The 49,034-nt window shown below is 59.0% G+C and carries 52 protein-coding genes and 1 tRNA gene (1 of these 53 running past the window's edge); 27 read left to right on the plus strand and 26 right to left on the minus strand.

Features of this window, described 5'->3' with window-relative positions:
- Positions 1-686, plus strand: partial view of a citrate synthase/methylcitrate synthase gene (locus AC13RM_RS14380; protein WP_374822040.1) — the 3' portion only. The gene continues 403 nt to the left of window position 1, outside the view; only the last 686 of its 1,089 coding nucleotides appear in the window; its start codon lies beyond the left edge, outside the window; it ends in the stop codon at positions 684-686.
- Between the two features lie 23 nt (positions 687-709).
- Here AC13RM_RS14380 and AC13RM_RS14385 read toward each other — a convergent pair whose 3' ends face one another.
- On the minus strand, positions 710-1,585 hold the full coding sequence (locus AC13RM_RS14385; RefSeq protein ID WP_488555211.1) for a LysR family transcriptional regulator: 876 nt from the start codon (positions 1,583-1,585) through the stop codon (positions 710-712).
- A gap of 96 nt (positions 1,586-1,681) precedes the next feature.
- Between AC13RM_RS14385 and AC13RM_RS14390 the strand changes: the two genes are divergently transcribed.
- Complete coding sequence (locus tag AC13RM_RS14390) at positions 1,682-2,281, plus strand: LysE family translocator (RefSeq protein ID WP_374822034.1); 600 nt, start codon at positions 1,682-1,684, stop codon at positions 2,279-2,281.
- 25 nt (positions 2,282-2,306) lie between these two features.
- Here AC13RM_RS14390 and AC13RM_RS14395 read toward each other — a convergent pair whose 3' ends face one another.
- The 4 genes from AC13RM_RS14395 to AC13RM_RS14410 all read right to left on the minus strand — a co-directional run bounded on the left by AC13RM_RS14395 (position 2,307) and on the right by AC13RM_RS14410 (position 6,379).
- Positions 2,307-4,166: a CHASE2 domain-containing protein gene (locus AC13RM_RS14395; RefSeq protein WP_488555212.1), complete on the minus strand. Its 1,860-nt coding sequence runs from the start codon at positions 4,164-4,166 to the stop codon at positions 2,307-2,309.
- 12 nt (positions 4,167-4,178) lie between these two features.
- Positions 4,179-4,712, minus strand: coding sequence for a FecR domain-containing protein (locus AC13RM_RS14400; protein WP_488555213.1), 534 nt, complete (start codon positions 4,710-4,712; stop codon positions 4,179-4,181).
- 85 nt (positions 4,713-4,797) lie between these two features.
- Complete coding sequence (locus tag AC13RM_RS14405; RefSeq protein ID WP_113229843.1) at positions 4,798-5,847, minus strand: HoxN/HupN/NixA family nickel/cobalt transporter; 1,050 nt, start codon at positions 5,845-5,847, stop codon at positions 4,798-4,800.
- A gap of 139 nt (positions 5,848-5,986) precedes the next feature.
- Positions 5,987-6,379 (minus strand): rhodanese-like domain-containing protein, encoded by a 393-nt coding sequence (locus tag AC13RM_RS14410; RefSeq protein ID WP_113229842.1) that lies wholly within the window; start codon positions 6,377-6,379, stop codon positions 5,987-5,989.
- A gap of 65 nt (positions 6,380-6,444) precedes the next feature.
- On the opposite strand from AC13RM_RS14410, the gene ftrA reads away from it, so the two are divergent.
- Positions 6,445-7,497, plus strand: coding sequence for a transcriptional regulator FtrA (gene ftrA, locus AC13RM_RS14415; protein ID WP_113229841.1), 1,053 nt, complete (start codon positions 6,445-6,447; stop codon positions 7,495-7,497).
- A 33-nt stretch (positions 7,498-7,530) separates the two neighbouring features.
- Here the strand turns inward: ftrA and pyrG are convergent, their stop codons facing one another.
- From pyrG to AC13RM_RS14435, 4 genes are all read right to left on the minus strand, one after another.
- Entirely contained in the window at positions 7,531-9,168 is a 1,638-nt protein-coding gene (gene pyrG, locus AC13RM_RS14420; RefSeq protein ID WP_015339947.1) for a CTP synthase, read from the minus strand.
- 134 nt (positions 9,169-9,302) lie between these two features.
- On the minus strand, positions 9,303-9,821 hold the full coding sequence (gene secG / locus AC13RM_RS14425; protein WP_113229840.1) for a preprotein translocase subunit SecG: 519 nt from the start codon (positions 9,819-9,821) through the stop codon (positions 9,303-9,305).
- Positions 9,822-9,934: 113 nt separating this feature from the next.
- Complete coding sequence (gene tpiA, locus AC13RM_RS14430; RefSeq protein WP_488555214.1) at positions 9,935-10,705, minus strand: triose-phosphate isomerase; 771 nt, start codon at positions 10,703-10,705, stop codon at positions 9,935-9,937.
- A gap of 136 nt (positions 10,706-10,841) precedes the next feature.
- Positions 10,842-11,738, minus strand: coding sequence for an alpha/beta hydrolase (locus AC13RM_RS14435; protein ID WP_113229839.1), 897 nt, complete (start codon positions 11,736-11,738; stop codon positions 10,842-10,844).
- Positions 11,739-11,944: 206 nt separating this feature from the next.
- Here AC13RM_RS14435 and parE point away from each other — a divergent pair, with 206 nt between their 5' ends.
- On the plus strand, positions 11,945-14,008 hold the full coding sequence (gene parE, locus AC13RM_RS14440; protein WP_113229838.1) for a DNA topoisomerase IV subunit B: 2,064 nt from the start codon (positions 11,945-11,947) through the stop codon (positions 14,006-14,008).
- A 185-nt stretch (positions 14,009-14,193) separates the two neighbouring features.
- A complete protein-coding gene (locus AC13RM_RS14445; RefSeq protein WP_113229837.1) occupies positions 14,194-15,372 on the plus strand; it encodes an AI-2E family transporter in 1,179 nt (392 codons plus the stop codon).
- Positions 15,373-15,376: 4 nt separating this feature from the next.
- Here AC13RM_RS14445 and AC13RM_RS14450 read toward each other — a convergent pair whose 3' ends face one another.
- From AC13RM_RS14450 to AC13RM_RS14465, 4 genes are all read right to left on the minus strand, one after another.
- The gene (locus AC13RM_RS14450) at positions 15,377-15,844 is read right to left on the minus strand and encodes a GNAT family N-acetyltransferase (RefSeq protein ID WP_208409506.1); all 468 of its coding nucleotides are present in this window, start codon (positions 15,842-15,844) and stop codon (positions 15,377-15,379) included.
- Between the two features lie 138 nt (positions 15,845-15,982).
- The gene (locus AC13RM_RS14455; RefSeq protein WP_113229836.1) at positions 15,983-17,137 is read right to left on the minus strand and encodes a DUF2336 domain-containing protein; all 1,155 of its coding nucleotides are present in this window, start codon (positions 17,135-17,137) and stop codon (positions 15,983-15,985) included.
- 113 nt (positions 17,138-17,250) lie between these two features.
- Positions 17,251-17,856, minus strand: a complete 606-nt coding sequence (locus AC13RM_RS14460; protein WP_113229835.1) for a flavin reductase family protein — start codon at positions 17,854-17,856, stop codon at positions 17,251-17,253.
- On the minus strand, positions 17,856-18,443 hold the full coding sequence (locus AC13RM_RS14465; protein ID WP_113229834.1) for a nitroreductase family protein: 588 nt from the start codon (positions 18,441-18,443) through the stop codon (positions 17,856-17,858). Before AC13RM_RS14465 ends, AC13RM_RS14460 begins: the two co-directional genes overlap by 1 nt.
- A gap of 153 nt (positions 18,444-18,596) precedes the next feature.
- On the opposite strand from AC13RM_RS14465, the gene AC13RM_RS14470 reads away from it, so the two are divergent.
- Complete coding sequence (locus AC13RM_RS14470) at positions 18,597-19,667, plus strand: hypothetical protein (RefSeq protein ID WP_285177121.1); 1,071 nt, start codon at positions 18,597-18,599, stop codon at positions 19,665-19,667.
- An 83-nt stretch (positions 19,668-19,750) separates the two neighbouring features.
- Here the strand turns inward: AC13RM_RS14470 and AC13RM_RS14475 are convergent, their stop codons facing one another.
- The 5 genes from AC13RM_RS14475 to AC13RM_RS14495 form a co-directional block, all read right to left on the minus strand.
- Positions 19,751-20,590, minus strand: a complete 840-nt coding sequence (locus AC13RM_RS14475) for a lysophospholipid acyltransferase family protein (protein WP_285177120.1) — start codon at positions 20,588-20,590, stop codon at positions 19,751-19,753.
- Between the two features lie 146 nt (positions 20,591-20,736).
- On the minus strand, positions 20,737-22,725 hold the full coding sequence (gene thrS, locus AC13RM_RS14480; protein WP_285177118.1) for a threonine--tRNA ligase: 1,989 nt from the start codon (positions 22,723-22,725) through the stop codon (positions 20,737-20,739).
- 129 nt (positions 22,726-22,854) lie between these two features.
- Positions 22,855-23,382 (minus strand): DUF1697 domain-containing protein, encoded by a 528-nt coding sequence (locus tag AC13RM_RS14485; RefSeq protein ID WP_285177153.1) that lies wholly within the window; start codon positions 23,380-23,382, stop codon positions 22,855-22,857.
- 5 nt (positions 23,383-23,387) lie between these two features.
- On the minus strand, positions 23,388-23,810 hold the full coding sequence (gene yidD, locus AC13RM_RS14490) for a membrane protein insertion efficiency factor YidD (protein ID WP_285177115.1): 423 nt from the start codon (positions 23,808-23,810) through the stop codon (positions 23,388-23,390).
- A gap of 15 nt (positions 23,811-23,825) precedes the next feature.
- The gene (locus tag AC13RM_RS14495; protein ID WP_285177113.1) at positions 23,826-24,290 is read right to left on the minus strand and encodes an iron-sulfur cluster assembly scaffold protein; all 465 of its coding nucleotides are present in this window, start codon (positions 24,288-24,290) and stop codon (positions 23,826-23,828) included.
- 401 nt (positions 24,291-24,691) lie between these two features.
- Between AC13RM_RS14495 and folE the strand changes: the two genes are divergently transcribed.
- The 3 genes from folE (at position 24,692) to AC13RM_RS14510 (ending at position 26,846) form a co-directional block, all read left to right on the plus strand.
- A complete protein-coding gene (gene folE, locus AC13RM_RS14500; protein WP_075856928.1) occupies positions 24,692-25,303 on the plus strand; it encodes a GTP cyclohydrolase I FolE in 612 nt (203 codons plus the stop codon).
- Positions 25,304-25,328: 25 nt separating this feature from the next.
- Entirely contained in the window at positions 25,329-25,778 is a 450-nt protein-coding gene (gene hisI, locus AC13RM_RS14505; protein WP_488555215.1) for a phosphoribosyl-AMP cyclohydrolase, read from the plus strand.
- 108 nt (positions 25,779-25,886) lie between these two features.
- Positions 25,887-26,846 carry a patatin-like phospholipase family protein gene (locus tag AC13RM_RS14510; protein ID WP_113229827.1) on the plus strand — a complete coding sequence of 320 codons (960 nt, stop codon included), beginning with the start codon at positions 25,887-25,889 and terminating at the stop codon, positions 26,844-26,846.
- 148 nt (positions 26,847-26,994) lie between these two features.
- Here AC13RM_RS14510 and AC13RM_RS14515 read toward each other — a convergent pair whose 3' ends face one another.
- Positions 26,995-27,429, minus strand: coding sequence for a CBS domain-containing protein (locus tag AC13RM_RS14515; RefSeq protein ID WP_015339966.1), 435 nt, complete (start codon positions 27,427-27,429; stop codon positions 26,995-26,997).
- A gap of 165 nt (positions 27,430-27,594) precedes the next feature.
- Entirely contained in the window at positions 27,595-28,365 is a 771-nt protein-coding gene (locus AC13RM_RS14520; protein ID WP_488555216.1) for a rhomboid family intramembrane serine protease, read from the minus strand.
- A gap of 418 nt (positions 28,366-28,783) precedes the next feature.
- On the opposite strand from AC13RM_RS14520, the gene AC13RM_RS14525 reads away from it, so the two are divergent.
- From AC13RM_RS14525 to AC13RM_RS14555, 7 genes are all read left to right on the plus strand, one after another.
- Positions 28,784-29,443: a PAS domain-containing protein gene (locus tag AC13RM_RS14525; protein ID WP_285177109.1), complete on the plus strand. Its 660-nt coding sequence runs from the start codon at positions 28,784-28,786 to the stop codon at positions 29,441-29,443.
- A gap of 82 nt (positions 29,444-29,525) precedes the next feature.
- The gene (locus AC13RM_RS14530) at positions 29,526-30,155 is read left to right on the plus strand and encodes a PilZ domain-containing protein (protein WP_113229822.1); all 630 of its coding nucleotides are present in this window, start codon (positions 29,526-29,528) and stop codon (positions 30,153-30,155) included.
- Between the two features lie 71 nt (positions 30,156-30,226).
- The gene (pip, locus tag AC13RM_RS14535; RefSeq protein WP_488555217.1) at positions 30,227-31,189 is read left to right on the plus strand and encodes a prolyl aminopeptidase; all 963 of its coding nucleotides are present in this window, start codon (positions 30,227-30,229) and stop codon (positions 31,187-31,189) included.
- 392 nt (positions 31,190-31,581) lie between these two features.
- Positions 31,582-32,187 carry a transglutaminase-like cysteine peptidase gene (locus tag AC13RM_RS14540; protein ID WP_285177105.1) on the plus strand — a complete coding sequence of 202 codons (606 nt, stop codon included), beginning with the start codon at positions 31,582-31,584 and terminating at the stop codon, positions 32,185-32,187.
- 338 nt (positions 32,188-32,525) lie between these two features.
- Positions 32,526-33,296 carry a hypothetical protein gene (locus AC13RM_RS14545; RefSeq protein ID WP_374821984.1) on the plus strand — a complete coding sequence of 257 codons (771 nt, stop codon included), beginning with the start codon at positions 32,526-32,528 and terminating at the stop codon, positions 33,294-33,296.
- A 117-nt stretch (positions 33,297-33,413) separates the two neighbouring features.
- Positions 33,414-34,919: a serine hydrolase gene (locus AC13RM_RS14550; protein ID WP_374821981.1), complete on the plus strand. Its 1,506-nt coding sequence runs from the start codon at positions 33,414-33,416 to the stop codon at positions 34,917-34,919.
- Between the two features lie 125 nt (positions 34,920-35,044).
- On the plus strand, positions 35,045-35,320 hold the full coding sequence (locus AC13RM_RS14555) for a hypothetical protein (RefSeq protein ID WP_374821978.1): 276 nt from the start codon (positions 35,045-35,047) through the stop codon (positions 35,318-35,320).
- Between the two features lie 112 nt (positions 35,321-35,432).
- On the opposite strand, the gene AC13RM_RS14560 is transcribed toward AC13RM_RS14555, so the two are convergent.
- On the minus strand, positions 35,433-35,867 hold the full coding sequence (locus AC13RM_RS14560) for a DUF1489 family protein (protein ID WP_374821975.1): 435 nt from the start codon (positions 35,865-35,867) through the stop codon (positions 35,433-35,435).
- A gap of 58 nt (positions 35,868-35,925) precedes the next feature.
- Positions 35,926-37,335, minus strand: a complete 1,410-nt coding sequence (locus AC13RM_RS14565) for an L-serine ammonia-lyase (protein ID WP_374821972.1) — start codon at positions 37,333-37,335, stop codon at positions 35,926-35,928.
- A 198-nt stretch (positions 37,336-37,533) separates the two neighbouring features.
- Between AC13RM_RS14565 and AC13RM_RS14570 the strand changes: the two genes are divergently transcribed.
- The 3 genes from AC13RM_RS14570 to AC13RM_RS14580 all read left to right on the plus strand — a co-directional run bounded on the left by AC13RM_RS14570 (position 37,534) and on the right by AC13RM_RS14580 (position 39,763).
- Positions 37,534-38,226 carry a DUF599 domain-containing protein gene (locus tag AC13RM_RS14570; RefSeq protein ID WP_113229815.1) on the plus strand — a complete coding sequence of 231 codons (693 nt, stop codon included), beginning with the start codon at positions 37,534-37,536 and terminating at the stop codon, positions 38,224-38,226.
- A gap of 61 nt (positions 38,227-38,287) precedes the next feature.
- Positions 38,288-39,277, plus strand: a complete 990-nt coding sequence (locus tag AC13RM_RS14575) for a heparan-alpha-glucosaminide N-acetyltransferase (RefSeq protein ID WP_374821969.1) — start codon at positions 38,288-38,290, stop codon at positions 39,275-39,277.
- Positions 39,278-39,289: 12 nt separating this feature from the next.
- Positions 39,290-39,763 carry a methyltransferase family protein gene (locus tag AC13RM_RS14580; RefSeq protein ID WP_374821966.1) on the plus strand — a complete coding sequence of 158 codons (474 nt, stop codon included), beginning with the start codon at positions 39,290-39,292 and terminating at the stop codon, positions 39,761-39,763.
- A 23-nt stretch (positions 39,764-39,786) separates the two neighbouring features.
- Here the strand turns inward: AC13RM_RS14580 and AC13RM_RS14585 are convergent, their stop codons facing one another.
- Positions 39,787-40,176: a MerR family transcriptional regulator gene (locus AC13RM_RS14585; protein WP_069612249.1), complete on the minus strand. Its 390-nt coding sequence runs from the start codon at positions 40,174-40,176 to the stop codon at positions 39,787-39,789.
- A gap of 421 nt (positions 40,177-40,597) precedes the next feature.
- Between AC13RM_RS14585 and AC13RM_RS14590 the strand changes: the two genes are divergently transcribed.
- Complete coding sequence (locus tag AC13RM_RS14590) at positions 40,598-41,092, plus strand: peptide deformylase (protein WP_374821963.1); 495 nt, start codon at positions 40,598-40,600, stop codon at positions 41,090-41,092.
- A gap of 60 nt (positions 41,093-41,152) precedes the next feature.
- Here the strand turns inward: AC13RM_RS14590 and AC13RM_RS14595 are convergent, their stop codons facing one another.
- A complete protein-coding gene (locus tag AC13RM_RS14595; protein WP_113229811.1) occupies positions 41,153-41,692 on the minus strand; it encodes a hypothetical protein in 540 nt (179 codons plus the stop codon).
- 588 nt (positions 41,693-42,280) lie between these two features.
- Between AC13RM_RS14595 and AC13RM_RS14600 the strand changes: the two genes are divergently transcribed.
- On the plus strand, positions 42,281-42,436 hold the full coding sequence (locus AC13RM_RS14600; RefSeq protein WP_162738103.1) for a hypothetical protein: 156 nt from the start codon (positions 42,281-42,283) through the stop codon (positions 42,434-42,436).
- 102 nt (positions 42,437-42,538) lie between these two features.
- Here the strand turns inward: AC13RM_RS14600 and lipB are convergent, their stop codons facing one another.
- Positions 42,539-43,255: a lipoyl(octanoyl) transferase LipB gene (gene lipB, locus AC13RM_RS14605; RefSeq protein WP_374821959.1), complete on the minus strand. Its 717-nt coding sequence runs from the start codon at positions 43,253-43,255 to the stop codon at positions 42,539-42,541.
- Positions 43,256-43,494: 239 nt separating this feature from the next.
- Here lipB and AC13RM_RS14610 point away from each other — a divergent pair.
- The 3 genes from AC13RM_RS14610 to AC13RM_RS14620 all read left to right on the plus strand — a co-directional run bounded on the left by AC13RM_RS14610 (position 43,495) and on the right by AC13RM_RS14620 (position 44,348).
- Positions 43,495-43,579, plus strand: a tRNA-Leu gene (locus AC13RM_RS14610).
- 282 nt (positions 43,580-43,861) lie between these two features.
- Positions 43,862-44,077, plus strand: coding sequence for a hypothetical protein (locus AC13RM_RS14615; RefSeq protein WP_015339986.1), 216 nt, complete (start codon positions 43,862-43,864; stop codon positions 44,075-44,077).
- A 76-nt stretch (positions 44,078-44,153) separates the two neighbouring features.
- Positions 44,154-44,348 (plus strand): hypothetical protein, encoded by a 195-nt coding sequence (locus AC13RM_RS14620; RefSeq protein ID WP_112338999.1) that lies wholly within the window; start codon positions 44,154-44,156, stop codon positions 44,346-44,348.
- Between the two features lie 34 nt (positions 44,349-44,382).
- On the opposite strand, the gene AC13RM_RS14625 is transcribed toward AC13RM_RS14620, so the two are convergent.
- Positions 44,383-44,805: a helix-turn-helix domain-containing protein gene (locus AC13RM_RS14625; protein WP_095436281.1), complete on the minus strand. Its 423-nt coding sequence runs from the start codon at positions 44,803-44,805 to the stop codon at positions 44,383-44,385.
- Between the two features lie 218 nt (positions 44,806-45,023).
- Between AC13RM_RS14625 and AC13RM_RS14630 the strand changes: the two genes are divergently transcribed.
- From AC13RM_RS14630 to AC13RM_RS14640, 3 genes are all read left to right on the plus strand, one after another.
- On the plus strand, positions 45,024-45,959 hold the full coding sequence (locus tag AC13RM_RS14630; protein ID WP_374821954.1) for a DMT family transporter: 936 nt from the start codon (positions 45,024-45,026) through the stop codon (positions 45,957-45,959).
- Between the two features lie 81 nt (positions 45,960-46,040).
- On the plus strand, positions 46,041-48,050 hold the full coding sequence (locus AC13RM_RS14635) for an acetyl-CoA carboxylase biotin carboxylase subunit (protein WP_374821951.1): 2,010 nt from the start codon (positions 46,041-46,043) through the stop codon (positions 48,048-48,050).
- A gap of 163 nt (positions 48,051-48,213) precedes the next feature.
- The coding region (locus AC13RM_RS14640) for an alcohol dehydrogenase catalytic domain-containing protein (RefSeq protein ID WP_488555218.1) at positions 48,214-49,034 on the plus strand (821 nt) is incomplete at its 3' end.

Consider the following 49,034-nt stretch of genomic DNA (forward strand, 5'->3'; position numbering starts at 1 on the left):
CGGATGCCTCGCTCTCGCAATCGGCCGATATCCTACGCATGTTGACGGGTCGATTGCCGACGGCAGAGCAGACGGCAGGCCTCGATGCCTATCTGGTGACGATTTCCGATCACGGCTTGAATGCATCCACATTCGCCTCCCGCGTCATCGCCTCGACCCATGCCGGCCTCACCTCCTCGGTGCTTGCCGCAATCAGCGCCCTTAAAGGCCCTCTGCACGGCGGCGCACCCGGCCCTGTCCTCGACATGTTTGACGGTGTCGGCAAGCCGGAAAATGCCCGCGCATGGTTGTCTGGCGCCCTCGATCGTGGCGAGCGGCTGATGGGTTTCGGTCACCGCGTCTATCGCGTCCGCGATCCGCGCGCGGATGCGCTGAAGACGGCATTGAAGCCGATCTTTGCCAGCGGACAGGCAGATGCCGGACGTATCGCCTTGGCGGAAGCGATCGAGACGGCAGCACTGACGCTGTTGAAAGAGCGCAAGCCGGATCGTCCCTTGGACGTCAATGTTGAATATTACACCGCCCTGCTGCTCGATGCCCTTGGCTTCCCCCGCAGCTCCTTCACCGGCGTCTTCGCGATCGGCCGCACGGTCGGCTGGATCGCCCATGCCCGCGAACAGACGCTTGACGGACGCCTGATCCGCCCGCAGTCGCGCTATGTCGGCCCACTGCCGAAGGCGGCATAGGCCAGTCTATCGGAAGACGGAACTTAGGCGGCCTCGGATTGGCGCGGCCGCATCATGCCCTCACGGACATGGCGGGCCAGCTCCAATGCCTGCGGCGTCGCACCACTTTTCGGCAAATGCAGATTGATCGAAAAGACTGGCAATTCGGGCAGACCCTGCTCGACGGTGAGAATATCGAGATCAGTCGGCACGGTCGAAGCGAGCCAGGCAGTGACCGCCAGATCCGTACGCACGGTTGCCGTGGTCGCCTCGATATTGCCGTTCTCGAAAACCGTCCGCCAGCGCAGACCATCCTTGCTGAGCGCTGCAAAGACGGACGACCGGAAGGCACAAGTATCGGCGACCATCGAGATCGGCAGCGGCACCTTGCGATGGGCATTGCCGGTCTTCGCTCCGACCCAGACGAGCCGTTCCACAGCAAGACATTCACCCTTCGACGTGCCGTATGGTTCCTCCGCCACGCAGAGGTCGATAGCTCCCTTCCCCAGCTCTTTCAGCAGTTCTGGTGATGAAGCGCAGACCAGCGAAATCTCCACCTGCGGATGGCGCTCGGCATAGGATTTCAGCACGGGCGCCAGCGTCGCTCCAACAAGGTCATAGGGAACGCCGAGCCGGACGCCGCCGCGAATCGTGCTTTCCGTCATGTCGTCCCAGATCTCGTCGTTCAACGCCAATAGGCGACGGGCATTGCCGCGCAGCCGTTCGCCTGCTTCCGTCAGCCGCAATCCGCGCCTATAACGCTCGAACAAGGCGCAGCCGAGCATGTCCTCCAACCGCTTGATCTGCTGGCTGACGGCGCCCTGAGTCATATGCAGCATATTGGCAGCAATTGTCATGCTGCCCTGATCGGCAACGGTGGCGAAGGTTCTGATGAGGGCAATATCAAAGTTTCGGATCATGCAGGCATTATAATTGCTAATGCATCGATCCTTCAATATTCGATTTCATGATGCTGGAGCGCCGCCTATGCCTTTTCAATTAGAGAAAGGCTGGATATGACGATCGAACCCTTGCTGTCGCTGCTACTCTTCGCATTGGTTTCCACCATAACGCCGGGCGGTGCGACCACGCTTGCGACAGCATCCGGCGCTCACTTCGGCTTTCGCCGGTCCATACCGGTCATAGGCGGCTTTGCCTTCGGCCTGGGCTCGATGGCCGGTGCGGCGGCAGCTGGGCTGAGTGGCGTTTTGATGGCCTTGCCGATGCTGCAAATTGCCATGAAGACGCTGGGCTCGCTCTATTTGATCTGGCTTGCTATTCGAATCGGCAGAAGCGGCCAGCCGCACGAGGCCGGGCAGATGGTGAGGCCGACAGGCTTCCTTGCCGGCGTCTGGATGCTCTGGCACAATCCCAAGGGCTGGGCGATGACGATGGGGGCTGCCGCTTCTTTCGCTGCGTTGACAGAAAGTCCCATCAGACTTGGAATTCTGCTCGGTTTGACCTTCTGCCTAATTGCAGCCTTCTCGCTCGCCGTATGGTGCCTTCTCGGGCAGATGCTCGGGCGTCTGCTGAAAACGGCATGGCAGTGGCGGGTGGTCAATATCTCTCTTGCGTGCCTGCTGGTGATTTCGATCATTCCGATGTGGAACGAATGAAACCAGACAAACGAGGCTGGTTTGATCACGGCCGGCTGCGCCAGAGCCATATGGCCAAGGTCCCGGCGCGACCACGCAAGCCTGTTTCGATCGGGCCATCGAGGCTCCCTTCACTGAAAGGCGCGCTGTCCCGACCGGCGGAAAGCAGCAGTTCGTCGCTGATGGCGATTTCGGCGCGATTGCTGGCTGCGACCTCCATCAGGCGGCTGGCGATGTTGACGGTGTCGCCAGTTGCCGTGATCTGCTGGCGACCTCCACCACCCAGCCGAGAGGCGACGATGGTGCCGGAATGCGCGCCGATCTTGAAGCCGATGCGAGACGCGACCGTCTCCGGCAGCGCCGAGAGCCAGCCTCTCATCCGCTCGGCCAAACGAATGCAACAACGCGCGGCATCGGCGGGATCGCTCGGCTTCGGCTGCGGTAAGCCGAAAAGGATCATCGCTCCATCGCCCATGAAGCTGGTGATGGCACCGCCGCATGCAGTCACTTCCTCCTCGACGAGATTATAGAAGCCATTCAGGAGTTCCCGTACGGCAGCCGGGCCGATCGTTTCGCTGAGACCCGTGAAACCGTTAATATCAATGAAGACGACAGCAGCTTGCTGATGCACCGGGCTTGCGAGGAAATCGGGATCACGGGCGAGATGTTCGGCAAGGCCGGGCGCCTCGATGCGCTGCAGGAGCTCGCTTTGCTCGGCGAAGCGCGTGGCTCGCCTGCGGTCGAACCAAAGCTGTGCTGCGCCGAACAGCAGCGCCGGCGGCATGGTCGCGGCAATCGGCAGGGCGGCACTCAGCCAGACCCCATGCTTGAAGGCGCTGACATTGATCGCGAACCAGATGAGCATGACGCCGAGGACTGTTATCAGCCCGATGGTGCTGCGTTGCCAGGAGAGAAGGCCGACAACAAGCAGCGGCAAACCGATGGCGAAATAGAGATCGATGAAGCGAATGTTGCGGTCGCGCACCAGACCGTCTCCTGCAATCAGATGCGTGATTGAGGTCGCGATCACTTCGATACCAGGCAGAACGGGATCGAAGGGTGTTGGAAAGACATCGCCACCGCCGGTAACAGTCGCGCCGATAACGACGATGTGATCCCTGATCGCAGCCTCCGGCAATTGCCCATTGAGCGCAGCACTGGCACTGACGGCGCGGATCGTGCCGCGCGGGCCGTAGAAGGAGAGCGGCATGAGATAGCCGGTATCGGTCTGGATGGACCTGTCACCGATCTTGATATGATCGGAGATGACGGTTGTCTGCTCGTTGGTTGCGGTGGAAACGACACGCAGCGAAAAGGATGGTTCGATCCGCTCGCCGCTGCGAAACAGCAGCGGCACGAAACGCGGCGTGCCCGCCTTGTCAGTCTGCACATTGACGATCCCATAGCTTGCGACATCGGCGAACCGCTGCTGTGGTTCGAGGAATTGCAGCGCACTGGGCACGCGGGCGAGAGGTTCCTTGCTATCTTCCGTGACGCGCTGGCGGCTTTCAGGAAAGATACCGGCCGCAGCCAGCACAACCTTGGTCCGCTTGAGCGATTGTTCCAATGCCGCATCGTCGGCATTGTCGCCGGCGTCGACCAGGAGCAGATCGAGCGCGACGGCTTTCGGCCCCAGTGCGGTGATGGCATCGATCATTTTGGCGAGCGTGGCGCGAGGCAAAGGATAGTGTCCCGCCATACGCGACGTCTCATCGTCTATGGCAACGATCGTGACGAGATCGGGTGGCTGTAAGCTGCCGCCGAGCGTATTGCGGAGGTTCGTGAGCGTCGCTTCGGCGCCGTCGACAAAGGGGATGTCGCCGCGCAGATGCGCGATGCCGAGGCTCAGTCCCCAGACGGCAGTCAAGAGAAGCGCAATCAACGTCTGCAGCGGTGGTCGGCGCATGGCGTCGCGATCTCATTGACCGAGGCGGGCCATCAGAGCGTTTATGCGCGGCTGTCCCCATTGGATGACACGCAATGGGAAGCGGCTGCGATCGACATCGACGCCTTGCCCTTGGCCGAGCGTGACCCCTTGCCCGGTCGATATCTTGTTGACAGCGACGCGGCCACGCAAGACAAGCACAGACGCGTTGCCCCGCTTCACGTCGACGGCCCATCGCGTGCCGCGCACGGCGGCGATTGCCTGTGGCGTCACCACTTCGAATCCGCCCCGAACGCGACCGGCATCCACATCGATCAGCGCTGCCTTGCCGTCGAGCACAAGAGCATCCACATGGCCATCACGGTTCCGATCCGCAAGCCGATAGTGCGCGCCGCGCTCGACGATGATGCTAAGTCCAGCTTCGCAATTCAAGATCTGGCGCGTCGCGCTGACAGCAGGCTGCAACGGGCAATTCGTGACGGCTTGCGCGGAAGCCGTGCCGGCACTGACGATGCATAGGCTGCCTGCTGCCAGCGCCAGGCTGCGAACATTGCTTGTGTGGATCATGATTGTGGCCCCTCATCGCCTATAACTGGAGCCGCGGACGGCGATTTCCAGTCACGGTATGCCCGATCCCTGGGACGATGATGCGTCATGAACGATTGATCTGCAAGTTGTCGTAGCCTCTGACTTTGTAGAGCACGGTCGAAACCAGCCAGCTCAGCAGGAAAATGCCGACGACGGCGAAACCGAAATTGGCAAGATTGTCATTGAGTTCGCCGATGAAGCTCCAGAAGCCGCCTTCAAGGCCGAGCTTGTCGGAAATCAGCCCCAGGGCCTCGATGCCGCCGATGAAGACGGCGACGACGACTGACGCCGCGGTGATGGTCAGATTGTACCAAAGCTTGCGCACGGGCTTGACGAAGGCCCAGCCATAGGCACCCGTCATCAGCGTGCTATCCAGCGTATCCATCAGCGACATGCCGGCGGTGAACAGCGCCGGGAAGACCAGTATGGTCCAGAAAGACATGCCCTGCGCGGCTTGAGCGGCCGAAATGCCGAGAAGCCCGATTTCCGTTGCTGTATCGAAGCCGAGGCCGAAAAGGAAGCCGATCGGATACATATGCCAGGAACGCGTCACGACCTTGAACATCGGACGGAAGATGCGTGCCAGAAATCCGCCGCCGGCAAGCAGCGTGTCGAGGTCTTCCTCTGCGATCCGCTCACCCCTCTGCGCCCGTCTGAAGGCGGACCAGACACCTTTGAGGACAAAGAGATTGGCAATGCCGATCAGCAGCAGAAAGACCGCTGAAACCGTCGTACCGATGACGCCGCCGATATCGTGGAAGGAATCGAGCTGGCTCTGCATGGCAGCGGCTGTGGCGGCAATCAGGATCGAGGCGATCACGACGATCGAGGAATGACCGAGCGAGAAGAAAAAGCCGACGGCATAAGGCTGCTTCTTTTCCTGAATGAGCTTGCGCACGACATTGTCGATGGCGGCGATGTGATCGGCATCGAAAGCGTGGCGTAGGCCGAACATATAGGCAAGAAGCGCAATACCGAGCAAAGACGGGCGGTCTTCAAAGGCAACCCAGGCCCAAGCCCACGCGGCAATATTGAAAGCGATCAGCAGCGTGAAGGTGATGGCGATCTTCGCTTTCGGCCGCTCGACGCCATCATCAAATGGATTGAGGATCATACTTTTGTTCCCGTTATGCTTACTCGCACAGTGTCACGGAAAGGAAAGCGGCGCGACAGGTAAATGACGTAGATGCCGAAGTTTTTTGCAGTGTCGCAAAAACGGGCAGACCCGACATATGCCAGCTCTGCCCTCGTGCTCAGCCCTTCTCGAACGGATAACTCTCATCGGCCCAGCCGGTCATGCCGCCGATCATGACCTTCACGCGCTTGCCGAGCGTGCCCAGGCGCCAAGCCGCCTTGTCGGTGCCATTGCAATGCGGCCCGGCGCAATAGACGACGAAGAGTGTATCGTCAGGCCATTCCGCCATCTTCCTGGCGGTCATCTTGCCATGCGGCAAGTTGATCGCAGCGGGGATATGCTTTTCCTGGAACATGGCAGGGCCGCGGACATCGAGCAGGACGAAATCGACCTTGCCCGATGTCATGGACTGGTGGACGTCGGAGCAATCGGTTTCGAAGCCGAGCCTCTTGGCATAGTGTTCGGCGACGAGACTGGGATCTGCGGCAGGGATTTCACTGACTAGCGACATGGAACGCTCCTTCTTTGCTTCGGTGCATTCATGCCTGAGCGATCCCGTGGTTGAAATTGGCCGAAATGCCATATAGCGTCGATATCATGCCAAACTCAGATAACCCCAATCTCCGCGCCCCCCATGTCGTTGCCCTCATCTATGACGGGCTGTGCACCTTCGAATTCGGTGTCGCCTACGAAATTTTCGGCCTGCCGCGACCGGAGATAGGTGAGGATTGGTATCGCTTTTCCGCCTGCGCGATCGAGGAAGGCCCACTGCGCGCCGCGGGTGGGCTGACGGTGCAGGTCGATCATGGCCTCGAGGTCATTGCCGATGCCGATCTGATCGTCGTGCCTGGTTGGCGTGGTATAGGCACGGCAGTCCCTGCCCCTCTGATTGCCGAGCTCCAAGCGGCGAGCCGCCGTGGCGTCCGCATCATGTCTCTCTGCTCTGGCGTCGCGGTCCTCGCCGCCGCAGGATTGCTTGCGGGCCGCAAGGCGACGACGCATTGGCGCTATGTCGATTCCATTGCCGCGCGCTATCCGGACATATCAGTCGACGCCGATGTTCTCTATGTCGATGAAGACAAGGTGCTGACCGCCGCCGGCAGTGCCGCTGCCATCGATCTCTGCCTGCATGTCGTGCGCCGGGATTTCGGACCGGATGTCGCCAACAGTGTCGCCCGCCGCCTGGTGGTTCCACCCCATCGCGAAGGAGGCCAGGCGCAATATATCGAGACGCCGGTTTTGAGGCAGCGCGAGGGCGCGCGTTTGGGCCCCCTGCTTGAATGGATGCGCGAGCGTTTGCAGGAAGATCAACCCATCTCCGCGCTTGCAGCGCGGGCCGGCATGAGTGTTCGGACCTTCCAGCGCCGTTTCGAGGCGACCACCGGCATGGCGCCGGGTGAATGGCTGCTCAGCGAGCGGCTGCGGCGTGCTCGCGATTTGCTGGAGAAACAGGCGGCCATTTCGCTTGACGATGTGGCAGTGGCAAGCGGATTTGGATCGCTCGCCACCATGCGCCATCATTTTCGGGAGAGGCTTGCGGTAAGCCCGAGCGACTACCGCAAGCGATTTGCAGTCCTCAAAGCAGTTCCGGGAAAAGTGCGTAGCCGTTTTCCATCCGGAACTGCGTAAAAGCAAAGATGTAGAGCACTTCGGTGAAGCGCTCTATACCAGCCGGCTTTGTTCCGTCGCCGCTTCGATGAAGCTGGAGAACAGCGGATGCGGTTCCAGGGGACGGGATTTCAGTTCCGGGTGATACTGGACGCCGATGAACCATGGATGATCCGCATATTCGATCGTCTCAGGCAGCACGCCGTCCGGTGACATGCCGGAGAAGGTCAGGCCGCAATCTTCCAGCTTATCCTTGTAGTCGATGTTGACTTCATAGCGGTGGCGATGGCGCTCCGAAATATCGGTGGAGCCGTAGATTTCCGAAATCTTCGTGCCCTTCTTCAGGGCCGCCTTATAGGCACCGAGACGCATGGTGCCGCCGAGATCGCCCGATGCGGTGCGCTTCTGCAGTTCGTTGCCCTTCAGCCATTCGGTCATCAGGCCAACGACAGGTTCCTTGGTAGGGCCGAACTCGGTCGACGAGGCATGCTCGACACCGGCCAGATTGCGGGCCGCTTCGATGACGGCCATCTGCATGCCGAAGCAGATGCCGAAATACGGCACCTTGCGTTCGCGCGCGAAACGGGCAGCCAGGATCTTGCCTTCGGAACCGCGCTCGCCGAAGCCGCCAGGCACGAGAATGCCATGAACCTTCTCGAGATAAGGCGCTGGATCTTCCTTTTCGAAGACCTCAGATTCGATCCATTCCAGCTTGACCTTGACCCGGTTGGCAATGCCGCCATGGTGCAGCGCTTCGATCAGCGACTTATAGGCATCCTTGAGGCCGGTATATTTGCCGACAATGGCGATGGTCACCTCGCCTTCCGGCGTGCGGATGCGATTACAGACCTCTTCCCACTGTTCCAGACGCGGCTTCGGAGCCGGCTCGATGCCGAAGGCGGCCAGCACCTCGTTGTCAAGGCCTTCCCTGTGGTAAGCCATCGGCACATCATAGATGTTCGCAACATCGAGCGCCTGAATGACGGCAGATTCCCGCACGTTGCAGAACAGCGAAAGCTTGCGGCGCTCGGCTTCGGGAATTTCACGGTCCGCACGCACGAGCAGAATGTCGGGATGAATGCCCAGCGCCTGCAGTTCCTTGACCGAATGCTGCGTCGGCTTGGTCTTCAGCTCGCCGGCAGCCGGAATATAGGGCATCAGTGTCAGATGAACGTAGACGGCCGTGCCGCGTGGCAGGTCGTTGCCGAGCTGGCGGATCGCTTCCATGAAAGGCATGGCTTCGATATCGCCGACCGTGCCGCCGATCTCGCAGATGACGAAATCATACTCGTCATTGCCTTCGGTCACGAAATCCTTGATCTCGTTGGTGACGTGCGGAATGACCTGAACGGTCGCGCCGAGATAATCGCCACGGCGTTCCTTGTCGATGATGTTCTTGTAGATGCGACCGGTGGTGATGTTGTCGGTCTTGGTGGCCGAGCGGCCGGTGAAGCGCTCGTAGTGGCCGAGATCGAGGTCGGTTTCCGCTCCGTCATCGGTGACGAAGACCTCGCCGTGCTGGGTCGGGCTCATCGTGCCCGGGTCCACGTTCAGATAGGGGTCGAGTTTGCGCAGGCGAACTCGATAACCACGAGCCTGCAACAACGCTCCGAGAGCCGCAGCCGCAATTCCTTTTCCGAGGGAAGAAACCACGCCGCCAGTGATGAATACATATCGCGCCATGGGAGTCACCGGATACCTTTTCACAAATGATTCCGCTAGCCCTAAAATTCGTTTCCGGAATTTTGGCTACAGAATGCGGAATATGGACAAAACAAAACCGGCAGATCCGAGGACCTGCCGGGGATGATCTTCGACGACCGGGATTACTTGCCGGTCGGGACGCCGCCGTTGTCGGTCGGCGCAGGAGTCGTCGTCGCCGGCGCGGTCTGCTGACCGGTTGCGGCCGGAGCCTGCTGGGCAGGAGTTGCCTCATTCGTCGCGGCAGGCGGTGTCGCCTGCGACTGCGGAGCGACAGCACCGCTGTTCGGCACACCGCTATTGTCGGCCGGCTTCGGCTGGGTGGTTGCCGGAGCAGCACCCTTCTGGCCGCCAAGCGAATCGAGGATACCGTTGCCCTGGCCGGCCGTGCTCGGAATACGGTTGAGAATATCCGTCGGACGAGCTTCGAAGCGGGATAGCACGTTCATGCCGAGCGCGAGCGCGAAGAACAGCGCCGCAAGAATGGCCGTGGTGCGCGTCAGCGCATTGGCCGTACCGCGCGCAGACATGAAGCCCGATCCGCCGCCGATTCCAAGGCCGCCACCTTCGGAGCGCTGAATCAGCACCACGCCGATAAGGGCGACGACGATCATGAGATAGATGACAAGCAGTACGGTTTGCATAGATCCAGTCCTGCCCGGTGCGGGCATCAAAAATAAAAGCTCGCGGCTCTTTACATGAGGCTCTCGCCTATTCCAAGCCCTTTTAAGGCCGGAACTCCGGGCAAGTTGTTGCTTCAGGCGAACTGCCGTTCGAATGCGGCATAAATGGCGAGAAAATCGGTGGCTTTCAAGCTCTGGCCGCCGACAAGCACACCGTTGACATGCGGAACATCCAGAAGGTCGCGTGCATTGGCGCCGCTGACCGATCCGCCATAGAGGATTCGCATATTCGCCCCCTCCTTGCCAAAGCGCTCGATGAGCTCGGCACGGATGAAGGCATGTGCCTCCTCGACGTTTTCCTGGGTTGGAACCACGCCAGTGCCGATCGCCCAGACTGGCTCATAGGCGATCACGGTCGTCTGCGCCGTGGAGCCATCCGGAATGGAGCCTACGAGCTCCCGCTTCAGCACCTCGAGCGTCTGGCCGCTATTGCGCTCGTAAGCCGTTTCGCCGACGCAGATGATGGCGATCAGCCCGGCATCGTGCGCCGCCTGCGCCTTGGCGCGCACCAGCATATCGCTTTCGGCATGGTTCCTGCGCCGCTCTGAATGGCCGACGATGACATGGGTACCGAAGCAATCGGCAATCATCTCGGCCGAAATATCGCCGGTATGGGCGCCGCTGACCTGCTGGTGACAATCCTGGGCGCCGATGGCGAGCGGGCTGTCGTCGCAAAGCGCGGTCGCGACATAGAGCAAGGTGGCCGGGGGGCAGAGCAGCGTATCGATCTTCTCCGACAGCGGCGCCTTGACGCCGTCCGCGATCGCCTTGATCTGATCCAGGCTCGCGCGCGTGCCGTTCATCTTCCAGTTTCCGGCCAGAAGCGGCCGTATGGTCTTCGTCATTCCGATATTCTCCCCCTTGATCCAGCTTCGGACTAACAAAAAGGAAAGGGAAAGGAAAGTTATCGAATGCGGCCGAAACCAGCTCAAATCGTTTGAAAAATGCTTATCCGGAAAATAAGTCGGATCGCGCCAGCGTTTAAGACGCTTGCGGATCAACGATCCAGTTGAGCACTTTGCGCCAATCGGTCATGCGGACGGGCGTTCCATGATTGCCGGTCTCGAAAAGCGTGAAGCGTGTCGGATAATGCGCTTTGTAAAGCTTCTCAAACAAGGCCTGCTGGTCTGCAGCCGCATAGACCGGATCCTTGCTGCCATGCGTGAACCAGAGCGGCAGCTTTGTCTTGTAGAAAGCGCTCTTGGTGAAATCCGGATCGGTGACACCGCTCAGGATTGCCATGCCCTTCAGCCGCTTGACGCTTTCGGCATCGCGGGTGATGCCCCAGCAGATGAAGCTGCCCATGGAGGCGCAGGTCAGGATGACGGGCTTGCCGCCCGATTGCTCGTAAGAGTAGCGGATCAGCGCGGCGATATCGGCGACGCCATTGCTGTCGAAACCTCTGACGCTCGGTGCGTAAAAGGTGCCGCCGTTGCGATAGGCGAGATTCTTCAGCCGGTTGAAATTACCGCCAAATGTATAGTCGTTGGAGCCGAGCCGACGGTCACCGCCGCGGCCATGGATGAAGATCACGGTAAACGCCTGCTTCGATGCGGGACCTATGCGGGTGACATCGACCTTGCGGTCACCGATCTCAAGCGTTTCGTCCTCCTGCGCCTTCCAGCGTACGCCGGTATCAACATAGGCAGGCTTGACGCGCTTTTCCGGAATCTGGTCGCGGCCGTTGATGTCACGCATCTCCTGGTAATCGATCGTCTGAAACGCACCGTTATCGTGGCTTTCGATTACCGTCTGGTTGGAAAACAGTTCGTCCTTGAATGGCTTGAGCATCTCGGCAGAGGCTCCAGAGGCGGTCGCCAGTAACAAGATGCCCGAGATTGCGGACAGAACGGGCAAATGAGCTGTGGACATTGGCATGCGGATACTTCCTCCGGTCGGCCATCGGGCTTGCCATTCGTCACCCGGCAACGCAAATCTCTTTCAAGAATCTGCCCCATCGTGGGGCGCCATCGCTCTTGTGCGCTGTTTCTGGCAGAATCACGATGATTCGCGAATAGCGGCGACAAATGCGATAATGAAGGGGTCTGGCCCCACCAGAACAAATCTGAGCAGCTTGAAATTCTATGGACAATAGCAACGATCTCTTCTCCGGACTCCCCCGCTCCCCCAAGCCGGAGGCAGCGGAAAAGCCGGCCGTAAAGACAGAAAAGCCGGCTCCTGCGCCCGCACAGCGCGCGGTTCCGACGACTTCCTCGTCAGAGGAATATGGCGCAAGCTCCATCCGTGTTCTCGAGGGGCTCGAGCCTGTCCGTATGCGTCCCGGCATGTATATCGGCGGCACGGACGAGAAGGCGCTGCACCACCTTTTCGCCGAAGTCATCGACAACTCGATGGACGAGGCCGTGGCCGGTCACGCCAATTTCATCGAAGTCTATCTCGATCGGGAAGGCTACTTGACCGTCACGGACAATGGTCGCGGCATTCCTGTGGAAAACCATCCGCAAGTGCCTGGCAAATCGACGCTCGAAGTCATCATGACCAAGCTACATGCCGGCGGCAAATTCGACGGCAAGGCTTATGAAACCTCGGGCGGTCTGCACGGTGTCGGCGTGTCCGTCGTCAATGCGCTGTCGGACGACCTGGAAGTCGAAGTTGCCCGTAACCGCAAACTCTATCGCCAGCGCTTCTCGCGGGGCCTGCCGGTCGGCGGCCTGGAAGAGCTGGGCGACGTGCATAATCGGCGCGGCACCCGCGTCCGCTTCCATCCCGATCCACAGATCTTCGGCGATCACGCCCGCTTCGATCCGGCCCGCGTTTTCCGCATGGCCCGTTCCAAGGCCTATCTGTTCGGCGGCGTCGAGATCCGCTGGGGCTGTGACCCAGAGTTGGCACCTGAAGGCGCCGATGTTCCGGAAAAGGCGGTCTTTCACTTCCCGGGCGGCTTGAAGGATTATCTCAAGGCGACGATGGGCAATGAGTTCACCGTCACCCGCGAAATCTTTGCCGGCAAGTCGGAGAAGGAAAGCGGCCACGGCTCGCTCGAATGGGCGATCACCTGGTATGGCGGCGACCCACAGATCCATTCCTACTGCAACACGATTCCGACCCCGGAAGGCGGCACGCATGAGGCGGGCCTGCGCATCGCCTTGACCAAGGGGCTAAAGAGCTACGCCGATCTCACCCAGAACAAGCGTGCGGCCAATATCACGACCGACGACGTGATGATTTCGGGCGTCGGCATGCTGTCGATCTTCATCCGCGAACCGGAATTTGTCGGCCAGACCAAGGACAGGCTCGCGACGGTCGAAGCTCAGCGCATCGTCGAAAACGCTCTGCGTGACCCTTTCGACCATTATCTTACCGACAATCCGGCCGAAGCTGAGAAGCTGCTGGAGTGGGTGATAGAGCGCTCCGAGGAGCGCATGCGCCGCCGCAAGGAAAAGGAAGTCAATCGCAAGACGGCTGTGCGCAAGCTGCGCCTGCCCGGCAAGCTGGCCGACTGCTCGCAGAACTCCGCCGCTGGCGCGGAACTTTTCCTGGTCGAGGGTGACTCGGCCGGTGGCTCTGCCAAGCAGGCGCGCAACCGCATGAATCAGGCGATCCTGCCGCTGCGCGGCAAGATCCTCAACGTCGCCAGCGCTGGTCGCGAGAAGCTCTCCGCCAACCAGCAGATTGCCGATCTGGTGCAGGCGCTCGGTTGCGGCACGCGCTCGAAATACCGCGAGGAAGACCTTCGTTACCAGCGCATCGTCGTGATGACGGATGCCGACGTCGACGGTGCCCATATCGCCTCGCTGCTGATCACCTTCTTCTACCAGGAGATGCCTGAGCTGATCCGTCAGGGCCATCTGTTCCTGGCCGTGCCGCCGCTCTACAAGATCACCCAGGGCTCGAAATCGATCTATGCCCGCGACGACGCCCACCGGCAGGAGTTGATGGCAACGGAATTCAAGGGCAAAGGCAAGGTCGAGATCAGCCGTTTCAAAGGTCTGGGCGAAATGTTGCCGGCCCAGCTCAAGGAAACCACGATGGACCCGGCCAAGCGCACGCTGCTGCGCGTCGAGATCGACGAAGTGGATTTCGAAGGCACCCGCGATGCCGTCGATAACCTGATGGGTACCAAGGCCGATGCTCGCTTCCGCTTCATTCAGGAGCGCGCTGCCTTTGCCGAAGACCTGGATATCTGACGCAGAAAACATAGTCTTTTGCGTCAAGATGCTTCGCCACCTCTTGCTAACTTCATCGCGACGCGCAGGCCAGTCGTGCTATTGTCATGACGACTGAATAAGAAGCGTGAAGCCGTTGCTCTTGAAACGGCCTAGATCATACCCCATAACCGGATGATCTAGTAAAGAGGGGCGAAGTAAGACCGGTGGGTGTATTTGAACGTCATAAGCCAAAGGAACACCGGTGGCTGGGGCCGAGCGCGCATGCGCGCATGCCTTTGATTCCATCCATTTCCGCGGCGCGCTGGCTGCTGATTTTGATTGCGATTGCCGGCATCTATTTCTTTTACGGCTTTCTCGTTCCGGTTCTGGCCGCAGCGGTGATCGGCTTCGCCACTTGGCCGCTTTATAGCGATATCGTGCGCCGTACCGGCGGCAATACGACACTCGCCGCCACCATCGCCATCGCATTCATCGTCACCTTCCTTGTTCTGCCCATCGTCCTATCCGCCATCTATATGGCTGGTGAGGTGCGCGAGTGGTTCAGCTGGGCAATCCATGTGAACCGCGAGGGTGCGCCGCCGCCGCAATGGATTCTCGCTTTGCCGGTCGTCGGTTCGTGGCTCGGCGAGCAATGGACGCAATATGTCGGCAGCCCAGGCTCGCTCGGCGAGTTGGCGCAGCTGGTAAGCGGTGCCCATATTGGCAATATCTACAGAGCAGTGCTTGCAGCCGGTGGTGGTGCATTCCATGTCGTGCTGACCCTGCTCTTCATGCTGATCGCGCTGTTTTTCATCTATCGCGACGGCTCGACCTTCGTTCGTCAAGTCGATCTGCTCGGCGAACGTATCCTTCCCAATCGCTGGGAGCGGATTTCGCGGGTCGTACCGGCGACGATCAGTTCCACCGTCATGGGCATGACACTGATCGCCATCGGTGAAGGCATCGTTCTCGGTGTGGCTTATTGGATTGCCGGCGCTCCATCGGCCATCACGCTCGGCGTTCTCACCGGCGTCATGGCTCTCGTGCCGGGCGGCGCACCGCTCTCGATGTCGCTTGTGTCGATCTACCTCGTCGCCAGCGGCTCGCTTTGGGCGGGTATCGCCCTCTTCCTCTGGGGCACGATCGAACTTTTCATTGTCGATAAGACGCTTCGTCCCAAGCTTGTCGGCGGTCCGATCAAGCTGCCCTTCCTCCCCACCTTTTTCGGCCTAGTGGGCGGCGTGAAGACCATGGGATTTCTCGGGCTCTTCATCGGCCCGGTCCTGATGGCTATCATCGTTGCCATCTGGCGTGAGTGGATTCGCGAAGCCGAATTGACCGAGGAGCAGCACGCGCAGGAGCCCGAACTACAATTGCACGTTCGGGACGCTGCCGAGGGCTGATTGCTCAGCTGGTTTGTTCCAGCCGTTTTTCCATGAACAGGCTCAACGGATCCGGCTGATAGCTGCCGAATGCGGGAATTTCGAGATAACCGAATTTCCGGTATAGGCCGATCGCTTCCGGTTGATATATGCCGGTTTCAAGCCGCACAGCGGAAAGGCCTTTTTCGAGCGCTGCCGCTTCCAGCGTTTCCATGAGCCTGCGTGCGACGCGTTGGCCCCTGGCGGCCGGATCAACGAACATGCGCTTGATCTCCGCCGTGCCGTCACCGGCTTCCACCAGCGCGCAACATCCGACGATCATCCCCTTTATCTTGGCAACCCAGAAGGTCACCTCTGCCTTCTCCAGCGAAGACAGATCAAGCATATGGTTGCTTTCCGCCGGATAAAGCGATTCCGCATAGGCGCTGGACATGTCGAGAAGGCGAATGACGCCTTCCTGATGCGGGGGTTCGATAGCAATCGTCAATGACAAGATAAACCTCGGAACCTAGAGCATGTCGCGCAAAAGTGTGCAGCGGTTTTGCGACAACGACATGCGCAAAATCAAAGACCTAAAGCGTGGGAAGCGAATCTGAAAGATCGAGCCGCGCTTTAGAACGCCTGCTGAATATCACGCAGCGGCTAGTGTCGCCAGCGCGGCAAAACTCCGTGCTGCCTGCCGCCGTTCGGCATTCGCAAGCTTCTCCACCATGTCGAGGAGCTGTATCGCAGCGGCGGGAGCTGGCTCCGCTAAGCGGAACTTGCGCAACAGGCGCGAAGAAACATCTTCCAGCATCGCACTGCCGTTCTTGCGGGAGGATTCACGCCATATCATCGTCGCCTCGACGAAGATGGTGCTGATATCTCGGGGCAGTCCGGCGCTTTCGTAGAGCGCCCGAATGGCGTAGACGCGACCCCTTGAGATGATGGAGCGCACGCGCCGTTCGTCGCAGCCGGAAAGGATGGTGATCGCGCAAGCGAAGAAATCGACCTTGCCGGAGCCCAGCGCATGCATCAGGAATGCCGGCGTCAGCCAGCCGCTCTGCCTGAGATGCTCGACCAAATCAGGCAATTGCTCGTGCTGCGCCGTTCCTGCGATCGTGACAGTTGCGGATTCGGTTGCTTCACGCGTTACCTGCTGCAGCCTGGAGCTGCCGACAAAACTCTGGACGAGCGCCGATTCCGAAAGCGCGTCGCTGACCTGACGCATCAGCAGGTGCCTGATGTCGGAAGATAGCATATCGCGGGAAAGAAGCAGCCCACGTATCTCGGCGCAATCACCCATGCGCTCCGCGATACGTTTAAGCGAAGCCTGTGAAATCAACGCACCGTCATTTTCCAACAGACACAGAATTTCCGTCTCTCCGCCGATCTCGGCAAGAGCGGCGCAGACTGCACGCGGTACCTGCCCGCGGGAGGCAATGAGAACCCGTGCCACATCGCTGCCATGTAGTGCGAGATCGACGAGATCGGCATCGGTGAACACAGGCGAAAACAGGATGATTTGCCCTGCAATTTCAGGCTGATCCTCGGCAAGGGACAGAATGACATTGCGTGGCGCGCCGGCCGAATGGGCGATGGCTTCAGCAAGCGCCAGCCGCACGCGGGGAGACGGATCGTCGAGCAGATAGGTCATGGCCATCTCCGCGGCTGCCCGTTCGTCTTTCGGCATCTCCGAGTGCAGATATGCTCTGCCGAGTGCATTGGCCGCCCGGGTCCTGCTTTCTGCCTTGGCGGTTTCAGCCCAGCGAAGGAATGCTTCTATGATCACGTAACGCCCCGATATCGACGAGGCGATTCTTGCCCCGCAAATTCATATGCTTCACGTTATCGGGCAAAGGTTTACGGGACGTTTACCTTGCTTATTAACCTTTCGCCCATCGGCACGAGGGGCGTTCCTCAGGGCGCCTTTGGCCTGATCATTTCGAAGACGTCGCTGCCCTCGCTATAATCCATGTAGCCCATGCGCGCGACGGGACGTGCCAGCGCCATGTCCAGCCTGCCGTCGCGAATGATCGTCTCGTCGATATGGATGCCGACGACCTGGCCGATCACCATGATGTTTTCCGACGCCTCACCATCGAGACCCTTGGGCTGCAGGATTTCGGTCACCCGGCATTCGAGCACGGCAAAGGCCTCGGCGACATAAGGCGCGTCGACCAGCTCGCCCGGCTTCGCCGTCAGTCCGGCGAGCTCGAATTCGTTGATGCCATAGGGAACGGCAATCGATGAATGGTTCATCTTCTCGACAATATGGCGGCTGACGAGATTGGCGGTAAAGACGCCGGTTTCCTCGACATTGCGTACGCTGTCCTTTCGACCGGCGGAAGAGAACATCACCAGCTTTGGCCGATCGCTGACGGCATTGAAAAAGGAATAGGGCGAGAGGTTCAGCGAACCGTCCCTGCCCTTGCTGCCGATCCAGCCGATCGGCCGCGGCGCAACGATTGCCTTGAACGGATCATGCGCCAGACCGTGGCGATTGGTGTCTGTCGTATAGAACATTACGCGTCCTCACCGCCGATCCAGCTCACCGTTTCCGATAGCTCCGGGCGTGGGCGTTCGACCGGCGGAAAGCTTGTCGAACCGATATGGATGAAGCCGGCAATCTTCTCACCCGGCTGGACGCCGAGCAGCGGATAGGCGCGCTCGTCGAAGGCGAACCATTCGGTCAGCCAGTTGGAGACCCAGCCATGGGCATTGGCCGCGATCAACAGGTTCATGCAAAGCGCGCCTGCCGACATCAGCTGCTCCCACTCCGGAATCTTGAAATGCGGCGCCGCCTTGCTGACGACTGCAATCACGACGGGCGCTCGGGTGAAGCGGGTCCGCTCGACCTGGATCATTTCCTCCGACAGGGCAGGCTTGGCTTCCAGCGCTAGTTTCAGCAGCTCTTCACCGATACGGGCACGCTCACCGCCGCGATAGACGATGAAGCGCCAGGGCGCGAGCTTGCCATGATCCGGCACACGCGAGGCCAGCCGGAGAATCTCCTCGATTTCGGCCTTGCCAGGTCCCGGTTCCGACATCTGGAACGCAGGGATGGATCGGCGCACCGCGAGATAGTCGACCAGCTTGATATCGGTTTTCATTGAGGAACTGCCTTCATTTTGGCTTGTGGTATGATGAGGTCTTGAATTTGCCACCGCATTGGTTTTGAAGTGGCGTGTGTTTTATCGGAAGTCAATCGGTTGGTATCCATGTCAGGCATTTCATCCGCTCGCCGATTGAGCGCGGCTTTCGCGATGCTTGCGAGCTTGAGCACTGCCGTGTCGGCACAGGATGCCTTCAAGGAATTCAAGCAGCTCGACGGCAGCGTCAAGATGCCGAAGCTCAACGCCTTCGTGGCACCGAGTGGTGAGAATTCGGCCGCGCGGACATTGCGCGACGTTTCCCTCGAAGCCAAGCTCACGCCCCAGAGCGGCCCGCAGCAGCAGGGTCTTGCCTGGTACGTCTTCAGCCCGGTTGCGGGCGCTGACGGCAAACTGCCGCTGGTCGCCAGCTCGCGCGGCGGCTCGGCCTCCTTCCACCTTTTGCCGGGCGATTATTTCGTCAACGTCTCTTTCGGCCGCGCCGGTGTCACCAAGCGGCTGAGCGTGCCTGAAAGCGGCGACACCCAGAAGCAGACGATGGTTCTCGATGCCGGCGGCATGGTCCTGAACGCCGTATCCGGCCCCGATGTCCGCATCCCTCCGAACGAGCTGAGCTTCTCGATCTATTCGAGCGAAACCAAGGAGGACGGCGAGCGCGGTCTTGTCATGGACGACGTCAAGCCGAACACGCTGGTCGGCCTTAGCGCCGGCACCTATCACGTCGTTTCCGAATACGGCGAGGTCAATGCCGTCATCCGGGCCGATATCCAGGTGGAAGCCGGCAAGGTGACGGAAGCGACCATTCAGCACAGGGCGGCAAAGATCACGTTCAAGCTGGTTTCGGATGCCGGCGGCGAGGCGATCGCCGATACCGCCTGGTCGATCCTGACGGCTGCGGGCGATATCGTCGGGGAGAGCGTCAGCGCCTTTCCGACCATGGTGCTTGCGGAAGGCCGCTACACGGCCGTCGCCCGCAATAAGGACAAGATCTACCAGCGCGATTTCACGGTCGCCGCCGGCATGAATACGGATGTGGAAGTGCTGATGAAACAGCAGCAGCCGCAGGATGCCGATACCGAACAGTCGGCCCGACAGCTGCCGATCCAGATGCCGCCAATGCGCCAGAGCCAGACTCCTCCGGCCACGACCAACCAGCAGCCGCTGCCCACCTATGAACAACTGGCGCCGGCCGCTGGCGGCGACGACGGCGATAGCATGGATTGACAACCGAGACTCGCGTTTAATCGTCGGCTGGTGCTATCAATGCAGTCACTGTTCGGTGATGAGGAGCTCGAAACCCTTTTCGCTCATCCTGCCCTGCGCCGCAGCACCTTTCTCGGCGGAGCCATGGAGAAGACTGCGCCATAGAGCTTCGTCAGCAGATCCTTGCGATCGCTGCCCTCGCTGAGCGCCTCCCAGCTCCTGGGAGCACCGATATGTGCCGTTATGGTGCTGCCCGAGAGACGCCGGAATTCGCGGATCAGCAGCGAGATGCGCAGGGTCATCGAGATCCGACTCGCCAAATGGAACAGCCGGCCGTTCTGCCCCTCGAAATAGATGGGGATGACGCTGGCGCGCGCCGCCTGAATGAGTTTTGCCGGGAATATTTTCCAGGGAAGATCTTCTGCCCGGCCGAAACCCTTCTTGGCGGTTGCGACGCCTCCGGCTGGAAAGACGATGATCGTCGTGCCTTCCTTCAGCAGGCGAACGGCCTCATGCCGGGTCTTCATGTTGATTGCCATCGCTTCTTTGGTTTCCTCGAAGGAAACCGGCAGCGAATAATCGCTCATTTCCGGTACTTTCAACAATTCATTGTTGATCAGGACCTTGAAGGGGCGCCCCAGTTGCTCGGCAAGCGCCAGCACCGCGATCCCGTCGCCGATGCCGTAGGGGTGATTGGCGACGATGACGATCGGCGCCTCGGGGATCTGGTTTGGCGGCCACTCGCCCTTGATGAGCAGGCGCACGTCGATGAGATCGAGCATCTTGCCGAAAACCCGCTCGCTCTTGCCGACGATATCGGTGCGCCAGATATCGTAGAGCCGGGCGTAACGGTCCCGGCCGGAAAGACCTTCGATGGAGCGGATGAACCAGCGCTTGATCCGCGTATCCCGTTCATTGGCGTAGGATAATTCTTTGAATTCCAAGTGCGCGACGGGGCTGCCCCGCTCCTATGGTCTCAGTTGCGTCACATGCTGCAGCCACAGCAACGCGTTGATTCATCAACTATATGAAAGCTGTATGTCAGTTCTCTGACGGCACCCTGAAGGTGCCGCCAGATATCGATCGGCCGTCAGGCGGCCTTGACGCGTCGTGCTTCGCGCTTGCGCAGAATGTCCGGCGGCGTTGCTTCGAGAGCAAGCGAGGCGATCGCCTCGTCGAGCGACATTGACGTTTGCGACTGGCTGCCGAGGCGGCGGATATTGACCGAACGTTCTTCGGCTTCCTTCTTGCCGCAGACGATGATCACCGGAACCTTTGTCACCGAATGCTCGCGGATCTTGTAGTTGATCTTCTCGTTGCGGAAGTCGGTCTCGACATCGAGGCCGGCATCGCGCAGCGCTTCGGCAACTTCTTCGCCGTAGGCATCGGCTTCCGAGGTGATCGTCGCGACGACGACCTGCAGCGGCGAGACCCAGAGTGGCATATGGCCGGCGAAGTTCTCGATCAAGATGCCGAGGAAGCGTTCCATCGAGCCGCAGATGGCGCGGTGGATCATCACCGGCTGCGTCTTTTCGGAATGCTGGTCGATGTAGAAGGCGCCGAAGCGCTCCGGCAGGTTGAAATCGACCTGCGTCGTGCCGCACTGCCATTCACGGCCGATGGCGTCCTTGAGTGTATATTCGAACTTCGGACCGTAGAAAGCACCCTCGCCCGGCAGAATGCCGGTCTTGATGCGCCCTTCGGACTGCGCCTCGATCGTCTTCAGCACGTCCATCATCACGCTTTCGGCGCGATCCCAGAGCTCGTCCGAACCGACGCGCTTGTCAGGGCGGGTCGAGAGCTTGACGACGATCTCCTTGAAGCCGAAGTCCTCATAGACTGACAGGATGAGATCATTGATCTTCAGGCACTCGGCCGCCATCTGCTCATCGGTGCAGAAGATGTGCGCATCGTCCTGCGTGAAGCCGCGCACGCGCATCAGACCATGCAGCGCGCCCGAGGGCTCGTAGCGATGGACGGCGCCGAATTCCGCAAGACGGATGGGCAGTTCGCGGTAGGACTTCAAGCCATGCTTGAAGATCTGGATATGGCCTGGGCAGTTCATAGGCTTCAGGGCGAAGACGCGATCGTCGTCGGTATCGTCACCGGCAACTGTCACTTTGAACATGTTGTCACGGTACCAGCCCCAGTGACCCGAGGTCTCCCAGAGCGACTTGTCGAGTACCTGCGGCGCGTTGACTTCCTGATAGTCGCCCTGCAGCCGCCGGCGCATATAGGACACCAGCGTCTGGAACATGCGCCAGCCCTTGCCGTGCCAGAAGACGACGCCGGGGCCTTCTTCCTGGAAATGGAACAGGTCCATTTCGCGGCCGAGACGGCGATGATCGCGCTTTTCGGCTTCGGCAAGAATGTGCAGATAGTTATCGAGATCGGCTTGTTCCGCGAATGCCGTCCCGTAAATGCGGGTCAGCATCGGATTGTTGCTGTCCCCACGCCAATAAGCGCCGGCGACCTTCATCAGCTTGAAGGCATTGCCGATCTGGCCAGTCGAGGCCATGTGCGGACCACGGCAGAGGTCGAACCAATCGCCCTGGTAATAGATCTTCAGATCCTGACCTTCCGGGATCGCATCGACCAGCTCCACCTTGTAGCGCTCGCCCTTGGCGGCGAAAACTTCCCTCGCCTTTTCGCGCGACCAGATTTCCTTGGTGAACGGCTTGTTGCGCAGAATGATCTCGCGCATCCGCTTCTCGATGACCGGGAGGTCATCGGGCGTGAAAGGCTCGTTCTTGGCGAAATCGTAATAGAAGCCGTTTTCGATGACCGGACCGATCGTCACCTGCGTTCCCGGCCAAAGCTCCTGTACGGCTTCGGCGAGAACGTGAGCAGTGTCATGGCGGATCAGTTCCAGCGCGCGGTCGTCCGAGCGGGTAATGATCTCGATCCTGCCGTCGGTCACCGGATCGGAAAGGTCGCGCACGGTGCCGTCGATAGCGATTGCGACAGCCTTTTTGGCCAGCGACTTGGAAATGGATTCGGCGACATCGCGCCCGGTCGTGCCGGCAGCGAAGCTGCGCACGGAATCATCGGGAAATGTCAGGGAAACGGATTGGGACATCGATATTCTCCTTGTCCAGTCCCGCCAACGAATGCGGGTGGTTTCGAAAGATACGGACTTAAGTAAATGCGTACTTAAGTCCGCGCGCCTGATAGCGGTATTTCGTATTCTAGTAAAGGAAAAGCGGCGCTAGGCCCGGATCATCTCGGCTAAACCGCGCACGGTGTTCCAGTTTCGCATCGTTCCGATGCCGAGCCGCTTTGTCGTCAAAGCCAGTAGCATTTTCGTCTCGCTGGCTTTGAGGCCGAAATCAATCCAGAGATCGCCGTTGACAACGGCCATGCGCTCATCTCGCTTGTATCTCGCGAGCATATCAAGAACGTCCGGTTCGAGCGGCTGGCGCATCACCCGGACGATGACCTCGCTAGCGATCCCGTCGAGGAAAGGATTGCCCTCGGCAAGCTTCAGCCATGCGTCGGCATCACGCGCGATGATATCGACATGCTTGCCGAAAGCCGCGGCGAAACCCGCTTCGAGTTGTGCCTCGATCGACGCAATCGGCTGCGGCTCGGCTTCGAAAACGAGATTGCCGGTCGAGACAAGCGTTCGGGCATTGCGAAAGCCCAAACTCTCCGCCATGGCCTTGAGATCGGCCATAACAACTCTGCGGCCCGGGTCGAGGCCAATGCTGTAGAGCAGTGCGACATAGACCGCCATGCGGGTCAGGCAGCCTTTCGCCCAAGGCGGAAATAGCGCCAGGGCGTCCACCAATGATAGCGGCGCTCCAGTTCGCCGGGCACCGGATCGAGCCCGCTTGTGCCTCCCGGCCCGCAGCGCGCCACGCGAAACAACGTCATCCAGCCGCCAGCCCAAAGTCCGTGGCGGGCAACGGCCTCATAGCCATATTCCGAGCAGGTCGGGATATGGCGGCAGGAATTGCCGATGAAGCCGGAAAGCGTCAGCTGATAGAGGCGAATGAGGCCCATTCCGAAAAGCCGGTCGGGCGTCTTGCGAAAGGGGCCGGAATAATTGCGCGATTTGACCAGCTTGTCGCCGGATGGTGACGCATGACGTCGCGCGGACCTCGGAGGAGCTGCACCACCCTCATCTTCATCGTCGTCCTGCATAAGACAGAATTGGCACATCGCACCAAGCCTCGGTCAAACAGCTTCTGCAGTCTTGGCGATGCCGCCCGTCCGCGCCTCCTCGATCTGCCCGATCGCGTCGACAACGGCATCGAATGTCAGCATGGTCGAAGCGTGACGCGCCTTGTAATCCCTGACCGGCTTCAGATAGCGCATGTCCTCGAAGCGGCCGTCAGGCCCCTCGCCGTCGGCCTTGAGCATGGCGAGCATGTCCTCGCGAGCCTTGCGCACCTCATCGGCGGTGGCGCCGACGACATGAAGCGCCATGATCGAGGATGACGCTTGGCCGAGTGCACAGGCCTTGACGTCATGGGCAAAATCGGTCACCACATCGCCGTCCATTTTCAGCCAGATTTTTACGCGAGAACCGCACAGTCTGGAATGGGCCTGGGCACTGGCATCGGCGTCAGGAAGACTGCCGATGCGGCCGATATTGCCGGCAAACTCTAGGATTTTGCTGTTGTAGATGTCGTCCATCACAGATTTTGCTCCGATGCACCCGCTAGAGCATGATGCCGAAAAGTGTAGGCGGTTTTCGGATGACATCATGCTCTATTTATTTGATCTAGAGCGGATTCAAATTTTAGATCGAGCAGACCTAAAATCATCCGGCTCTAGTGTTTCGTAACAAAAAACACAGCGTGTCCGTTTAGGACACTTTCACAGGGACAATGCCATACTATATGTATGTCGTTCGAAGACCATCGAAATGCAATGGTCTTCTGTAAGTTTGATGGGAAACCGTGCAGGACGGCAGGCTTGTCCGCCAGCCAGAACGCCCCGGAGCCCGCCAAAGGTACAAAATCTCCGTACCTCGGGGAATGCCAGTGGCGAGTCCGACAAGATGACATCCGCACAGCGGATCAGGAGAACCACAGGTAATGGACGCCATTGTAAAGAACTTTCCGCAAGTCACTGATTCTGAACGCCCGTCGCAGCAGGAAGCTGAAGACGCAATCCGCGTCCTCCTTCGCTGGGCCGGCGATGATCCGCGTCGCGAAGGCCTGCTCGATACGCCTGCGCGCGTTGCCAAGGCCTATCGCGAGCTCTTCGGCGGCTACGAGCTGAATCCCGAGGATGTGCTCGGCCGCACTTTCGAAGAGGTCTCAGGCTACGACGACATCGTTCTTGAGCGGGACGTCCCGTTCTACTCGCATTGCGAACATCACATGGTGCCGATCATCGGCAAGGCGCATGTCGCCTATCTGCCGAGCGGTCGTGTCCTTGGCCTGTCGAAAATCGCCCGTGTCGTCGATATTTTTGCCCGCCGCCTGCAGACGCAGGAAGCTATGACTGCCCAGATCGCCAATGCGATCGACGAGTCCCTGCGTCCGCGCGGCGTCGCCGTGATGATCGACGCCGAACATATGTGCATGTCTATGCGCGGCATAAAGAAGCAGGGCTCCTCGACGCTGACGATGACCTTCACGGGTGCCTTCAAGGCCGATCCGGCCGAGCAGGCCCGTTTCATGTCCTTGGTCCGGGGTCGCTGACCGGGCTTCAACGAAAGAGCCGGAAATGAACCTGATTTTCAATGCTCCTTCCGAAGATAAATCCGAGTTGGAGGATGCAGGCGATTTCACGCCCCGTTTCGACGATCGCGGCCTGATCACCGCGATCGTGACGGATGCTCATGACGGCGAGTTACTGATGGTCGCGCATATGAACGCCGAGGCGCTCGCGCTGACGATCAAGACCGGCACGGCGCACTATTTCAGCCGCTCACGCGGCAAGATCTGGAAAAAGGGCGAAACCTCCGGAAACCTTCAGACGGTGAAGGAAATCCGAACGGATTGCGATCAGGATGCAATCTGGCTGAAAGTGGAGGTCGCCGGACATGATGCGACGTGCCATACTGGCCGCCGTTCCTGCTTCTACCGAACGGTCGAACTCGAAGATGGGAAGCCGGTGCTGAATGTGGTCGACGATCACCTGCATTTCAATCCGGAAGAAGTCTACAAGCAGTAGACCTATCGGTGATGGTTGTTTCAACAAGCCACAACCAGTATACGATTTGGAAACGAAAAAGGGACAGTATTTTAGCCGAGGCACACGGAGCCTCGGAGGAGGCGAAAAATGCTGAATTGGGGGTTGAATCGTCACATCGGCGCACAGAGCTCGACCGGTTCAGGCCTTACGCAGGATACGTCTACCCCGCTTCTCCCTCCTGCTCCTCCTAAGAAAGTGAAGATTGCCTTGGCGCTTGGCGGTGGCGCTGCGCGCGGCTGGGCGCATATCGGTGTTTTGCGCGCGCTCGATGAAGCCGGCATCGCAGTCGGCATGATAGCCGGCACGTCGATCGGCGCCCTCGTCGGTGGCTGCTATCTCGCGGGCAAGCTTGACGAACTCGAGGCGTTCGCGCGTTCGCTGACCATGCGGCGCATCGCCAGCCTGCTCGACCTCACCATCGGCGGAAGCGGATTGTTCGGCGGCATGCGGCTCACCAAGCGCATGCAGGAACATCTGGAAGGATTTTCCATCGAAGATCTCGACCGTCCCTTCGTCGCCGTCGCGTCGGAGCTGAACACAGGCCATGAAGTCTGGATTGCCAATGGCTCTCTCATCACTGCACTCAGGGCATCCTATGCCCTGCCCGGCATCTTCGAGCCGGTGCGCTCCAACGGCCGTACGCTGGTCGATGGCGCCCTGGTCAATCCGGTGCCGGTTTCCGTCTGCCGAACTTATGAGCAGCCATTGGTGGTTGCGGTAAACCTGCACTACGATCTCTATGGCCGGTCCGCGGTGGTCAAGCACAATGTCGGCTCGCCCAACGGCGATCTGCTGCGTCGCGAAGATGCGCCCGCCATGAAACTCGGCATGACGGGTGTCATGGTGCAGGCTTTCAACATAATACAGGATCGAATTGCGCGTGCGCGCCTCGCCGGCGATCCGCCCGATCTGGCGCTGCATCCGCGCCTCAGCGATATCGGCCTTTCGGAATTTCATCGTGCTGGCGAAGCAATAGAACGTGGCTACGAGGAAACATCCGCAAGATTGACCGAGATCCGGCGCATGCAGGAAGCCTACGCGCGTTGAGCTGTGATAAACCGGCAGCTCAGTAAATCCCTCAACCGAGGGGAGGCTCCGCTAACCCTGCACAATCGGCGCTTTGCTTGGAGTTCAGGCCGTTGCTTGCTGCAAGCGACCCACCGCGCCGATTGCCGCGGCGACGCCGAACCGCTTCTTATCCGGCGATATAGGCCTTGATCTGCTCGGCCTCGAGTTCGATCTCGCGGATGCGCCATTTGACGACGTCGCCTATGGAGATGATGCCGGAAAGCTTGCCTTTCTCCTCGACAGGAACGTGACGGAAGCGGCGCATCGTCATCAGCTCCATCAATTCGTCGGTGGTCGTATCTTCCTTGCAGCGGTGCACCTTGGCCGTCATCATCGATGCAATCGGCTTGTCGAGGCATTCCTGCCCCTGCTTGGCAACTGCATTGACGACATCCCGCTCGGTGAAGATGCCGGAAATCTTGCCGCCCGGTCCGACGACCACGATGGCGCCGATGCGATTCTCGTTGAGAATCTTCGCGGCCTCGGCAACGGTCGTATTACCGCCCGTCGTCACGACGTCGCGGCCCTTGGCTTCAAGTATGGCCTTTACGGAAACTGACATTCGATCCTCCCATCTCGAAAGCATGATGAACACCTGAAGCGTCCGATATGTTCCGAAATTACCCCCGGAGCTCAAACCGGCGCTTTGCCCGTCGGTCGGTCGATCTCCTCATCCCACGACCGACGGATAGCAATGGTGCGCCAGTGTCAGTAAGAAAGCAACAGCTCATTCATCGGGTGGTAAAGCTTCCTGAGCTTCCACGGGCGGCTGCCGGTCGAAGGGCGCGAAAAGCAGGAATCCGAACAGGAAACCACCGATATGAGCATCCCAGGCCACCGGCTGCGAGCTATCGCCCGCAAGATTGATGCCGAAGGCTACGAGTGCATTACCGGCGACCCACATGACGATATAGGCGACGACGGTACGGCTTCGAAGCGACTGGAAAATGCTGAGACGCGGGTTGAGATGCGCCTGCCGCATGGAAACTCTGCGACCGTCCATGGCTGGAAACGCAAAGCGGCAAGCCGCCCCCATCAGGGCCGAGACGACGCCCGATGCCCCGATCAAAAGCGTCTGGTCTCCCCAATAGAGCGCCGCATGCAGGAAGGCGGAGGCCGCTGACGAGAAAATCCAGAAAATCACGTAGCGCAGTGCACCGATGCGTCGCGCCACAGGCGCGGCAAAGACCATCAGCCAAAGGCTGTTGAAGACGATATGCTCGATCCCGCCATGCAGCAGCGAGTAGGTGACCGGCGTCCAAAGCCATTCCAGCCCCTGCTGCGACAACGGAAAGGCATAGCGGGCCGGGATGAAGCTGAAAGCGAAATAAATCCAGTTCAGCGTATCGTCCGACCACCAAGGAAGGTTCATGACCGCAAAAATGACGATCAGAACAGCAAGGCTCGCCAAAATCGCGGGAGGCAGGTTGAAGGCCGGCACATGCTGCTGCGGCCGCGGATTTTCCGGCTCTGGGCGCGGCAGCTGTTCATCGTCCATGTCTTGCTCTGCTTGTCGATAGAGCAATTCCAGGAAAAGTGCGAAGCGTTTTTCCGTCCGGAACTGCGTAAAACAAAGGGATGGAGCGTTTTCGCGATTCGAAGAAAAGCGGAAAGGCTCCGGAAGTCATCGACACATAACGCAGCGAAAATCAAAAAAAAAGCCGCCCGTAGTGTCGGGCGGCATACCGGGGCGCTCGTCTCCGGATCTGACCTCAATGGCCCGTCCGGCTGCCGGGAAATTCGTGCTGAAGGTCACTTCGTGAAGTGATGAACAAAGCCTTACACCCACCATCCGGCAGAGCAACTAAAACTCCTTGTTAACCCTAATGGCCCGGTTCTGGCATGGAATTCGCAACGTCGGAGTCGAAGGCAATGAATGCCTTTGTATTTGAAATGAAATGGGACACGGACGCATTATGCGCCAGAAGACGAGCATCGATATATTTACCTATTGGGAGCACATACGCGGCAACGCGGATGCCCCCTTGCGCAATTTGATACAACCATCGGCGATCGGCCATATTCTTCCCGAACTGTTCATCCTGGAAAATACGGCCGACGACAATCCACGCTTCCGCCTGGCCGGCACGGCGATCTGCAACCTCATGGGACGCGAACTCCGCGGCGAGCATTTCGCAGCGCTCTGGGCTGGCAGCCAGCAGGACGATCCGATGCGCATCGCCGCCGGCGTGATGAGGCACGTCGTTCCCGCATCGATCCATGCGACGGGCTATTGCATCAGCGGCCGCAGCATGACCTTCGAACTGATATTGCTGCCGGTTCGCACATCGAGCGACACTTGCGACAGACTGCTCGGCTGTCTGACGCCTACCGTTTACGCGACATGGCTCGGCAACGAGCGCCTGGAATTTCTGGCGCTGGATCGCAGCCGCTTGCTTCGCGACCGCCCTGTCCGGCTCGTGGATACGCCGCCCCATCCCGATCCGACAGATCTTCTGCCGCATCAGAGAAGCAGCCTGGGCGAATGGATGCGCCGAAAGTTAATTCAAGCAAAAAATGAGCGCGAGAGAACCGGAATTGACCCAGCTCGGAACAAAATCGATGATCATCTCTAAGTCAAGCCTTGGGAAAGACAACCTTACTTTAAGGAGTTGCGGCTAATAGTTGGAAGAGACGCAATAGGGTTCAAGACGCTTCATGCACTCATTCCAGCCGGCCCATGCGACGCGGCCCAACCAAATGACAGGCAATGCCGTTCGCAATGATCAGCGGACCTTTCAACGGGTTCCGATCAATATGCAGGGCCGCCTGATGCTGGCTAACTACGAGGAATTCGAGTGCCTGGTCACAGAGATGTCGCCGGGTGACCTTCATGTCACCTGCCTGGGACGTCCGCGCGCCGACGAGCGCGTCATCGCCTATATCGATCACCTCGGCCGCGTCGAGGGCAATGTCGTGGCCATCGATGGGCGCGGTTTCACCATGTCGATCAATGCGACCGAACGGAAGCGCGAAAAGCTTGCCGCCCAATTGACCTGGCTTGCCAACAAGCACGAACTCGGCTTGCCGGAAGATCGCCGCCATGATCGTCTGACGCCGCGCAATACCCGCAGCGAGCTCACGCTCGAAGACGGCACGCAATATGTATGCCGCATCATGGACCTCTCGCTCTCGGGCGCAGCCGTCGATGTCGAGATACGCCCCACGATCGGAATGCCGGTGCGCCTCGGCAATATGCGTGGGCGCGTCGTCCGCCATTTCATGGAGGGTGTGGCGATCGAATTCCTTTCGCTGCAGTCGCGCGAGACCTTGCGCGAATTTCTCTGATATTGTCATCCTCCTGTCACGCGGCGTCGCGAAACAGCGATGCCTGTCTTCTCCTCAGCGCGTGACGGCAAATGCTTTACCCGGACACAATTCCTTTTGACGAAGGCCTGCTTGAGGTCGGTGACGGCCAGCGGATCTATTGGACGCAATCAGGCAACCGCCAAGGCAGGCCCGTTCTTGTCCTGCACGGCGGTCCAGGGTCAGGAAGTTCCGCCGGAACGCGACGTTATTTTGACCCGCATTATTATCGGATCATTCAGTTCGACCAGCGCGGCTGCGGTTGCAGCCTTCCGCATGCGTCGGAACCAATGGTCGATCTCTCGGCCAACACGACATGGCACACGATTGCCGATATCGAGCAATTGCGGTCGCGCCTCGGCGTTGAAAGCTGGATCGCATTCGGCAATTCCTGGGGCTGCACGCTTGCGCTCGCCTATGCCGAAACCCATCCGCAACGGGTGGAAAGCTTGCTCCTCGTCGGCATCACCATGACGAGACGATCGGAAATCGACTGGCTCTACCAAGGTCTCGGTCGTTTCTTTCCGGAGCAATGGGCACGCTTTCGGGCTGCCGTGCCCGAAGAGGATCGTGATGGTGATCTCGTCGCTGCCTATTATCGCCTTCTGCTTGACCCAGATCCCGCAATCCACGTGAGAGCTGCCAGAGACTGGCACGAATGGGAGGGCGCCTCGATCTTGCTCGATCCCCGCGCGGCCCTGTCACCGCGCTGGTCCGATCCGCACTATCTGACAGCCCGCGCCCGGATCATCACCCACTACTTCCACCATCTGGCCTGGCTCGAGGAGCGGCAGATCCTGCGCGACATCCATCGGCTCGCCGGAATCCCCTGCACGATGATCCAGGGCCGGATGGATCTCGAGGCGCCGCTGGTAACCGCCTGGCAATTGTCGCAAGCATGGCCAGAGGCGGAATTGGTGGTCGTCGCCAACGCTGCCCACTCGCCGGCCGTCGCGGAAATGGCTGCCGCGATCATCCGCGCAACCGACGGGCTTCGCGGCGATTTCAAGCAATAAAAATCAAAATATTTTTTTGAGTCGGCTTTCCCAAAATGAGACAGATTGAGGTTCTTGCGGTCATTTCCAGCACTCGGCAGGCCTATCGCGAGGTAGGCTCTGTATCAATAGAACACGGTTGCTGTCCAAATCTGCGCCCGGACGTTAACGATTCTCATTGTTGAAAACCGTTCCGAAACAGCCGGATATCAAACTCTCGCTTCGCTGCACTTCATACCAAAACTCTTCAAATTTTAATCGAATTTGCCGTTAACTTGAATCAAGTTTTCCGCGTGTTTTATGAGAATTTTCTCCAGATTTGATTCAACTAAGCCCTTAATTTAACTGTGCAATTTTGCGTCAGGTAAAATCACGCGTGTCATTCTGATCCCAATAAAAACAGGGACAGGGACATGAACTTCCAAATCGTACTTCGCGGCTTTGCCGCTTTGGCGCTTTCCACTCTTGGCTTCTTCGGCCTTGCTCAGGCAGCACCCGCCAACATGACGATAACAGGCGACGCCGCCCCTCCGATCGGTCACTATGAATTCTGCAAGGAAAACCCACGGGAATGCGCCTATTCCGGCGGTGACGCGGGCCCGATGATCCTGAACCAGGACAGCTGGAAGACGATTCTGAAGATCAATTACACGGTCAACACGACCATCAAGCCGATGACCGATATGGAGCTTTACGGCGTCGAGGAGAAGTGGGCGATTCCGACCACCGCCGGCGACTGCGAAGATTTTGCGCTTCTGAAGCGCAAGCAGCTCATCGATGCTGGCTTCTCACCTTCCGATCTGCTCATGACCGTCGTGCTGCAGCCAAACGGCGAAGGTCATGCCGTGCTGACGGTACGCACGGATCGTGGCGATTTCATTCTCGATAACATGCGCAACAAGGTGAACCTCTGGTCCGAGACCGAATATACCTTCCTCAAGCGCCAGTCCGCCGATCATCCCGCTCGCTGGGTCAAGATCCAGGATGGCCGGGCCGTCGCGGTCGGCAGCTTGAAATAAGCGTTCTTCACACAGGATCATCGGCGACCTAGCGCCGATGGTCAAAGTCAGAGGCCCGGTCTCGTCCCCTGATTTCTGTCCAGGCCGGTGCCTCTGAGCCGTTCCCACTGTCCCGGGGAACGGCTCTTTTTCGTTTTGTAACTGGCTCCAAAGCCAAGTCTGAAAATATCCAGAGAATTTAAGTCTATCATTAGCATGGCTTGCGATGCATATTTAACCGTCGATTAACCATCGTGGCGCCAATCATCATTTCCAACGAGACTCAAAAAAAAGTCAGGCACCGCGAGGCTTTGTCGTCGATGACGGCACCCGGAGCGGAAGGAAATGAAGGCAAGAGTATGGCTCCTCCTCTGTCATCCGCCGCAATGATCGACGAAAGACCGCTGATATCGAGCGGCTTTGTCTATCGACTCACAGCAGGCGTCGCCATTCTGGCAGCCCTGACCGTCGCCATATCCGTTGGTGGACGCTGGCTTGGTGGGAAAATTTCGCTTGCAGGCCATACGACGGATACCAAGCCCATCTCCGTCACGATCGGCGACGACGCAATGCGTCTGGCTGCAAACACCATCCGCTTTCCAAGCGAGCGTTCGGACGGTACGGCCGAGCGCGTCGATCTCTATCTGACCTGGCCGCAGATGCAAGGTTACACCGAAGCTGATCGCATGCGCTTCGACGATATCTCGCAATCGTCCTCATTGATCTTCCTGCAAATCAGCCAGAGCACGATGTCCCACGACATGTCTGGCCGGCTCGGCCCGATCTATTCGCAGCTGATGGATGGGGCAGCCTATGGCGGGCCCTTCGGGCTGATGGCACATCGGCTTCGCGCGGATGCCGGCTATAACGACGAAATTCTTTTGACGGCGCCGCGGCCCGGTGAGACCGATTATGCCGTGCGCTGCCTCCTGCCCTCCTCGCCCGCACTGGCAACCAGCGGCGACTGTCAAAGGGACATCAAGGTCGGTAGGGATTTGAGCGTTCTCTACCGTTTTTCCAGCAATCAGCTGGGTGATTGGCGCGCGATGGATGCAGCCGTCCAGAACTTCGTCAATATCCACCTTGTGGATAATGCCGCGCCTGCGGCGACAGCTGTGGGCGGCCGCTAAAATGGCGCAGAAACATGAAACCAACTGTTCATCATAAACCGATTGGTAACGCTAAGCCTCTACTGTTGAACGGAATGGCCGTTCATGGAGGCGGCGGCCGAATAATCGAGAATGTAAATGCAAGCAGAGAGTGATTTAGTGTCCAGATCCGTTCTTTCCGTTTCGTCGTCTCAAACCGGTAAGATTCTGGCGAGAGCGCTTCTTGGTTTTTCGATTGCAACGGCGACAGTCGCGGTGACTGTCGTTGACGCAAGCGCGGCCGGTCCGAAATATGCCGGCATCGTCATCGATGCCAATACCGGTAACGTTCTCTACAGTGAAAACGCCGACACGCTGCATTATCCAGCCTCGCTGACGAAGATGATGACGGTCTATCTGACCTTCGAAGCGCTTGAAGCCGGCCGCATCACCCTCGATACCCCGGTTGTGTTTTCAAAAAACGCCGCAGCGCAGGCGCCGACCAAGCTCGGTATTGGCCCCGGCCGCTCCGTGACTGTCCGCGAGGCGATCCTCGGCATCGTCACAAAGTCTGCCAACGATGCCGCAATGGCGCTTGGCGAGATGCTTGGCGGTTCGGAGGAAGGCTTCGCCCGCATGATGAACGACAAGGCGCGTGCGCTCGGCATGACGCGCACGACCTATCGCAACCCGAACGGCCTGCCAAACACAGCGCAGATGACGACGGCGCGCGATCAGGCCCGCCTTGGCATCGCCTTGCGCGAGCATTTCCCGGAATATTACGGCTTCTTCTCCGAAACGAGCTTCCGGCTCGGCAATCGCACGATCCTTGGTCACAATCGTCTGGTCGGCTCCGTACGCGGCGTCGATGGTATCAAGACCGGTTACACGCGTGCTGCCGGCTATAATCTCGCGACGTCCGTGAAAGTCGATGGCCGCTCCATCGTCGGTGTCGTCCTTGGCGGCGCTTCGACGCCAGCTCGCGACAATCAGATGCGCAAGCTGATCGCTGATTATCTGCCCAAGGCATCGACAAAGCATATTGATTCCAATGTGATCGCGCAGGTGCCAGCCGCATCTGCCAATGTGAAGGCGGCCAGCGCGCGCATGGCGGATATCAGCCGCGCGAATATCAAGAATAACGGAACTACCGAAGTCGCCGATTCCAGCCCTTCCAGTGCGGCGGCCTTCGCAGCAGTAACGCCGCAATCTTCCTCCTCCAATCCGTTGCTTTCGACAAAACCGGAGCCCGCGAAGCGGCCCGCCTATGACGAAACAGCCTCCACCGGATCTACGGACGATGCTGATGAGGATGAGATCGATACTGTAACGACCGCATCGACCTCCAAAAGCGATACGAAACTCGTCAAGCTGCAGCGAGCCGAGAAATCTGAAAAGGTCGCAAAGGCTGAAAAAGCTGAGCGCGGACCTACCGGCTGGATCGTTCAGATTGGCGTTTCCTCCAGCAAGGACGGTGCGACAGACCTGCTTGATACCGCGAAGAGTAAGGCCGGCAAGACATTGCGTTCGGCTAAACCCTATGCGGTCGCCTTCGACGGCGGTTACCGCGCCCGTTTTGGCGGTTTTGAAGATCAGAGCGAAGCGGTGAATGCCTGCAAGGCGCTCAAGCGTGCCGGCGTGAAGTGCTGGGCGAGTATGGAATAGGCATGTGGCGGGTGTTTTCACGCCGCATGATGTGAAAATTGGTCGGGCCTTCTATGGCTCCGATCTTCCGGTTCTGAATGTCAAACGGGCCGGCCCTGAGTTTGTAACGTGTACGGGGTTTTGAAATGGCAATGAACGAGAACTTTCCCGGTTTCTCGCTCGATAGCGGGGGCAAGATGAAACCGAAGGGCTTTGCTCTTCATCCGCTGCATGAGGCAGCGATGCGGCTGGCGGACCTGGGTCTCAGCCGCTCACGCTCGCGCAACAAGACGAAAGACCTGATCGGCATCCTGCTCTGCCACGGCGCCCGCGCCTGGCGCTATTCGCAGCCGGAAGCCCATATTCATCTGCACATCACCGCCCCGACCGGCCGAGCGCCGATCATGATGCGGCTGCGCTGAAGCAAACTCGGGAGAACTGCCCAGCAGTTTTCCCTCTGAAATTGCGTAAAAACAACAGGATAGAGCGGCTCAAAGGCTTTTTGAAAAGCTCATCTGTTTTAAGCAGCCGTTCTTAGAGCAAACCAAGTTCGGAAAGCTCCCGCCGCAGATCGGCGGGCAATTCAGCCGCCGCGCCGAGACTGTCGAGATCGCGCGGCACATCGTCCTGCGGCAGGTAACGCCAGCCCTGAAATGGCCGCTTAGGCTGACCCGTCGTTTCGACGACGCTCGGATCAAGGATGAGCCGGCAACGGTGAATGCCTTCCGCATCGGTAAAGGTTTCGATGCCAAGCAGCTTCTGCCGTGCCTGCACCTGCCCCTTGATCACCCAATAGAGCGAACCGCCGTCCAGCAACTCTTCCACCCGCTTCGGCACCATGCGTGTCGTATGGGTCGTATGAGGCTCCAGTCCGGCGGCAATGGCGTTCATCGCCCGCTCGGAAACCCATTCGCGCAGATTGTCAATCGAATCCGCGCCGACGCACAATTTGATGAGATGCAAAGCCATAGTGCCGTTGAAATCCTTTTGCCCGGCAGCGTCAAGCTTTTAGATCAGGCGTCCACACTCAGCATTCCACCACATTGACGGCGAGGCCGCCGGTCGAGGTTTCCTTGTATTTTTCGCTCATGTCATAGCCGGTCTGGCGCATGGTTTCGATGCAGGCGTCTAGCGGCACGAAATGCTGGCCGTCGCCCTTGATCGCAAGCGAAGCGGCGGTAACCGCCTTGACCGCGCCGAGAGCATTTCGCTCGATGCATGGCACCTGGACCAGGCCGGCGATCGGGTCACAGGTCATGCCAAGATGATGTTCAAGCGCGATTTCAGCCGCATTTTCGATCTGTTCCGGCGTCGCCCCCATCACTGCGGCAAGTCCCGCAGCCGCCATCGCGGCCGCCGAGCCCACCTCGCCCTGACAGCCGACTTCGGCGCCCGAGATCGAGGCATTGTGCTTGATGATGCCGCCGACGGCAGCAGCCGTCAGAAGATAGTTGCGAATACCGTCCTGATCCCAGTCCTCATGGAAATGCTGATAATAACGGATCGTTGCCGGAATGACGCCGGCCGCTCCATTGGTCGGCGCCGTCACGACGCGGCCGCCGGCCGCATTCTCTTCATTGACCGCCATGGCGTAGACGCTGAGCCAGTCGTTGGCGAGCAGCGGATTGATGCGGTTGCTGCGCCACTCTTCCTGCAATTTATCATGGATGGCACGCGCACGCCGGCGCACCTTTAGTCCGCCTGGCATGATGCCATCGACCTTGAGACCGCGATCGATGCAGCTGCTCATGGCCGCCCATATGCGGTCGAGGCCGGCATCCAGCTCCTCGCCGCTCATATGCGTCTCTTCATTGGCGCGTTTCATCTGCGCAATCGAAAGGCCGGAACGCTCGGACATTTCGAGCATCTGCTTGGCGCTGGCAAAGGGGAACGGAACGCGCTCGCCGGCCGGGGCAGGCTTTTTCCGGTCGGCCTTCATCTGCTCCAATTCGGTATCGGTAACGACGAAGCCGCCGCCGACGGAATAATAAATGCGCTTGACCAGCAAGCGCTCATCCTTATCCAAGGCGGAGAAGCTCATGCCGTTGGCATGACCGGGCAGCGGCACTTTCTTGTCGAAGATGAGGTCGGTCTTGGGCTGGAACCGATAGGCCGGATGGCCCGGCGGCATGATGCGCCCGCTGCGCTCCACTTCGTCGATAATGGCATCCATATGGTCGGGATCGACGCTATCCGGCCTCTCGCCCATCAGGCCTAGAATAACCGCCCTGCCCGTGCCGTGGCCAATGCCTGTGTGGGCGAGCGAGCCATGCAGGCTGACCTTGATCGACTCTACATGCACATTCGAAGACGGGCGTGGCCATTCGTTCGAAAGAACGAGATCGAGGAAGCGATTCGCGGCCGACATAGGCCCCATCGTGTGCGAGCTGGACGGTCCCACACCGATCTTGAACACATCGAAAACTGAGAGAAACATGGACCTTTGGTGCCTCCAGGCAAATCGATTTCCGGCAAGGCTACGCTATCGGGGCAAGCTTGCACGGCGATTTGCCGACATCGGATTTCATGGCAGCGACATTACATATAGGCATTCGGGGAAGCAAACAGAAGGCCATTGCATGCGCCACGCGCTGCGCTACAGTCCACACCGGATTGATCTGGAGAATCTCCCTTTATGACGACTGCCGACTATGTCGCCCTCGCCCTCTTCATCTTTCTCTGGGTCGCGCTGAACTGGATCACCAGCAGCGCCAGCTTCTTCAATCGCACAAGCCTGACGCTGGCGATGAATGCGCGCCGGCGCGAATGGATCTACAACTCGCTGCGCCGCGACCTGAAAATGATAGATACGCAGATCCTCTCGGGCCTGCAGAACGGCACCGGCTTCTTTGCCTCCACATCGATCTTCGCCATCGGCAGCTGCTTTGCGCTTCTTGGCGCCACAGATAAGATCAACGCCTTTTTTTCGGATATGCCCTTCATTCTCAACGGTGGTCGCACAGCCTTCGAAATCAAAGTGGCCGGGCTTGCCTGCCTCTTCGGCTATGCCTTCTTCAAGTTCGGCTGGGCTTACCGCCTGTTCAACTATTGCACCATTCTCTTCGGTTCCCTGCCGATGCGCGAGGACGCTCTTCTCGATCCCGCGGGTGCGGAAAGAGCCGCCGAGCGGGTGGTGCGTATGAACATTATCGCGGCGCGCAATTTCAACGCCGGCCTCAGGGCAATCTTCCTGTCGATCGGCTATCTCGGCTGGTTTCTAAGCCCTTACGTTTTCATGGTCACGACCATGTTCATCATCATCGTGCTGGTTCGCCGGCAGTTTTTTTCCGATGCCCGTCTGGCCATTATGGATAGCGATGTGCCATGACATGCCCGCGTCGTCTCAAGCGGCGCTCGTGATCTGAGTTCATGCCTGGAAGGACCCGCCAATGGTCGCTATCGCCGAGAGTGCCGATGCACCGCAAAAGACGCCCCGCATCGGCATTCTGGACACGGCGCGCGGCGTCGCGCTCTTGGCCATGGCAAGCTATCACTGCACCTGGGATTTCGAATTCTTCGGCTATCTCGATTCCGGCACGGCGGAAACAGGCTGGCTGAAGCTTTACGCCCGCGTCATCGCCAGCACCTTCCTGTTCCTCGCAGGATTCAGCCTCGTGCTTGCCAATACGCCGGAAATCCGCTGGCGCTCTTATTGGCGACGACTGGGCATGATCGTCGCGGCGGCCGCTGCCATCTCTCTCGTCACCTTCATCGGCATGCGCGACGAGTGGATATTCTTCGGCATCCTCCACAGCATCGCGGCCGCCAGCCTCATTGGGCTCCTCTTCTTGCGTCTGCCGGCATTTGCCACGCTTCTCGTCGCGATAGTGCTTGCCGTCGGCATTGTCGTCGACAATCTCATTGCGCCTCTATCGCTGCATTCGCCATTTTTCGACGCACCCTGGCTATGGTGGGTGGGGCTTTCGGAAAACATCCAGCGCTCGAACGACTATGTGCCGCTTTTCCCATGGCTGACGCCATTCTTGTTCGGCCTCGGCACCGCGCAATTGGCGACATCTCTTGGCTGGCTTAAGTCGTTGGCGAAATTCGGTCCCGGCCGCAATCTCATTGCCCGTGCCGGTCGGCACAGCCTGATCTTCTATCTGGTCCATCAGCCGGTGCTGTTCGGTCTCGTCTATCTTCTGTCGCTGGTCGCTCCGGCTCCGCCGCAGGACGCGACCGCCGGCTATATCGGGCAATGCGTGGCCTCTTGTACTCGATCGGGCAGCGAAGCCATGTGCCGCAGCTTCTGCCAATGCACGCTCGACAAGTTGCAGACTCAAAATCTCTTCAAACCTTTGGAATCTGGGGCGATCAAAGCAGATAGCGATGAACGCGTAAGCCGAATCGCGATACAATGCACGGATGAAGCGCAATGACAGGGTTATTCTATGAATGCCTATCGTTCGAAGTCGCTGAGTTTTCCGTGGCCGCCGCTGCTCTATAGCCTCGCCGTCATGGCGGCGCTGTCTCTGCAGCGGTTGTATCCTCTGCCTTTGCCCTTCATCTGGGCGCTGGTTTCATGGGTGGTCGGCGCGCTTTTGACCGCCGTTGCGGTGACGTTGAATGTCTGGGCCATCAAGACACTGATGGAACGCCGTACGACCATTCTGACCCAACGCTGCAGCGCGCATCTCGTGACCTCCGGCCCCTTTCGCTTCACCCGCAATCCAACCTATCTCGGCTATACCTTGCTGACCGCAGGCCTCGGTCTTCTGATCGGCAATCCCTGGTTCCTGGCCATGGCGGCAGCGGCCGCCGCCTTGACGACCTTGCTCGTCATCCGCCGCGAGGAGATGCATCTCCTCTCGCGATTCGGCTGTGAGTTCGAGTTTTATTGCAAACGGACACGGCGCTGGCTTTGAGAAGCTGAGCGCTTAATAGCGGATCAAGTTCCCACGCCGATTTCGGCCAGCCGGCCGAGACAAGCCTCTTCGACATTGTCGAGTTCGCTCAGCGTATCGTCGATATCCTTGCGCTTCTGACGCAGCTCGTCGCGCTTTTCATCGACGCGCTTCATCAGCAGCTTCAGCTGGCCGATTTCACCCGGAGGCTCCTTATAGACCTGGATGATTTCGCGAATTTCGGCGATCGTGAAGCCGATGCGGCGGCCGCGCAGGATTTCCATGATGAGACGCCGGTCGGCCGGACGGAACAGACGCGTGCGGCCCCTGCGCTCGGGGTGAATGAGGCCTTCGTCCTCATAGAACCTAAGGGTTCGGGTCGAAACGCCGAATTCCCGAGTGAGCTCCGTTATGCTATAGTATCCGTCGACCAAGAATCCGCCCCTATCTGCTCCCCATGATAATATTGACTTTTACGTAATAGTCAATTTTCACGGGGTGCAGTCAGTTCCCGACCCGCTAGTGCAGCACAAAACCGCAGGCTCACAAGGCCTGAGAGGGCGAAATTTCCCGAAAATTCGATGGGAATGGTCATAAAGACCGCAGACGCCTAAGCGATGCGATGTGCGAATCAATGCGATGGAAGTACGAAATGGTGGAATACAATGGCAGACATCATTCGGCTAGAAGGCCTCCGGCTCGCCAACGTCCCGAATTAGGTTCACTTAAAATCGATAAAAACAATTGGATGATGGAAAAAGCTCATAGGAAAGCTCAGCCGTTAAGGGGTGGCATTGCCGTCGTCTTCCCCTTATCCTGGCAGCCTCCTACCCAATGTCCTCCATAGAGAGTGCCGTGTCCGCCCGCCCCATCATCCGCTTTCCGAATCCGCTATTACGAACCGCCTGCACTGCCGTCACGGTCTTCGATGAGGATCTGCGAGTGCTCGTCAACGACCTGCTGGATACGATGCGGGCCGCGCCCGGCGTCGGCATCACCGGCGCGCATATCGGCGTCCTCAAGCGAGTCGTTGTGATAGAACTCAGCCGCGAGGATGGCGTGCGTACCTATATCAATCCGGAAATCCTATGGTCATCGGCGGAGACCATGCGGCATATGGAGGGCAGCGTTTCGATGCCCGGAGCGACGGAGGAGATCGTCAGGCCGAAATCGATCCGGTTTCGCTATCGGGATGTCGCCGGCGAAACCAATGAAGCGGAGGCGCATGACTTTCTGGCCATTTGCATCCAGCACGAGATCGACCAGTTGGACGGCATTTTCTGGCTGCAGCGGCTTTCCAAGCTCAAGCGCGACCGGCTCGTCAAAAAATGGGAGAAGATGCGGGATTGATATGAGCAAAAGAAAACGGGCGCCCGAAGGCACCCGTTTCGTAGTTCGTCAGCTTCGCAATCAGCCCTTGAGCTTGGAATTGCAGAGGCTGTAGTAGCCGCCGCCCTTCTGGATCCACTTCAGGCCGCCGAGCGAATTGCTGGTCTTGGCGGCATTATAGGCGTCTACGCAGGTGTGGAAGCGGCCCTTGCCGGGCGTCTCGGTAGCATATTTCGGGTCGACCTTTGCCGGGAAGGTTACACCAGCCGGAGCAGCCGTGGTCGGCTTTGCCGGTTCTGCTGCCGGCGGCTTGGTGGCATCGGGTTCGCTGGCGTCGACCTTGGCTGCCGCAGTGGTCTTCGCCGGCTTGGCAGGCGTCGTAGCCGCTGGTGCGGTGGCTGCGGGAGCGGTGGTCGTCGTAGTGGCGCTGGCGTCCGCACTGCACTGCGTTGTGCGGAAGTCATTCCACTTCTGGCCGTTCAAGGTACCAGCGGTCTTGGCCGCCTGGTATTTGGCGCTGCACTCTTTCATGGTTAGCGCAGAAGCCGAAGAAGCGAGGCCCATCGAGCCTACAACTGTGAGAGACGCAAGGGACATCAACAGGATGGCACGACTTGTCATTGGCATATCCTCCGCTCTATGACGAATGTCGAAACTATTAATCGTATCGTCCATATCGATTGTCAATCGACGCGCGATCTGGGGGCGACGGAAGACACCATATGCGGACGAACATGAACGCAAACTGTACAAAAATAGCCATCAAAAAGAGTGGCTTGACTGTAGTGACAATCCCGGATGGCGGTTCATCGGCGCGTTGAGTTCATCCGGAGATGGAAGAATCGATGGTGCCGATTCATATTGCAATCTTGCTTCTGCTATTTGCACGTCAGCGATGCATAAGGGCGATTCCAGACCAAATACAACCTGTCGTGAGCTTCGGTCTTGAAGTGCGAGCGCCTCGCCCTAGTTTCGGTTATGCAGTTCCCCTCTCTGTGCCCTGGATGCTCTCCCTTCCAGGGCATTTTTCTTTCAAGGCATTTTTCCTGTCGAGCGGAGCGTGCAGTGAAAATGGACCATCGCACCAAATGATTCGCCACATCTCCCAAATGGGCGTAGGCTGTCTTCACCGTTGGCTACCGAACCCGTAGGCGCCATCGGCTGAGAGAGATGATTACTCTCGCCTGCAGAGGTCAAGGAGTTACCCGCATGACCTCGCATGATAGCGATAATATCCTGAGCGATCAGAAACTGCATGATCTTCTCAAGGCGGAAGACAGGATCGATCTCTTGGAGAAATCGAAACGGTTCGTTCTGGATGAACCGGAACTGCCCTTGGCAGAAGAGCGCTCGCGTGAGCTATAGCAGTTTTCGCCATGAATTCGGACAGGTCGTTTGACCTGTCCTGCTTAGCATTAGAATTCAGCGCAGCCTCCAGCATCGTCTTCTGGCAATCGCCGATTACCTTCACGCGTCATTGACGGTTTCGCCGAAGACTTGTTCGAACGCCTCACGCAGGCGGATATCGACATCCGCCATCATGATCGGCAGACCGAGGTCGACGAGGCTGGTGACACCATAGGCCGAGATTCCGCAAGGAATGATGCCGGTGAAATGGCCGAGATCAGGATCAACGTTCAGCGAAAGACCGTGAAACGTCACCCATTTGCGCACGCGGATGCCGAGGGCTGCAATCTTGTCCTCGGCCACGGTGCCGTCGGCCAGAATCGGCTTCTCCGGGCGCCTCACCCACACACCGACGCGATCCTCTCGCCGCTCGCCGCGCACATTCATCGAATCGAGCGTGCGGATGATCACCTCTTCAAGCGCACCGACGAAGGCGCGGATATCCTGCCGCCGACACTTGAGGTCCAGCATGACATAGGCGACGCGCTGACCCGGCCCGTGATAGGTATATTCGCCACCGCGTCCGGCCGCAAAGACCGGGAATCGATCCGGCTCGATCAGATCGGCGGCATTGGCACTGGTGCCCGCCGTATAGAGTGGCGGATGCTCGACCAGCCAGACGAGCTCCGGCGCCCGCCCCTCGGCAATCGCGGCCACTTCCGCCTCCATCGTGGCTACGGCCTCTTCATATGGCACGAGGCCATCGCTGATCCGCCAGCGGACCGGCGGCGTGCCTTGAACGGGAAACATTTGGTGAGAAAGTTCGGTGCGAAGCATATGGCAGTCCTTTGCGCGCCGCGCCGGCCGCATATGTGGAAAACCTGCGTGCCAACGGGTTGTCCACATATGGCGCTATTCGGGCGGGAATTCAAACATGTAAGGCGTTTCCGCTACATCCGGACCAGCTCGATCGGACGAGCTGTGAAGGAATTTAAAAAAACTGACATATCGCTCTTGTGCCCCCCGAATGCTTTTGCTACATGCAGCCGCGCCGGAGCAATCTGGCCTACCACGATGCGGTCGTGGCGGAATTGGTAGACGCGCAGCGTTGAGGTCGCTGTGGGGCAACCCGTGGAAGTTCGAGTCTTCTCGACCGCACCAAGAACCCGGCTTTGGCCGGGTTTTTTGTTTTTAAAACAACACCTAGCCGACGCTTGTTTCAGCGCGATGTTATCCCGCATGCCATCCTCCACCTTGCCGACGGCATGCAAGCCGATCAAAGCGTCGGGAATATTGCGGTGCTGCCCCCTTAACCAAACAAGTTGCTCACGAAGTTCATGCCAAGAGGCAGTTCTAGGCCGGAACAGCCGTCGTATTTCCATGGTCACTTGACTTCGCGCCCCTCTCTGGCACCGTGAACTTCTTCAGACATGGGGAAAATGGATGACGCCGGAACGCTTTTCAGAATGCCTTCTGCATATACGCTGGACGCCCATCAATCTGGCGAGCGCTCTGCAATGTGACCTGTCATGGGTGGAGGCGCTGGAAGCTGGAAATGCCAAAGTCCCGGAAGGGTTGGCGGAATGGCTGGAAACCCTCGCGCAATGCCATGAGAAAGCCGGTGTCCCAACCACCTATCGCGGCCGTGGACACGATTGAGGTTGAAGGAGACGACCTGGGAGAACGATGACAGTCCGAAATTGGCGATAATTCATTCCAAACGGAAGGATTGGAGATGAATGATGATTTTCGCTTGAAGCTTATCAAAATCCGAGGCGAAAAGATCGCCCATCGCAACGAACTGCTGGCGATGAAGACGCAGGGCATTGACGCGAAACAGATCGGAGAGGTCATCGATCTTGACGACATGATCGCCCGTGAACAACTCGCGATCGACACCCTCGACGATACGATTGCCAGATTAAGCTAGAAGTACCTAAGCCGCGCCACGTGGGAAACCGCGCTCAATGCGCCACATCCTTGCTGAGATTGCGCAGCCGGATCTGATGGTCGAGGCGTTCGAGCTGGTTTGTCGTCGTCTCTATCAGCCGGCCGATCTCCTGATAGGCTGTGCGCAGCCGCGATAGCTCGTTCCTGACGGCTTCCAGGGCGCGCTCGTCGCTGTCCTCCCCAGGTCCGTCGCCCGATCCGGTCATCAGCCACGCCGGAGAAACATCGAAAAGAGCTGACATCTTGGCCAGCGCGGAGGGATTGGGTTCGGCGCGATCGGATTCCCACGCGAGCATCGTCTCCTCGCTGACGCCAAGCTGTCCGGCCAGCGTTTCGAGACTGATTCCCGCGGCATCGCGCGCCATGGACAAGCGCCCTCCAAGCGTATCACCGCCTTCATCCGAAAAAACGGTCGTCTCTTGTTCTGGTTTGAACATCGGTGCGATCCCTTTCCTGGTCGCGCCAGCCATTTTTCGCGGCGCAGTCATGTTTTAGCCGGTTCCAAAGCTCCAGATAGGTCTAAGGGCGTCATCTCGCCATGGCGATCTGTCCCAATTGGAAAAGTCTGACACTTTCCGCTGGCTGTCCGCCAGACTTGCAGCTCACGCCTGATCGCACCTTGATTGCATGCTTTTCCTATGTTTGATGTTCGTGCATGTCCGTTTCTTCCGCCGTTTCCACACAGCAAAATCCGCTTAGAGGTATGACCATCATGGCAAGTGCCATGATCCTGCTGCCGACGATGGATGCAATTGCCAAGTACATGGCCAGCTTCGAAAACATGTCGCCTGGCCAGGTGACCTTCTATCGCTTCTTCTTTCAGCTTGTGTGCATGCTGCCGCTGCTTGCGACCGTAACCGGGCGGTCGGCCTTTTCAGCAAAGCGCCCGTGGATGAACCTTTTGCGGGGCGCGCTGCATGGCGCTGCGAGCTTGCTCTTTTTCGCCGCGGTCAAATACATGCCGCTTGCCGATGTCTTCGCCATCTATTTCGTCGAGCCCTTCATGCTGACGGCGCTTTCCGCCTTGTTTCTTGGCGATAGGGTTGGCTGGCGGCGATGGCTGGCGATCGTCATTGGCTTCGGCGGCGCAATGATCGTCATTCAGCCGAGTTTTGCGATTTTCGGATTAAAGGCGCTGCTGCCCGTCGCCTGTGCATTTCTCTATGCGCTCTATCTTTTCATGAACCGTGCTGTCGGCGAGGCGGACTCACCGCTGACGATGCAGATCATGGCGGGTCTCGGCGGCACCGTGTTCATGGCCGTGGCTCTGTTTGCCGGCTCGTCAGCCGCTATTACGGATTTCGAGCCGTCCCTGCCCGCCTCGGCGCTTGGACTGGTGCTTCTCCTGATTCTCGGTTCGATATCGGGCTACGCCCATATGCTCGTCGTCAGGGCCTTCCGGCTGGCACCCCTGTCGCTGCTTGCCCCGTTCCAATATTTCGAGATCATTTCCGCCACCGTCCTCGGATACGCGATCTTTGGCGATTTTCCCAATCTTTCCAAATGGATCGGCATTGCTATTATCGTCGGCTCCGGCCTCTTCATCATCTGGCGGGAGCGCGTTCAGTCGAGATTGGAAAAAACCGCGTGAGTGCAGATATCTTGCACATGGACCCGCAGTGCAATTTGTGGCTAAAACACTGACTGAATAGGGTATTTGGGCGGAGATTGCATGTTCAAGAAAATCCTGATCGCCAATCGCGGCGAGATTGCCTGCCGCGTGATCAAGACCGCGCGCCGTATGGGCATCCTGACGGTCGCCGTCTATTCCGATGCCGATCGGGATGCTCTGCATGTCGAAATGGCCGATGACTCCGTCCATATCGGCCCCGCTCCCGCAGCCGAAAGCTATCTCGTCGCCGACAAGATCATCGCTGCGTGCAAAGAGACCGGCGCGGAGGCGGTTCATCCTGGCTACGGCTTCCTCTCCGAGCGCGCCTCCTTCTGCGCGGCGCTGGAGAAGGAAAGCATCGTCTTCATCGGCCCGAAGCCGAAGGCGATCGAAGCCATGGGCGACAAGATCGAATCGAAGAAATTCGCCAATGCAGCCAAGGTCTCCACCGTTCCGGGCCATCTCGGCATCATCGATGATGCCGATCATGCCGAAAGGATCGCCGCCGAGATCGGCTATCCGGTCATGATCAAAGCGTCGGCGGGCGGCGGCGGCAAGGGCATGCGCATCGCCTGGAGCAAGGACGAGGTGCGCGACGGTTTCGAGCGTGCCCGTTCGGAGGCAAAAAGCTCGTTCGGCGACGACCGCGTCTTCATCGAAAAATTCGTGGTCGATCCCCGACATATTGAAATCCAGGTATTGGCCGACGCTCACGGAAATGTCGTCTATCTCAGCGAGCGCGAATGCTCCATCCAGCGCCGGAACCAGAAGGTCGTCGAAGAAGCGCCCTCGCCTTTCCTGGACGAAGCGACGCGCAAGGCCATGGGCGAGCAATCCGTAGCACTCGCCAAGGCCGTCGATTATCAAAGCGCCGGCACGGTCGAATTCATCGTCGATCGCGACAAAAACTTCTATTTCCTCGAAATGAATACCCGCCTGCAGGTCGAGCATCCGGTGACAGAGCTGGTGACCGGCGTCGATCTCGTCGAGCAGATGATCCGCGTTGCAGCGGGCGAAAAACTGCCGTTCAAGCAGGCGGATATCAAGCTCAACGGTTGGGCGATCGAAAGCCGCTTGTATGCGGAGGATCCCTATCGCAACTTCCTGCCCTCGATCGGCCGTCTGACGCGCTATCGTCCGCCGCGCGAAGGCAAGACGGAAACATCGGTCGTGCGCAACGACACCGGCGTCTTCGAGGGCGCGGAAATCTCTATGTATTACGATCCGATGATCGCCAAGCTCTGCACCTGGGCTCCGACGAGGCTGGAGGCAATCGAAGCGATGGGCGAAGCTTTGGATGGTTTTGTCGTCGATGGCATCGAGCACAATATGCCGTTCCTCTCGGCTCTGATGAAGCATCCGCGCTGGCGCGAAGGCCGCCTCTCCACGGGCTTCATTGCCGAAGAATATCCCGATGGCTTCGCGCCGGTGACGCCGGACGAGGAGCAAACCGCTTTGCTGTCGGCAATCGCCCTTTCCTGCAGCCTGATCGAATCCAACCGCCGCGAACGCTATGCCGACCGGCTGCGTCCAGCCGCCGCGTCACTGCGGGAGAGCTGGGTCGTCAAGCTTGGTGCCGCCTATCTGCCTGTGACATTGCTTGAAGGCGTGGTGATCATTCCCTTCGAGATGGACATGCAGATCGGCGCCCAAACCGTAACTGTCGCAACCGACTGGCGTCCCGGCGATTCCGTATGGGCCGGCACCGTCGGCCGCCGCAAGCTGACAGCCCAGATCCGCACTGTGCTCAATGGTCTGCGCATCGATTGGCAGGGTATTTCCGTCCGGACTAGGGTGTTTACGCCGCGTCAGGCCGAGCTCGACAAGCTGATGCCGGTCAAATTGCCACCCGATACGTCGAAGCTGCTGCTCTGCCCCATGCCGGGCTTGGTGGTCGCCATCGCTGTTGCCGAGGGACAGGAAGTGAAGGCAGGCGAAACGCTGGCCATTGTCGAGGCAATGAAGATGGAAAATGTCCTGCGCGCCGAACGCGATCTGATCATCGGCAAGATCAACGCCAAGCCGGGCGAAAGCCTCGCCGTCGACGCCGTGATCATGGAATTCGCCTGACCGAGAAGCTTTCGCCATCGCGTCCATATGGAAAAAGCTGCGCGGCGATCACTCGGCTAAAACATGATAATTGCGACGCTAAGTGTCTGATTTTGGCTTGAGCCGCCCCGTGCGCCCATGCCAATGTCGCGCGGACCAAATCATAGCAGGAAGGGACGAGATCATGGACGTAAGAGCAGCGGTCGCGGTTGCGGCGGGCAAGCCGCTTGAGGTGATGACGGTTCAGCTTGAGGGGCCGAGAGCCGGCGAAGTGCTGATCGAGGTCAAGGCGACCGGCATCTGCCACACCGATGATTTCACGCTCTCGGGCGCCGATCCGGAAGGCCTGTTCCCGGCGATCCTCGGCCATGAAGGCGCCGGCATCGTCGTCGATGTCGGGCCGGGCGTGACTTCTGTCAGGAAGGGCGATCACGTCATTCCGCTCTATACGCCCGAATGCCGCGAATGCCCGTCCTGCCTCAGCCGCAAGACCAATCTGTGCACCGCGATCCGCTCGACCCAGGGCCAGGGCCTGATGCCGGATGGCACCTCGCGCTTCTCGATCGGCAAGGACAAGATCCATCATTACATGGGCTGCTCGACCTTCGCCAATTATACCGTGCTGCCGGAGATTGCCGTCGCCAAGGTCAATCCCGACGCCCCCTTCGACAAGATCTGCTATATCGGCTGCGGCGTGACGACAGGCATCGGCGCGGTCATCAACACCGCCAAGGTGGAGATGGGCGCAACGGCAATCGTCTTCGGCCTCGGCGGCATCGGGCTTAACGTTATCCAGGGCCTGAAGCTTGCCGGTGCCGACATGATCATCGGTGTCGATCTCAACAATGACAAGAAGGCCTGGGGCGAACGCTTCGGCATGACGCATTTCGTCAATCCGAAGGAGGTCGGCGACGACATCGTGCCCTATCTCGTCAACATGACGAAGCGCGGGGCCGACCAGATCGGCGGCGCCGACTATACCTTCGACTGCACCGGCAACACCAA

The sequence above is a fragment of the Martinezella sp. CNPSo 3732 genome, from assembly GCF_057784515.1.

Bases quoted from the DNA above. Each gene is read 5' to 3' on its own strand.
- AC13RM_RS14385 (WP_488555211.1), bottom strand. From the start codon at position 1,585: ATGATCCGAAACTTTGATATTGCCCTCATCAGAACCTTCGCCACCGTT.
- AC13RM_RS14390 (WP_374822034.1), top strand. From the start codon at position 1,682: ATGACGATCGAACCCTTGCTGTCGCTGCTACTCTTCGCATTGGTTTCC.
- AC13RM_RS14395 (WP_488555212.1), bottom strand. From the start codon at position 4,166: ATGCGCCGACCACCGCTGCAGACGTTGATTGCGCTTCTCTTGACTGCC.
- AC13RM_RS14400 (WP_488555213.1), bottom strand. From the start codon at position 4,712: ATGATCCACACAAGCAATGTTCGCAGCCTGGCGCTGGCAGCAGGCAGC.
- AC13RM_RS14405 (WP_113229843.1), bottom strand. From the start codon at position 5,847: ATGATCCTCAATCCATTTGATGATGGCGTCGAGCGGCCGAAAGCGAAG.
- AC13RM_RS14410 (WP_113229842.1), bottom strand. From the start codon at position 6,379: ATGTCGCTAGTCAGTGAAATCCCTGCCGCAGATCCCAGTCTCGTCGCC.
- ftrA (WP_113229841.1), top strand. From the start codon at position 6,445: ATGCCATATAGCGTCGATATCATGCCAAACTCAGATAACCCCAATCTC.
- secG (WP_113229840.1), bottom strand. From the start codon at position 9,821: ATGCAAACCGTACTGCTTGTCATCTATCTCATGATCGTCGTCGCCCTT.
- tpiA (WP_488555214.1), bottom strand. From the start codon at position 10,705: ATGACGAAGACCATACGGCCGCTTCTGGCCGGAAACTGGAAGATGAAC.
- AC13RM_RS14435 (WP_113229839.1), bottom strand. From the start codon at position 11,738: ATGCCAATGTCCACAGCTCATTTGCCCGTTCTGTCCGCAATCTCGGGC.
- parE (WP_113229838.1), top strand. From the start codon at position 11,945: ATGGACAATAGCAACGATCTCTTCTCCGGACTCCCCCGCTCCCCCAAG.
- AC13RM_RS14460 (WP_113229835.1), bottom strand. From the start codon at position 17,856: ATGTTCTATACGACAGACACCAATCGCCACGGTCTGGCGCATGATCCG.
- AC13RM_RS14465 (WP_113229834.1), bottom strand. From the start codon at position 18,443: ATGAAAACCGATATCAAGCTGGTCGACTATCTCGCGGTGCGCCGATCC.
- AC13RM_RS14470 (WP_285177121.1), top strand. From the start codon at position 18,597: ATGCTTGCGAGCTTGAGCACTGCCGTGTCGGCACAGGATGCCTTCAAG.
- thrS (WP_285177118.1), bottom strand. From the start codon at position 22,725: ATGTCCCAATCCGTTTCCCTGACATTTCCCGATGATTCCGTGCGCAGC.
- AC13RM_RS14485 (WP_285177153.1), bottom strand. From the start codon at position 23,382: ATGGCGGTCTATGTCGCACTGCTCTACAGCATTGGCCTCGACCCGGGC.
- yidD (WP_285177115.1), bottom strand. From the start codon at position 23,810: ATGTGCCAATTCTGTCTTATGCAGGACGACGATGAAGATGAGGGTGGT.
- folE (WP_075856928.1), top strand. From the start codon at position 24,692: ATGGACGCCATTGTAAAGAACTTTCCGCAAGTCACTGATTCTGAACGC.
- hisI (WP_488555215.1), top strand. From the start codon at position 25,329: ATGAACCTGATTTTCAATGCTCCTTCCGAAGATAAATCCGAGTTGGAG.
- AC13RM_RS14510 (WP_113229827.1), top strand. From the start codon at position 25,887: ATGCTGAATTGGGGGTTGAATCGTCACATCGGCGCACAGAGCTCGACC.
- AC13RM_RS14515 (WP_015339966.1), bottom strand. From the start codon at position 27,429: ATGTCAGTTTCCGTAAAGGCCATACTTGAAGCCAAGGGCCGCGACGTC.
- AC13RM_RS14520 (WP_488555216.1), bottom strand. From the start codon at position 28,365: ATGGACGATGAACAGCTGCCGCGCCCAGAGCCGGAAAATCCGCGGCCG.
- AC13RM_RS14525 (WP_285177109.1), top strand. From the start codon at position 28,784: ATGCGCCAGAAGACGAGCATCGATATATTTACCTATTGGGAGCACATA.
- AC13RM_RS14530 (WP_113229822.1), top strand. From the start codon at position 29,526: ATGCACTCATTCCAGCCGGCCCATGCGACGCGGCCCAACCAAATGACA.
- pip (WP_488555217.1), top strand. From the start codon at position 30,227: ATGCTTTACCCGGACACAATTCCTTTTGACGAAGGCCTGCTTGAGGTC.
- AC13RM_RS14540 (WP_285177105.1), top strand. From the start codon at position 31,582: ATGAACTTCCAAATCGTACTTCGCGGCTTTGCCGCTTTGGCGCTTTCC.
- AC13RM_RS14545 (WP_374821984.1), top strand. From the start codon at position 32,526: ATGGCTCCTCCTCTGTCATCCGCCGCAATGATCGACGAAAGACCGCTG.
- AC13RM_RS14550 (WP_374821981.1), top strand. From the start codon at position 33,414: ATGCAAGCAGAGAGTGATTTAGTGTCCAGATCCGTTCTTTCCGTTTCG.
- AC13RM_RS14555 (WP_374821978.1), top strand. From the start codon at position 35,045: ATGGCAATGAACGAGAACTTTCCCGGTTTCTCGCTCGATAGCGGGGGC.
- AC13RM_RS14560 (WP_374821975.1), bottom strand. From the start codon at position 35,867: ATGGCTTTGCATCTCATCAAATTGTGCGTCGGCGCGGATTCGATTGAC.
- AC13RM_RS14565 (WP_374821972.1), bottom strand. From the start codon at position 37,335: ATGTTTCTCTCAGTTTTCGATGTGTTCAAGATCGGTGTGGGACCGTCC.
- AC13RM_RS14570 (WP_113229815.1), top strand. From the start codon at position 37,534: ATGACGACTGCCGACTATGTCGCCCTCGCCCTCTTCATCTTTCTCTGG.
- AC13RM_RS14575 (WP_374821969.1), top strand. From the start codon at position 38,288: ATGGTCGCTATCGCCGAGAGTGCCGATGCACCGCAAAAGACGCCCCGC.
- AC13RM_RS14580 (WP_374821966.1), top strand. From the start codon at position 39,290: ATGAATGCCTATCGTTCGAAGTCGCTGAGTTTTCCGTGGCCGCCGCTG.
- AC13RM_RS14595 (WP_113229811.1), bottom strand. From the start codon at position 41,692: ATGACAAGTCGTGCCATCCTGTTGATGTCCCTTGCGTCTCTCACAGTT.
- AC13RM_RS14600 (WP_162738103.1), top strand. From the start codon at position 42,281: ATGACCTCGCATGATAGCGATAATATCCTGAGCGATCAGAAACTGCAT.
- lipB (WP_374821959.1), bottom strand. From the start codon at position 43,255: ATGCTTCGCACCGAACTTTCTCACCAAATGTTTCCCGTTCAAGGCACG.
- AC13RM_RS14615 (WP_015339986.1), top strand. From the start codon at position 43,862: ATGACGCCGGAACGCTTTTCAGAATGCCTTCTGCATATACGCTGGACG.
- AC13RM_RS14620 (WP_112338999.1), top strand. From the start codon at position 44,154: ATGAATGATGATTTTCGCTTGAAGCTTATCAAAATCCGAGGCGAAAAG.
- AC13RM_RS14625 (WP_095436281.1), bottom strand. From the start codon at position 44,805: ATGTTCAAACCAGAACAAGAGACGACCGTTTTTTCGGATGAAGGCGGT.
- AC13RM_RS14630 (WP_374821954.1), top strand. From the start codon at position 45,024: ATGTCCGTTTCTTCCGCCGTTTCCACACAGCAAAATCCGCTTAGAGGT.
- AC13RM_RS14635 (WP_374821951.1), top strand. From the start codon at position 46,041: ATGTTCAAGAAAATCCTGATCGCCAATCGCGGCGAGATTGCCTGCCGC.